This is a genomic window from Cellulomonas sp. ACRRI, assembly GCF_022346185.1.
GTDB lineage: Bacteria > Actinomycetota > Actinomycetes > Actinomycetales > Cellulomonadaceae > Cellulomonas.
Map to the genome: position 1 here is coordinate 1 of NZ_JAKRMS010000009.1, position 55326 is coordinate 55326.

Here is a 55326-nt window from a genome sequence, read left to right on the forward strand (position 1 = left end):
GGCCGCGCCACCCTGCCCCGCGGTGGCGCGGCCCACCCCGCCCCCGGCGGGCCCGCGGCGTTCGACGTCTACGACACCACGCTGCGCGACGGCGCCCAGCAGGAGGGCATGAACCTCTCGGTCGCCGACAAGCTGGCGATCGCCCCGCTGCTGGACGACCTCGGCGTGGGCTACATCGAGGGCGGCTGGCCGGGCGCGATCCCCAAGGACACCGAGTTCTTCGCCCGCGCCGCCAAGGAGCTCGACCTCCGGCACGCGGTGCTCGCCGCGTTCGGCGCGACCCGCAAGCCGGGCGTGCGGGCGTGGGACGACCCGCAGCTGCGCGCGCTGCTCGACTCCGAGGCGCCGGTCGTCACGCTCGTCGCCAAGTCCGACTCGCGCCACGTCGAGCGCGCGCTCCGGACCACCGGGCCCGAGAACCTCGCGATGGTCGCCGACTCCGTGCGGCTGCTGGTCGGCGAGGGCCGCCGGGTCGTCGTCGACGCCGAGCACTTCTTCGACGGCTTCCGGTTCGACCCGGGCTACGCGCGGGACGTCGTGCTGGCGGCGGTCGAGGCCGGTGCGGAGACCGTCGTCCTCTGCGACACCAACGGGGGGATGCTGCCGTTCCAGGTGACCGAGGTCGTCCGCGACCTGCGCGCCGCGCTCGGCACCGCCGACGCCCTGACCCGGCTCGGGGTGCACGCGCACAACGACTCGGGCTGCGCGGTGGCGAACTCGCTCGCGGCGGTCGAGGCCGGCGCCGTGCACCTGCAGGGCACCGTCAACGGCTACGGCGAGCGCACCGGCAACGCCGACCTGCTCGCGACCGTCGCCAACCTCGAGCTCAAGACCGGCCGCAGCGTGCTGGTCCCGCCGGCCGACCGCCCGGGCGGCCTCGGCGAGATGACCCGGATCGCGCACCAGATCAGCGAGATCACCAACATCGCGCCGTTCGCGCGTCAGCCGTACGTCGGCGCGAGCGCGTTCGCGCACAAGGCCGGGCTGCACGCCTCGGCGATCCGGGTCGACCCCGACCTCTACCAGCACATCGACCCGCAGGCCGTCGGCAACGACATGCGGATGCTGGTGTCCGAGATGGCGGGCCGGGCGTCGATCGAGCTCAAGGGCCGCGAGCTCGGCTTCGACCTCGCCGGGCAGGACGAGGTGCTGACCCGGGTCACCAACCGGGTCAAGGACGCCGAGGCGCAGGGGTACACCTACGACGCCGCCGACGCGTCGTTCGAGCTGCTGCTCGCCGAGGAGGTCGACGGCGCCCGGCCGGCGTACTTCCGGGTCGAGTCCTGGCGGGCCATCGTCGAGCGCGCCGGCTCCCGCGGCACGCCGGCGACCGCCGAGGCCACCGTCAAGCTGCACGCGGGCGGCGAGCGGATCGTCGCCACCGGCGAGGGCAACGGCCCCGTCAACGCCCTGGACCACGCGCTGCGGCTCGCGCTGCAGCGGGTGTACCCCGAGCTGGCCGCCTTCGAGCTGATCGACTTCAAGGTGCGCATCCTCGACGCCATGCACGGCACCGACGCGGTGACCCGGGTGCTCATCGAGACGACGGACGGCCAGACGGCCTGGAGCACCGTGGGCGTCGGGCCGAACCTGATCGAGGCGTCCTGGGAGGCGCTGACGGACTCGGCGATCTGGGGCCTGCGGAACCGCGGCATCGCGCCGCGCTGACGCACGCGCCGCGCCGCGCCGCGCCGCGCCGCGCCGCGCAGCCCGCGTTCGCCGAGATGGCAACTCTCGGCTGCGCCCGGGGGTCCGCGCACAGCCGAGAGTTGCCATCTCGGCGGGGGTGGCGGGCAAGGTGGGGGCGTGAGGGTCGTCGTCGCGGTGGACGCGTTCAAGGGGTGCCTCTCCAGCGCGGACGCCGGGGAGGCCGTCGCCGCGGGCGTGCGCGCCGCGGCACCGGACGCCCAGGTGCGGGTGGTGCCGGTCGCCGACGGCGGGGAGGGCACCGTGGACGCGCTGCTCTCCGCCACCCCCGGGCGCCGGGTGGTCGCACCGGTCGTCGACGCGGTCGGCCGGCCGGTCGACGCCGCGTACGCGCTGCTCGACGGCGGCGAGACGGCCGTGCTCGAGGCCGCCTCCTGCGTCGGGCTCGGGCAGGTGGACGTCGGTCCCGACCTGCCCCCGCGCGCCGGGTCGGCGGGGCTCGGGCTGCTGGTCCGGCACGCCGTCGACCGCGGGGTGCGCCGGGTGGTCGTCGCGCTCGGCGGCACCGCGTGCACGGACGGCGGGATCGGGCTCCTCGTCGGGCTCGGTGCGCGGGTGCGGGACGACGCCGGCGAGCCGGTGGCAGCCCCCGGGGTGAACCCGCTCTGGCGGTTCGGAGTGCTGGACGCGCTGCCGGACCTGGGCGGAGTCGACCTCGTCGTGCTGACCGACGTCGACAGCCCGCTGCACGGGCCCGCCGGCGCGGCGCACGTGTTCGGGCCGCAGAAGGGCGCGACGCCGGAGCAGGTGGCGCACCTCGACGGCCGGCTGACCGCGTGGGGTGCGGCGCTCGCGGCGCACGGGCACCCCGTCGCGGACCTGCCGGGGGCCGGAGCCGCGGGCGGGCTGGGCGCGGCGCTGCTGGCGCTCGGCGCCCGGCGGGAGGCCGGGTTCGGCTACGTGGCGCGGGCCGTCGGCCTCGCGGACGCGGTCGCGGGCGCGGACCTGGTGCTGACCGGTGAGGGGCGGGTCGACGCGCAGACGGCGCGCGGCAAGACGCCGGCGGGGGTGGCGGCCCTCGGGCGCGCGGCGGGCGCCGTGGTGGTGGCGCTCGCGGGCGCCGTCGACCTCGCCGCGGACGACCCGACCGGGCCGTTCGACGCGGTGCTGCCGGTGCACCCGCGGCCGCTGCCGCTCGCGGACGCGCTCGACCCCGCGACGACCGCCGCGGACCTCCGCGCCACGGCGGCGCAGGTCACGCGCCTGGTGGCCGCAGCGCGCCGCCCTGTCGCGCCCGGCGGCGCGCCGCAATAGCGTGGCGCGGGACAGCGCACCCGGCCGAGGAGAGTCCCCGATGACGGAGCCCGCGACCCCGCCCTCCGGTCCTGGTGCCCCGGGTGGGCCCGTGCCGGGTCGCCCCGCGCCCGACGGCCACGCGCCCGGCGGGGCCGCGCCCCGCCGGGACCGCGCGTGGCCCTGGCTGCTGGTCCTGGTCCTCGCGGTCGCCGCGGGCGTGCTGCTCGCGTGGCGGCCCTGGGCCCCCGCGCCGCAGCCGCGCGACGAGGGCCCGGCCGCGACCGCCACGCCCACGGACACGGGCGCCGCGACGCCGTCCCCGACCGCCCCGTCAGCGCCCGCGGCCGACGAGACCGCGTTCGACGCCGGGTCGGCGCCCGCGCTGTTCCTCACCGTCGACGAGCTCGCCGCCGCGGTGCCCCTGGCCGCGGGCCAGTTCCTTGCGGATGCCGAGGAGGCGCGCTGGGGCCTGCCCGAGCGGTCGACCGTCGACCCGTCCTCCTGCACCCCTGCGGTCACGACCACGTCCCACGAGCCGGACGTGTTCCTGCTCCGGTTCGCGAGCGGGGACGCCGTGACCGTGGTCCAGTCGGTGCTCGTGCTGCCCGACGCGGCGGCGGCGCGGACGGCGTTCGACGAGCTCGTGGGCACGCTCGAGGACTGCCCCGCCTACCAGCAGACGAACCCCGGCACGGACGGCGGGGCCTGGACCGCGGAGCCCCCCGAGACCGAGGACGGCGCGGTGCCGACTGTCGTGCGGCGCCTCACGCTCGCCGCCGAGGGCGCCACGAGCCCGGAGGTCGAGGTGACCGCCCTGGCGGGCAACGCCCTGGTGACGACCACCGCGTCCGGGGTGGACCCGGCGACCGAGCCGGCCGACGCGGCGACGCTGGTCGAGGTGTCCCGCAGCAGCGCGCAGCGGGCGCTGGCCGGGCTGGGCTGACCGGGCCCCCGCGAGCCCGGGCCCGCCGCCGGGGCCAGGATGGGTCCCATGAGCGACGCACGGACGGTGGCGGTGCTGGGCACCGGGATCATGGGCGCGGCGATGGCGCGCAACCTGCTGCGGGCGGGGCACACCGTGCGGGTGTGGAACCGCAGCGCGCCGAAGGCCGAGCCGCTGGCCGCCGACGGCGCCACCGTCGCGGGCTCGCCGGCCGAGGCGGTCGACGGCGCCGACGTGGTGCTCACGATGCTGCACGACGGCGCCGCGGTGGACGAGGTGATCCGGCAGGCCGGGCCGGGCCTGCGCCGGGGGGCGGTGTGGCTGCAGTCGACGACGGTCGGCGTGGACGACACCCCGGCGCTCGCGGCGCTCGCGGACGAGCTCGGCGTGACGTTCGTCGAGGCGCCCGTGTCCGGCACCCGGCAGCCCGCGGAAGCCGGGACGCTGGTCGTGATCGCGGCCGGGTCGCTCGCCGCGCGGGACGTCGTGGCCCCTGTGCTCGACGCCGTCGGCGCGCGCACCGTCTGGACCGGCGAGGACGCGGCGGCGGGCTCCGCGACCCGGCTCAAGCTCGTGGTGAACAGCTGGGTCATCACCGTCGCGAACGCCGCGGGCGAGGTGCTCGCGCTCGCGGAGGCGCTGGGCGTCGACCCCGACCGGTTCTTCGAGGTGCTCGACGGCGGCCCGCTGGACACCCCGTTCCTCCGGGTGAAGACCGACCTGATCCGGCAGGACCGGCTGAGCCCGGCGGCGTTCGCCGTGGGGACGTCCGGCAAGGACGCGCGGCTGATCGTGGCCGCGGCGCGCGAGCGGGGGCTGCGCCTGGACGGCGCCGAGGCGTTCGCCGCGCGCCTGGACCGCGCGGCGGCGCAGGGCCGCACCGACGAGGACATGGCGGCGACCTACTACACCTCGACGGAGGGCTGACGTCGGCGCGAGCGCCCTGACCGTGGCCCGGTGCGCGCCCCGGAAAACCCGGTGCGCCCGGGCCCGCGGGCCCCGTACCGTCGCCCGCATGGGAACGCTGAGCAGCACGGCCGCCGCGGCCGTCGCACGCCCCTGGGCCGCCTGAGCGCGGCCGGACGTCCGACCGGTCGCCTCCTCCGGATGCCCCGAGCACCCGGAGCCGGGCCGAACCCACCTTCCGCCCCTCCGGGTGCTCCGTCCTGCCAGCGACTGGAGCACCTCCCGTGCGACACCCCCACGGCGGCCGGCACGAGCTCGGCCAGAACTTCCTGCACCACCGCCCGACCGTCGACGCCGTCGTCGCCCTGGTCGGCGCCACGGACGGACCCGTCCTCGAGATCGGGGCGGGCGACGGCGCGCTGACCCGGCCGCTCGCCGCGCTCGGCCGCGACCTGCTCGCGGTCGAGGTCGACCCGCGGCGCGCCGACCGGCTGCGCGCCCGCGCGCCCGGCGCCACCGTGCTGTGCGCGGACGCGCTGCGCGTGCCGCTGGACCGGCCGGTGGTGGTCGGCAACATCCCGTTCCACCTCACGACGCCGCTGCTGCGCCGGCTGCTGCACCACGGTCGCTGGCGGCACGCGGTGCTGCTGACCCAGTGGGAGGTCGCGCGCAAGCGCGCCGGAGTCGGCGGGCGGACGCTGCTGACCGCGCAGACCGACCCGTGGTTCGAGGTCGCGCTGCACGGCCGGGTGCCCGCCGACGCGTTCCGGCCCCGGCCGTCGGTGGACGGCGGGCTGCTGACCGTGGCCCGACGGGCGCGCCCGCTGGTCGACCCGGGCGAGCGCGACGAGTACCAGCGGTTCGTCGGCGCCGTGTTCACCGGCGCGGGCCGCGGTCTGGACCAGGTGCTGGCGCGGGCGGCGCGGGTCCCGGTGCCGACGGCCCGGCGGGCGCTCGCGCAGGCGGGGGCACCGCCGCGCGCGCTGCCCCGAGACCTGCGCCCGGAGCAGTGGGCGGCGCTGTGGCGGGCGCTCGGCGCCCGGCGCCGAGCCGGGACCTTCGTCTACCGGCGACCACGCCGGTCAGGGGCCTAGGATCGACGTCGTGCGTGGCGAGTACAAGGTCCCCGGCGGCAAGCTCGTGGCAGCGGACGTGGAGGTGGCAGGCGGCGCGCTCACCGAGGTGAGCGTGAGCGGCGACTTCTTCCTCGAGCCCGACGCCGCCCTGGCGGTCATCGACGAGTCCCTGCGCGGCCGCCCGGCGGACGCACGAGTCGCCGACCTGACGACGGCGATCGAGGACGGCCTGCGCCGCGCCGAGGCCGACGGCCGGTTCGACGCCCCGGTGCAGATGGTCGGGTTCACGCCCGAGGCGGTGGCGATCGCCGTGCGGCGCGCTCTCGGCCACGCGACGTCCTGGCAGGACCACACGTTCGAGCTGATCCACCCCGGCCCGCTGCCGCCGGCCGTGCTCGGCGCGCTGGACCAGGTGCTGACCGAGGAGCTCGCCGCCGGCCGGCGCGGCCCGACGCTGCGGTTCTGGGAGTGGGACGAGCGCGCCGTGTTCATCGGCTCGTTCCAGTCGCTGCGCAACGAGGTCGACCCCGAGGGAGTCGCCAAGCACGACGTCACCGTGGTGCGGCGGATCTCCGGCGGCGGCGCCATGTTCATGGAGGCCGGCAACTGCATCACGTTCTCGCTGGTGGTGCCGGCGTCGCTGGTGGACGGCCTGTCGTTCGAGCAGTCGTACCGGTTCCTCGACGACTGGGTGATCGGCGCGCTCGCCGACGTCGGCGTCCGGGCGACGTTCTCCGGGCTGAACGACATCGCGTCCCCGGCGGGCAAGATCGCCGGCTCGGCACAGAAGCGCCTGGCCGGCGGCGCCGTGCTGCACCACATGACGATGGCCTACGACATCGACGCGGACAAGATGCTCGAGGTGCTGCGGATCGGTCGCGAGAAGCTGTCCGACAAGGGCACCACGAGCGCGAACAAGCGGGTCGACCCGGTGCGGTCCCAGACCGGCCTGCCGCGCGAGCAGGTCATCGACGCGTTCATCGCGCACTTCCGGTCCCGGTACCGCACCGTGGACGGCGACCTGCGTCCCGAGGAGCTCGAGCGGGCGCAGCAGCTCGTCGAGGAGAAGTTCGGCAACCCGGAGTGGACCGCGCGCGTGCCGTGACGGGGCCGGCGACCCGGACCGGTCCCGCCCCGGGACCAGGGTCGGGTCGGGGGGACCCCGGATGCGCCGGCGGGCCGCGGCCTGCCACGCTGGACGGGTGAAGGCGCTCCTCAACATCATCTGGCTGCTGTTCGGCGGCATCTGGCTCGCGCTCGGCTACGTGGTCGCCGGCATCGTCTGCTGCGTGCTGATCGTGACCATCCCGTTCGGCATCGCGTCGTTCCGCATGGCGTCGTACGCGCTGTGGCCGTTCGGCCGCACGGTGGTGGACCGGCCGACGGCCGGCGCGATGTCGACGATCGGCAACGTCATCTGGATCCTGGTCGCCGGCTGGTGGCTCGTCCTCGGGCATCTGACCACCGCCGTCGCGCAGGCGGTGACGATCGTCGGCATCCCGCTGGCGATCGCGAACCTCAAGATGATCCCGGTGTCGCTCGTGCCGCTGGGCAAGGAGATCGTGCCGACCGACCGGGCGTTCGCGGCGTACGGGCACTGAGCCCGGCCGGGCCGGCGCGCGCCAGCCCGCGGCGCGGCCTCAGCCCGCGGCGCGGCCTCAGCCCGCCGCGTGCCGGAGCACCGCGACCAGCGCGGCCACCCCGAGCGCCACGGTGGCCAGCGCGGTCGCGCCGAGCGCCCCGCCGCCCGGGGTGCGCGCGTCGTGGGGCACCGCGGCGCCGGGTCCGCGGTCGGGGTGCGCGTCGTCCACGACCCCGGCCCACGTGACGGCGCGGTGCGCCCCGGCCCGGTCCAGCGCCAGCGCGCCCGCCAGCCCGAGCACCGTGAGCGCCCACACGGCCGGTCCGGCCCACGGCTCCAGCACCCGGCCGGCGACCAGCGAGCCGACGGCGACCGACAGCGCGGTGCGGCGCCATGCCAGCGCGGTGCGCTCGGGCTGCGCGCCGGGCGGGACCGGGTCCGCGGTGCTCACCGCAGGAGCAGCCCGAGGAGCACCAGCACGCCCGCCAGGGCCACGCCCGCCGCGAGCGGCCCGCTGAACGCCGGCGCCGGCAGCGGACGCCGCTCCCGCAGCGCCCGCTCGGCCCGCGCCCAGCCGACCCACGCCTGCACGGGTGCGGCGATGCCCAGTCCGATCAGCAGGACCGCGGCCGCGAGGCGCAGGCGCGGCTCCACCGGCAGATCCAGCGCCTCCAGCGCGACGCCACCGGCCAGCAGCGCCAGCGCCGTGCGGACCCAGGCGAGGAAGGTGCGCTCGTTGGCCAGCGAGAACCGGCCGTCCGGCTCGGTGCCGCGGGCGTAGACCCGCCGGGGGAACCGGCGGTCGGCGGGCGCGGTCACGCGGCCGGGCCCCGCGCGCCGGCCACCGCCGGCCGCGCCCCGAACACCGCCGTCCCGACCCGCACCACCGTCGCCCCCTCGGCCACCGCGGCCTCCAGGTCGCGGCTCATGCCCATCGACAGCTCGACGGCGTCGGCGGTGCCGGCCTCGCCGCTGCCGGCCACCTTGTCCCGCAGGTCGCGCAGCAGCGCGTAGCCGGCGCGCACCGCGTGCTCGTCGGGGGTGTTCGCGCCGACGGTCATGAACCCGCGCAGCCGCAGGCGCGCGTGCCCGGCGACGGCCCGGGCCACCTCGAGCGCGTCCTGCGGCGCGGCGCCGTGCTTGGTGGGCTCGCCGGAGACGTTGACCTGCACCAGGACGTCGAGGGTGCGGTCGGTCTCGGCGCAGCGGCGCGCGAGCCGGTCGGCCAGCGCCGGGGAGTCGACGCTCTGCACGCAGGTCGCCCAGCGCAGGGCGGCGTTCACCTTGTTCGACTGGAGCGGACCGATCAGGTGCAGCTCGGCCCCCAGGTCGGCGAGCTCCGGACCCTTCGCGACGAGCTCCTGGACCCGGTTCTCGCCGAGCAGCACCCGGCGGGCGGTGCCCGCGGTGGTGGCGGCGCCGGCGATGTCCGCCAGGACGGCGGCGCGCACCGTCGCGGCGTCCTGGGTCTTGGTCGCGAGCAGCAGCCGGACGGAGCCCGCGGGACGGCCGGCGGCGGTCTCCGCGGCCGCGATCCGGGAGCGGACGCGCGCCAGCCGCTCCGCCAGCTCGGTCACCCCCGTGGTCATGTGCCCGACCCTAATCGCTCGGGGGCAGCGGCACGGCGGGCGCCCGGGAGGTCAGGCGCGCGCCGGGTCGCCGGCCCCGGCGGCGTACCGCCCGGCCAGGTCCCGCGCCGCGACGCGCAGCTCCGGCGGCCCGACGACGCGCAGCGGGACGTCGAACATCCCGAGCCACGCGGCCAGCCCGACCCAGGACCACGAGCCGGCGACCACCCGGCAGCGGCCCGCGTCGAGCGGCTCGACCACGTCGGACGGTCCCGCCCAGCGCGCGACCAGCGGCGCGGGCGCGTCGAGGACGGCCTCGCCGCGGCACGGCTGCGTGACGTCGGCGAACTGCTGCTGCAGGTACGTCGCGACGTCCCGGGCGGGCAGGTCCCGGCGCTCGAACCGCGGGCCGGTGGGCGTGCGCGGGTGCAGCCGGTCGACGCGGAACGTGCGCCAGTCGCGGCGGTCCAGGTCCCAGGCCACCAGGTACCAGCGGCGCCCGCGGGTGGCGAGGTGGTGCGGCTCGACCCGGCGGGGCGGGCCGTCCGGGTCGCCGTCGCCGGCGGGCGACCGGTAGTCGAACCGCAGCACCTCCCGCGCCCGGATCGCGGCCCCGACCGCCATCAGCCGCTCGGTGTCGACGTGCTCCTCGGCGGGGTCGGCCGGCCGGCGCACCGCGGTGACGTCCAGCCCCTCGACGCGCGCGCGCAGCCGCGCGGGCAGCACCTGGCGGAGCGTCGCCAGCGCCCGGGCGGCGGCGTCGTCCAGCCCGTCGACGCCCGTGGTCGCGGTCTGCAGGGCGACGGTGAGGGCGACCACCTGCTCGTCGTCGAGCATCAACGGCGGCATCGCCGTCCCGGCCGCGAGCCGGTACCCGCCGTCGGGGCCCTTGGTGGCGTGCACGGGGTAGCCGAGGGCGCGCAGCCGGTCGACGTCGCGGCGGACCGTCCGCGGGCTGACCCCGAGCCGGCCCGCGAGCACCTCGCCCGGCCAGTCGCGCCGGGTCTGGAGCAGGGACAGCAGCGCGAGCAGCCGCGACGACGGCGTCGCCGGGGCGTCGGCCAGATCGGGGATCGCGGTCATGGGCCCAGTCTGCTCCGGGTAGCGGACAGGACCTGACCGCTACCCGCGCCACGGTGGGTGCCATGACCAGCAGAGGGGAACCCGCCATGATCCGCACCAGGGGACTGACCAAGGACTTCGCCGGGGGCAAGGGGCCGACGGTGCACGCCGTGCGCGGCCTGGACCTCGACATCGCGCCGGGCGAGCTCGTGGCCGTGCTCGGCCCGAACGGCGCCGGCAAGACCACCACGATCCGGATGCTCACGACGCTCATCGCGCCGACGTCCGGCACGGCGGAGGTCGCCGGGGCGGACGTCGCCCGCGAGCCCGGGACCGTGCGGCGCCGGATCGGCTACGTCGGCCAGGGCAACGGCGCGGGGCACGCGCAGCGCGCCGCCGACGAGCTCGTCGTGCAGGGCACGATCTACGGGCTCGACCGCCGGGACGCGCGCCGCCGCGCCGCGGAGCTCATGGACCAGCTGGACCTCGAGCCGCTGGCCCGCCGCAAGGTGTCCGACCTGTCCGGAGGTCAGCGCCGGCGGCTCGACGTCGCGCTCGGCCTGGTGCACGCGCCGCGGCTGCTGTTCCTGGACGAGCCGTCGACGGGCCTCGACCCGCACAACCGGGCCAACCTGTGGGAGCACATCCTCCGGCTGCGGGAGCGGCACGCGATGACGGTCGTGCTCACCACGCACTACCTGGACGAGGCCGACCAGATGGCCGAGCGGGTCGTGGTCGTGGACGAGGGCCGGGTGATCGCGGACGACACCGCCGCGGCGCTCAAGCACACGCTCGCGGGGGACCGGCTGGTGCTGGCGGCCGCCGACCCGGCCGACGCGCCGGCGCTCGCGGAGGTCGCCGCCCGGGCGCCCGACGCGCGCGACGTCGAGGTCGACGGGACCGAGGTCCGCGCCCGCGTCGCCGACGCCCCGACCGCGCTGCCCGCCGTGCTCGCCGCCGCCGGCGCGCGCGGGCTCGCCGTCGCCCGGGCCGAGGGCCACCAGCCCACGCTCGACGACGTCTTCCTGACCCTCACCGGCCGCAGCCTCCGCGAGGAGGGGGCCGCGCGCTCGACCGACCCCGTGGAGGTGGCGGCATGACCGCGACGACGACCTCGGCCCCGACCGCCGAGACCCTGCCCGCCCGCGAGGCGACCCGCTCCTGGTGGGGCGACGCCTGGCTCGTGATGACCCGCGAGCTGCTGCCGACCGTGCGCGACCCGTTCTCCGTCGTGTTCGGGCTGATCCAGCCCGTCGTGTTCCTCGGCCTGTTCGGGCCGCTGCTGGCCGGGTCCGTCGGCGACGGGCTGCCCGGCGGGGACGTCTGGGCGTGGTTCGTGCCCGGGATCCTCGTGATGACGACGCTGTTCGGCACGTCGACCACCGGGGCGAACCTGCTGTTCGAGATGCAGACCGGCGCCCACGAGCGGCTGCTCGTCACTCCGCTGGCCCGGTCGGCGCAGCTGGTCGGCCGGTCCTGGAAGGAGATGGTGCCGATCGTCGCGTAGTCGGTGGTGGTCGTGGCCGTGATGCTGCCGTTCGGGTTCTCGTTCAGCCCGGCCGGCGCGGTGCTCGGGCTGGTGCTGCTCGCGGTGTTCGGCGTCGGGATCGGCTCCCTGTCCTACGCCCTGGCGATCGCGGTGCGGAAGCAGGACTGGATGTTCTGGGCCGTGCAGCAGACGCTGCTGTTCCCGCTGCTCATCCTGTCCGGGATGCTGCTGCCGCTGGAGACCGGCCCGCGGTGGATGCAGGTCGCGGCGGACCTCAACCCGCTGCGGTACGTCGTGGACGCCGAGCGCGCGCTGTTCGCCGGGGACCTGGCGTCCGCGACGGTGGCGTGGGGCGCGGTGGCGGCGGTGCTGACCGCGGCGCTCGGGCTGCTGGTGGGGGTGCGGACGCTGGCGCGGAGCGCGCGGTAGCGGTCCGGCGCGGTGGCGGACGCGCGGGCGGTCAGCCGCGCGCGATGTCCGCCACCGTCGCGGACGTCAGCCGGATCAGGTCGTCCGGGGCCAGCTCGACGTCGAGGCCCCGGCGGCCGCCGGACACGAACACGGTGTCGAACAGCTGCACGGTCTCGTCGACGACGGTCGGGTGCGCGGTCTTCTGCCCGAGCGGGGAGATGCCGCCGACGACGTACCCGGTCGCGCGCTCGGCGGCGGCGGGGTCGGCCATCACGGCCTTCTTGCCGCCGACCGCGTGCGCCAGCGCCTTGAGGTCGAGCTTCCCCGCGACGGGCACCACCGCGACCGTGAGCGTCCCGTCCACCGATGCCATGAGGGTCTTGTAGACCTGCTCCGGGTCGATGCCCAGCACCTCGGCGGCCTCCAGGCCGTAGCCGACCGTGCTGCGAGGGTCGTGGTCGTAGGCGTGCGCGGTGTGCGGGACCCCGGCGGCGGCCAGCGCGACGAGCGCGGGCGTCCCGGACGGCGCGTTCTTGGACCTGCTCACCGGGCCAGCCTAGGGCGCGACCCCGCGGCGCGGTGCTGCTAGCGTGCTGGTGAGCACGGGAGTCCGGTGAGCCGGGCTGAGAGGGAGTACTCGAACTCCGACCGTAGAACCTGATCTGGATCATGCCAGCGCAGGGAGCGACATCTCGCAGGATGCCGGGCACCCGTCCGCCGTCCTCCCGTGCTGAGGCGAACCAGCACAGGAGGACGCATGATCCCGACACCGCCGTCGACCCGCCCCGGCCCGGAGCCCGCCGCCGACCTCGTCGCCGACCCGCTCCGGTTCGGGGTCGGGGCCCGCGTCACCGTCGCGGTGATGTCCGACCGGTACGCCGAGACGATCCTCGGCGTCCTCGGCTCGGTGGCCGCGGACGGCCTGGTCGTGCAGACCGGCGACGTGAGCACCTACGTCGGCGGCGACGAGGCGGACCTGCTCCGGTACCTCACGGACCTGGTGGACGCCGTGGCCGCCACCGGGGAGCACGCGGCGGTCACGCTGCACCTGTCGCGCGGCTGCCCCGGCGAGGTGCGGTGCGAGCTCCCGGGTGGCGCGGGGCCGCGTGGGGTGACGCTGCCGCCGGGCCGGCGCACCGGCCGGCAGGGCGTGGCGGAGTGGGCGCTCTACCCGCTGGCCGACGACGTCCGGGCCGGGGTGGAGCCCGACCACATGCGCGACATCGAGGCGGCGATCGACCTGGCGCGGGGGAACGGGACGTTCCGGGGCTCCGAGCACTTCGTCACGCGGCTCGAGGGCGACGTGGGCGCGCTTGTGGAGACCGTGGTCGGCGCGTGGGCGCGGGTCGGCCGCGGCGTCCAGCACGTGACCAGCCACGTCAGCTTCTCGCTCAACAGCCCGACCCGGTCCCGTGGCTGAGGGCGTCGCCGGAGCGCGCCGGCGCGAGCCGCTCGCGCTGAAGGACATCGTGCTCATGGTCGTCCTCGGGGTGGTGTTCGGGTTCCTGTACTGGGCGCTGGTCCAGGCGTGGAACGGCCTCGCGGTGCTCATGGGTCCCGCGGGCGACCTCGCGCAGCACGTGCTGCTCGGTGGCTGGCTGCTCGTGGCGCCGATCGCGATCGCGATCATCCGCCGCCCCGGCGTCGGCGTGCTCGCGGAGGTGCTGGCCTCGGTGGTCGAGGTGGTGTTCCTCGGGTCGCCGGTGGGGCCGCTGCTGGTCGTCGCGGCGCTGCTCCAGGGCCTCGGCAGCGAGATCCCGTTCGCGCTCGGGCGGTACCGGCGGTTCGGCTGGGCCCGGTTCGCGGTCTCGGGGCTGCTCGGCGCGACGCTGGTGTTCGGGTGGTCGGCGTTCCGGTTCGGCTGGTACGGGCAGGACGTGCTCGTCCTGCGGCTCGTGCTCCAGGCCACGTCCGGCGTCGTCCTCGGCGGGCTGCTGGCGAAGGTGGTCGTCGACGCCCTGCGCCGCACCGGGGTGCTGGACGGCTTCGCGATCGGGCGCGCGGCGGCCGCCGGGCGCGAGCCCGTGGCGCGGCGTGCCTGAGCCGGCGGCCGGTCGGAGCGCGGGCGCCGCGCCCGGTCGCGGTGCCGGACGCGGTGCCGGCCCGGCGGCCGTGCTCGACGTCGCCGGGCTCGAGGCGGTGCTCGACGGCGGGTCGGGCGTCGGCCCCGTCGACCTGCGGCTCGCGCCGGGGGAGCAGGTGCTCGTGCTGGGGCCGTCCGGCGCGGGCAAGTCGACGCTGCTGCGGTGCCTGCACGGCGCCGTCCCGCACGCGGTGCCCGCGCGGGTCTCGGGGCGGGTCGCGGTCGTGGGCCGCTCCGTCGCCGAGCACGGCGTCGCGGCGCTCGCGGACGTGGTCGGGGTGCTCGCCCAGGACCCCGAGACCGGGGTCTGCCTGGCGGACGTGGAGGACGAGGTCGCCTTCCCCTTGGAGAACCTCGGCACTCCGCCCGCGGCGATCGGGCCGGCGGTGGCGGCGGCGCTCGGTGCGGCGGGAGCCGGGCACCTGGCGGGCCGGCGCACGGACGCACTCTCCGGCGGGGAGCTGCAGCGGGTCGCGCTCGCGGCCGCGGTGGTGACCCGCCCCCGGCTCCTGCTGCTCGACGAGCCGACGTCGATGCTGGACGCCGACGGCGTCGCGGCGGTGCGGGATGCGTTGACCGCGGCGCGGGCGTCGACCGGCGCGGCGTGCGTGCTGGTCGAGCACCGGCTGGACGCGCTCGCCGGGGACGCGGGCGTCGCCGGGCTGCCCGGCCGGTGGGTGGTGCTGTCCGCCGACGGCCGGGTCACCCACGACGGTCCCGCGGCGGAGGTGGCGCGGGACGCGGGGCCCGAGCTGCTCGCCCGCGGTTGCTGGTTGCCCGAGGACGTCGAGCTCGCGGTGGCCTTCGGGGGAGCCGCGGGGGAGCCGGGGACGTTCGACCTCCTGCCGGCCCTGGCTGCGGGGGCGCCGCCGTCGCGCGACCCGGCGGCCGGACGGGGGGAGGTGCTGCTCGCCGCCCGGGGGCTGGCGGTCGGCCGACGGCCCGTCGGCCGGTCGGCCCGCCGCCGGCCCGCCGCGGAACCCGTGCTCCGCCACGTCGACCTCCGCCTGCGGGCCGGCGAGGTCGTGGCGGTCGTCGGGGCCAACGGCTCGGGCAAGTCCACGCTCGTCGCCACCCTCGCGGGCGTGCTGCCCCCGCTCGCGGGCGTCGTCGAGGGCGCGCGCCCCGGGCTGGTCGTGCAGAACCCCGAGCACCAGCTCGCGGGGCGCACGGTGGCGGCGGAGGTCGCCGTCGGGCTGCCGCCCGGCCCCGCCACGGACGACCGGGTGGCCGCCGCGCTCGCCCGGTTCGGCCTCGCCGCGCTCGCCGACCGGGACCCGCACCGCCTGTCCGGCGGCGAGCAGCGCCGGCTGAGCCTGGCCGCGATGCTGGTCCACGACCGCCCGGTCCTGCTGGCGGACGAACCGACGTTCGGGCTCGACCGGCACGGCACCGCGACCGTGCTGCGGGCGCTCGCGGGCGAGGCCCGCGCCGGGCGCGCCGTGCTGCTCACCTGCCACGACCTGCGGGCGGTGGCGTCGGTCGCGGACCGGGTGCTGGTCGTCGCCGACGGCGGGCTGGTCGCGGACGTGGACCCGCTCGGGCTGCTGCGGGAGCCGCGCCTCCTCGCCGCCGCGCGGCTGCGGCCGTCGCGGCTCCTGCGACGGCTCGCGGCGGTGGTCGGCGACGCGGGCCGGCTGCGCGACGCGCTCGCCGCGCTGGACGCCTGCGCCCTGCTCGCTGCCGGCGCGCCCGACCCGGCCGGCGCGCGCGACCCGGCCGGCGCGCCCGACCCGGCCGGCGCGCCCGACCCGGCCGGCGCGCCCGACCCGGCGGGGGTGCCGGTCCGGTGACGGCGCTCGGTGCCCGGAACCCGACCGTCAAGCTGCTGCTGGTCGTCGCGGTGTCGCTCGCGACCCTCGCCCTGCTGGACCCGGCCGCGCTCGCGGCGCTGTACCTGCTCGGGCTCGCGGCGGCCCGGTGGGGCGCCGGGGTGGGCGGGCGGCGGCTGCTGCTCGCCCAGGTGCCGTTCTGGACGTTCGGCGTCGGGGTGCTGCTGGTCAACGCGATGAGCCGGCCGGGCGCCGTCCTCGTCGCCGGCGGGCCGTTCCGGGTGACGCACGAGGGTCTGGTGGTCGGCGCGGCGCTCGCCCTGCGCGGGTGCGTGATCGGGGTCGCGACCGTCGCGTTCCTCGCGAGCACGCCGCCGCGGGACCTGATGGTGAGCCTCGTCCGGCACGCGCGGCTGAGCCCGCGGTACGCGTACGCGCTGCTGGCGGGCCACCGGATGCTCGCAGGCCTGCCGCGGCAGTGGGCGACGATCCGGGCGGCGCAGCAGGTCCGCGCCCCGCTCGGCCGGGACGGCCGCCCGCACGAGGGGTGGCGCGGCCTCGCCCGGTCGGCGTTCGCGCTGCTGGTCGCGTCGATCCGCGCGTCCGAGCGGGTCGCGCTGGCGCTGGAGTCGCGCGGGCTGTCCTCCGGCCCGCGCACGGTCTGGCGCCCGGTCCCGCTGGGCGCCGCCGACGCCGCGCTCGCGGCCGGCGTGCTCGGCGTCCTCGCGCTCGTCGTGCTGGCGGCCGCCCGCCTCTGACGGCACCCGCCCGCCGCCGAGGTCGCAGGTTCCGGCCACGGACGCCCCGGCGGAACCGTCGACCTGGGGCGGAAGTGTCGACCTCGGGTGCGGAGAGCCCGGCGGGTCAGACCGCCAGGCCGACCAGGGAGCCGACGCCGTAGGTGATCGCCATCGCCACGCTGCCGCCCACGACGTTGCGGACCACCGCGCGGCCCGCCGGGGCGCCGCCGAGGCGGGCGCTCACCGTGCCGGTCACGACCAGCGCGACCACGACCGCCGCGAACGTCGCCACCACGCGCGCCTCGCCGCCCCACGGGCCGAGCATCGCGAGCAGGGGCACCACGCCGCCGACCACGAACGCCACGAGCGAGGCCAGCGCCGCGTGCCACGGGTTGGTCAGCCCTTCCTCGGCGTCCCGGACGCCGTGCGCGCGGAGCACCTTCTCCGCGTCGCGCTGGCTGCTGACCGAGACGTACTCGCCGGCCGCCATCGACAGCGCGCCCGCGACGAGGGCGGCGACGCCGGCGACCGCGAGGGTCGCGAGCCCGGTCGCCGCGCCCGCGACGCCCACCACGGTGGCGGCGACGGAGACGATGCCGTCGTTCGCGCCGAGCACGCCGGCGCGCAGCCAGTTCAGCCGCTCGGCGGTGGGCAGGACGACCGCGGCGGGGCCGGGGTCGACGGAGCCCGGAGCGCCCGGCTCAGGAGTGCGCCGGGGCGCCGGTCCGGCGGTGCGGTCACGGTCCAGGAGGTGGGTCGACAGGGCGCTCATGGCAGCCACGGTAGGCCGGAGATGACGTCCTGTCATCGCAGGAAAGGCTGCCCTGACCTGCGGAAACGCAGGTTTGCCTGCCCTTATCTGGAACCGATCAAGCCGTTCCCGCAGGTCAGAGCGGCCCCACCGCGAGCACCCGCAGGACGACCTCCCCGGCGGCGTCGGAGGCGGGCAGGTCGACCAGGGCGTCGATGCGCCAGTCGTGGTCGCCGGCAGGGTCGTCGAGCAGCTGCCGCACGAACCACAGGTCGCCGCGCGCTCCGGCCTCGCCGTGCCCGGCCGGCCGCTCGTCGACCTGGAACAGCGCCGGCCCGCGGGCCGCCGGGCCGGTGAGGATCTCGTCGTGGTCGTCGTAGAACGGGTCGAGCGCGTCGCCCCACCGGTCGGCCGTCCACGGCTGGTCCGCGGCGTCCTGGTCGCCGAGCGCCGCCAGCGCGGGGTACGCCTCGCGCGCCGCCAGGTCGACCCGCCGGAACAGCGCGCCACGCACCAGCGCCCGGAACACCCGCTTGTTGACGGTGATCGGCGGGGGAGCGTCGTCCTCCGGCCGCGACTCGGTGACCGTGGCGTCGTCCAGGTCCTCCGGGTGCGCGAGCCGCTCCCACTCGTCCAGCAGGCTGGAGTCGGTGCGGCGCACCAGGTCGCCGAGCCACTCGACGATCTCGTGCAGCTCCTCGGTCCGCAGGTCGTCCGGCACGGTCTGCCGCAGCGCCCGGAACGCGTCCGCGAGGTAGCGCAGCAGCACGCCCTCGGTGCGGTCGAGCTGGTAGAGCGACACGTACTCGGCGAACGTGGCCGCCCGCTCGTGCATGTCGCGGACGACCGACTTCGGCGACAGCTCGTGGTCGGCGACCCACGGGTTGGTCCGCTTGTAGATCGAGAACGTCGCGCCGAGCAGCTCGCCGAGCGGCTTCGGGTACGACACCTCCTCGAGCAGCGCCATCCGCTCCTCGTACTCGATGCCGTCGGCCTTCATCGCCGCGACGGCCTCGCCGCGCGCGCGGTTCTCCTGCGCGGCGAGCACCTGGCGCGGGTCGTCCAGCGTCGCCTCGATGACCGACACGACGTCGTGCGCGTAGCCGGGGTCGTCGAGGTCGAGCAGGTCGAGCGCGGCGTACGCGAACGGGGACAGCGGCTGGTTCAGCGCGAACGTCGGGGGTACGTCGAGCGTCAGCCGCACCGTGCGGCGCAGCCGCACCGGGCCGGGCCCGTCCTCCACGACCCGCTCGACCACGCCCGCAGTGCGCAGCGAGCGGTAGATCGCGATCGCCTGCCGGACCAGCCGGCCCCTCGACGCCTCGGGCTCGTGGTTGTCGAGCAGCAGGTGCTTCAAGGTCTCGACGGGGTCGCCCGTCGGGCGGGCCAGCACGTTGAGCACCATCGCGTGCGAGACGGCGAAGGACGAGGTCAGCGGCTCGGGCTCCGCGTCCCGCAGCCGCTCGAACGTCTTGTCCGTCCAGTTCACCATCCCGGGCGGCGCCTGCTTGCGGACGATCTTCTTGAGCTTTTTCGGGTCGTCGCCGGCCTTCTGCAGGGCCTTGCGGTTCTCGATCACGTGCTCCGGCGCCAGCACGTACACCTCGCCCGTCGTGTCGAACCCGGCCCGGCCGGCGCGCCCGGCGATCTGGTGGAACTCGCGGGCGGACAGGTGCCGCATCCGGGTGCCGTCGTACTTCACCAGCGAGGTGAGCAGCACGGTGCGGATCGGCACGTTGATGCCCACGCCCAGGGTGTCGGTGCCGCAGACGACCCGGAGCAGGCCCTTCTGGGTCAGTCGCTCGACGACCCGGCGGTACTTCGGCAGCATCCCCGCGTGGTGCACCCCGACGCCGTGCCGCAGCAGCCGGGACAGCGTCTTGCCGAAGCCCGGGCCGAACCGGAAGTCGCCCAGCTCCTCGGCGATCCGGTCGCGCTGCTCCCGGGAGGCCAGCGTCATCGACAGCAGCGCCTGGGCGCGCTCGACGGCCTCCTTCTGCGTGAAGTGCACGACGTACACGGGGGAGCGGCCGGTCTGCACCAGCATCTCCAGCAGCTCGTGCAGCGGCTCGACCTCGTAGGAGAACGTCAGGGGCACCGGCCGCTCGGCGCCCGCGACGACGGCCACGGGGACGTCGGTGCGCCGCTCGAGGTCGTCGACGAAGAACGACACGTCGCCGAGCGTCGCCGACATGAGCAGGAACTGGGCCCGCGGCAGCTCCAGCAGCGGCACCTGCCACGCCCAGCCGCGCTGCGGGTCGGCGTAGAAGTGGAACTCGTCCATCACGACCTGGCCGATGTCCGCTCCCGGACCCTGGCGCAGCGCCTGGTTGGCCAGGATCTCCGCGGTGCAGCAGATGATCGGCGCGTCCGGGTTCACCGCCGAGTCGCCGGTCATCATGCCGACGTTGGCGGAGCCGAACGCCTCGACCAGGGCGAAGAACTTCTCGCTCACCAGCGCCTTGAGCGGGGCGGTGTAGTAGGTGCGCCGGCCCTGCGCGAGCGCCACGAAGTGCGCGGCGGTGGCGACCAGCGACTTCCCGGAGCCGGTCGGCGTCGACAGGATGACGTGCGAGCCGGTGACCAGCTCCAGCAGCGCCTCGTCCTGGTGCGGGTAGAGCGCGAGGCCCTGGTCGGCCGCCCAGCCGGTGAACGCCTCGTAGAGCGCGTCGGGGTCCTGGGGGTTCGCGGGGACGCGGTCGGCGAGGGTCCGGCGGTCGGTGGGGGGCACCGGCCGATCCTTCCACGGTTCGGCGGCCCTACAGTGGGCGACCATGAGCGACGCCCCCGGCACGACCCCGCCCGCCGTCGAGATGTGGACGGACGGCGCCTGCAAGGGCAACCCCGGCGTCGGCGGCTGGGGCGCGCTGCTGCGGTCGAACGGGCACGAGCGGGAGCTGTTCGGCGGCGAGGCCGTCACGACGAACAACCGCATGGAGCTCACGGCCGTCATCGAGGGGCTGAAGGCGCTCAACCAGCCGTGCCGGGTCGACCTGCACGTCGACTCGCAGTACGTGATGCAGGGCGTGACCAAGTGGATCGCCGGCTGGAAGCGGAACGGCTGGCGCACCGCCGACAAGAAGCCGGTGAAGAACCAGGACCTGTGGCAGGCGCTGGACGAGCAGGTCGCCCGGCACGCGATCTCCTGGCACTGGGTCAAGGGGCACGCCGGCGACCCCGGGAACGAGCGGGCGGACCAGCTGGCGAACAAGGGCGTCGACGAGGTGCGCGCGGGCTGACGCCCGGCGGACCCTGCCACGGCTGGTCCAGACCAGTTAGAGTCGGGCCCGTGCCCACCGCCGGGCACGATCCCGCTCGCACCGGAGGTCAGGCATGGAACGGTCCGTCGTCGTCGCCATCGCGGAGGGGCTGCACGCCCGACCCGCCGCCCTGTTCGTCGCGGAGGCCGGCAAGCAGCCGGTGCCGGTCACGGTCCGCAAGGGCGACGCCGCCCCGGTCCAGGCCGCGAGCATCCTCGGGATCATGACCCTGGGCGCCGCCGCGGGCGAGACGCTCGTGCTCGCGACCGAGGCCGACGGCCCGGAGGCCGAGGCGAGCCTCGACGCGCTCGAGACGTTCCTGAGCCAGGTCGAGATCGCCTGAGCCCCACCCCGCGCCCGACAGTGGAAGGTCTGGCCCGACACGCGCACGGCGTGTCGGGCCAGACCTTCCACTCGTCTGTGAGGGCTACTTCCCCGGGTCGTCCGCCCGGGACTCGACCCGCGCGGCCGGGACGGAGACCGTCGCCGGCGCCTCGGCCCGGGCGGTGTCGCCGGCCGCGGTGACCTCGTCGCCCGCGCCCTCGGCCACGGGGTCGTCCTCCCGGCCCGGCGTCTTGAAGTTGAACTTCAGGATCATGAACCGGAACAGGAAGTAGTAGATGACCGCGTAGACCAGGCCGATCACGATGATCAGCAGCGGCTGCTCGGCGATCCGGAAGTTCAGCAGGTAGTCGATCGCGCCCGCGGAGAACCCGAACCCGCTGCGGATGTCGAGCGCGTTGACCAGGGCGAGCGAGGTGCCGGTGAGCACGGCGTGGATGGCGTACAGCGGGTACGCCACGTACACGAACGCGAACTCGAGCGGCTCGGTGACGCCGGTGACGAACGCGACCAGCGCGGCCGAGCCCATGATGCCGGCGATGACCTTGCGGTTCTTCTTCTTGGCGGTGTGCACGATCGCCAGGGCGGCGGCCGGCAGCGCGAACATCATGATCGGGAAGAACCCGGTCATGAAGGTGCCGGCGGTCGGGTCGCCGTGCAGGAAGCGGGCGATGTCGCCGTTCCAGACCTGGCCGTCGGCCTCGTACGAGCCGAACTGGAACCACGGCAGCGAGTTCAGCAGGTGGTGCAGGCCGAACGGCAGCAGCAGGCGGTTGAGCGTGCCGAACACGAAGCCGCCGATGATCGTCGAGCCCGTGACCCACTCGCCGACCGCGGTGAAGCCGGAGTCGAACGCCGGGTAGATGAGCGCCGCGACGACGGAGATGAGCACCGCGGCGCCGGCGGTGACGATCGGCACGAACCGGCGGCCGCCGAAGAACGCCAGGTACGGGGGCAGCTTGATCCGGTAGAACCGCTGGTAGAGCAGGGCGGCGGTCAGGCCGATGACGATGCCGCCGAGCACGCCGTAGTTGATGAGCTCCTGCGTCTCGCCCTCCGCCGGCTCGCCGAGGATGTACGGCGACAGCGCGTCGGTGACGCCCTTGAACACCAGGTAGCCGACCAGCGCGGCGAGGCCGGTCGAGCCGTCGGCCTTGCGGGCGTAGCCGATGGCGACGCCGAGCGCGAACAGCAGCGGCAGGTTGCCGAGCAGGGCGTTGCCGGCCGCGGCCAGGACGTCGGCGACGGGCAGCAGCCAGTCGGCGCGGGCCCCGAGGCCGTCGGCGCCGAGCATGTCGGCCTGGCCGAGCCGCAGCAGCAGGGCGGCGGCGGGCAGCGAGGCGATGGGGAGCATGAGGGATCGGCCCACGCGCTGGAGCTGCGCGAGTCCGGGGATGCCCCGCTTGGGGGTCTCGACCGTGGTGGCGGTCATGGTCACTCCTCGTGAGGTCGGGTCGCGGCGACCCCGGACGGGCCGCTCGCGGTCGGGGGGAGGTGTGGGCGTGGAGTGCGCGTGGTGCGGAACTTGCGTGGTCGCCGTCGAGTCGGCAAGTTGTCTGGACCAGTTGCGGTCAGAGTGGTCTAGACCGGAGTATGTGTCAAGGACCACATGACCGCCCGTGGAACGCCGGACGGGCACCCGGTGGTGCGGACGACGGCGACCGAGGTGGGAGGGTGAGCGCGTGCACGCGAAGCAGTCGCCGGCCGCCCCCGCCCGGGGCGCCCACAAGTACCAGGCGGTCCGCGCCTACCTGGTCGGACTCGTGGAGCGCGAGCTGCACGTCGGCGACGCGATCCCGTCCGAGCGGGCGCTGTGCGTGCGGTTCGGCGTCTCCCGGATGACCGTGCGCCAGGCGGTCGACGCGCTCGTCGGCGAGGGCGTGCTGGTGCGCGAGCAGGGCCGCGGCACGTTCGTGGCGCCGCGGCGGATGGACTTCGAGATGCGGCTGACCACGTTCGGCGAGGAGATGCGCCGCCGGGGGATGCGGCCCGAGACGCGGGTCCTCGGCATGGGGACCGTGCCCGCCTCCGCGGAGGCCGCCGACGCGCTCGGCACCGAGCCGGGAGCCCCGCTGCACCACCTCCGCCGCGTCCGCTACGCCGACGGGTCGCCCATGAGCATCGAGCAGCACTGGGTGGCGGTCGACCTGGTCCCCGGGCTGCTCGCCGCCGGCCCGCCGCCGAGCATGCACGACGCCCTGCGCGCCGTCGGCCTCGACCCGTCCTGGGGCGAGGAGACGCTGACCGCGGCGGAGGCGACCGACGAGGAGGCCGCGCTGCTCGACCTGCGCGGGACGCGGGCGGTGCTGCGCGCGACCCGCCGGACGTTCAGCGCGCAGGCCCCCGCCATGTACTCGAACGCCTGCTACCGCGGCGACCGGTACAGCGTGTGGGTGCCGCTGAGCGCGCCGGCGCCGGCCCTGGTGCCGCGGCTGCGCGAGCGGGACGACGAGCGGGTCGAGCAGCGGGAGGCCGTGGGCGCGGCCCTGGAGGACGGGAGGACCGGATGAGCACGCAGGGCGCCGGCCAGGCCGCGGCGATCCTCGCCGGCCTGGGCGGGGTGGGGAACATCGACGAGATCGAGCCGTGCACGACGCGGCTGCGCTCGCTCGTGAAGGAGCCGTCACGGGTGGACGCCGCGGCCCTGCGCGCCGCGGGCGCGTTCGGCGTGATGGTGTCCGGGCGGGTGGTCCAGGTCGTGATCGGCCCGAGCGTGGACACGCTCGCCTCCGACCTGGAGGACCTCATGTGACAGCCGCGGCCCGCGCCGGGCCGCCGCACGCCAGCACCGACCCGCCGCACCGCACCGGCGGGAAGCACGAAGGAGAAGAACCATGAGCAAGGCAGAGCAGATCCTCGCCGGACTCGGCGGCGACGCGAACATCGTCGACCTGGAGCCGTGCATCACGCGCCTGCGCGTCGAGGTCGAGGACCCGTCGAAGGTCACCGAGTCCGTCCTGAAGGCCGCGGGCGCGATCGCGGTGATGCAGTCCGGCACCGTGGTGCAGGTCATCGTCGGCCCCGAGGCGGACACGCTCGCCTCGGACATCGAGGACCTGCGCTGATGGCGCTGACCGTCCTCGCCCCGGTGGCCGGGGTCGTGCACGCGCTCGCGGACGTGGACGACCCGGTGTTCGCCCAGGAGATCGTCGGCCCGGGCCTGGCCGTGCAGCCGGACGCGGAGTCCGGGGCCGGCCGGTCGGTCGTCGCGCCGGTCGCCGGGACCGTCGCCAAGCTGCACCCGCACGCGTTCGTGCTGCTCGCCGAGGGCGGCCGCGGCGTGCTGGTGCACCTCGGCATCAACACCGTCCAGCTCGGCGGCGAGGGCTTCACGCTGCACGTCGCCGAGGGCGACGCCGTCGAGCAGGGGCAGCTGCTGGTCGAGTGGGACCCGGCCGCCGTCGAGGCCGGCGGGCGGTCGGCGATCTGCCCCGTCGTCGGGCTCGAGGCGCAGCCGGACTCGCTCACCCGGCTCGCGGAGCCGGGCACCCGCGTCGCGGCGGGCGACCCGCTGCTCGCGCTGGGCTGAGGCGCCGGCGCCGGCCGGGACCCGCCGAGGTCCCGGCCGGCGTCCCGGACGCGGCGCGAGTCCCGGCCGGATACTGAACGGCATGCTGCCCCGCCCGAGCACCCGCGACCTGCTCCGGTCGCTGCCCGCGCTCACCGGCGACCTGCCCGAGGTCGACCCGTACGCGTTGCCGGCCGACCCGGTCGAGGCGTTCCAGGACTGGTTCGCGGCCGCCGTCGCCGCCGGGGTGCCCGAGCCGCACGCGCTGTGCCTGTCGACCGTCGCGCCCGACGGGGCGCCGCACGCGCGCGTGGTGCTGCTGGCGGACGTCGCGGACGGCGCGTGGGTGTTCGCCAGCGACGCGCGGGCCGGCAAGGCGCAGGACCTCGCGGCCGAGCCGCGGGCGGCGCTGACGTTCTACTGGCAGCCGCTGGGCCGGCAGGTGCGGGTCGTCGGGCGCGCCCGCGCGCTGGACGCCGCGACCTGCGCGGCGGACTTCCTGCGCCGCTCGCCCAGCGCCCGCGCCGCAGCCCTCGCGTCCCGGCCGGGGGAGCGGCTGCTGTCCGCCGGGGAGCTGCACGCCGCCGTGCAGCAGGCCCGCGCGCGGGTCGACCGGGAGCCGGGGCTGGTGCTGCCCACCTGGCAGCTGTGGGCGGTAGAGCCGGACGAGGTCGAGCTGTGGCAGGGCGACTCGGACCGCGCGCACGTGCGGGTCCGGTACATCCGCGCCGAGGACCGGTGGGACCGGCACCTCGACTGGCCCTGAGGGGCGGTGCCCGGGGCGGTCAGTCCCGTGCGGCCGGCACCGCGTCCCGCGGCGGCAGCACGTCCGGCGACACGTCCGCCGCCCGGGCCGCGAGCGTGTGCAGCAGCCGCTCCAGCGGCCCGCGGCCCAGCGCGGCGTGCCAGAGCCAGCACGCCAGGACGGTGACGCCGAGGAACGCGACCCAGGTCCCGGCCTGCGGCTCCCAGACCGCCGACTCCCCGAGCAGGGCGATCACGACGAGCTGCCCGGTGTAGGCGGTGAGCGCGAGCGCGCCGGTCGCGGCGACCGGGGACACCAGCGCGGGGACAGCGTCGGCCACGATGAGGCACAGGGCCAGCACCGCGAGGCCGACGCCGGTGTTCGCGACCACCTCCAGGGTCGACGACGAGTGCGGCTCGGTGGTGACCAGGGCCACCAGCGCCGGGTCGCCGGCCAGCGTCCGGGTGAGCACCGCCGAGGCCGCGTGCGCCACGACGGCCAGCGCCGCCCCGGCGCCGAGCAGCCGGAGCCGCACGCCGCGGTCCCGCAGGTCCATCCGCCCGACGGCGAGCCCCACCAGGACGTACGCGAACCACACGACCGCCGGGTAGAAGTCCCCGACCAGCAGGTCCGTGAACGCGCGGCCGGGCAGGGAGAGGAGGGCCTCCTGGAGCCCGACGTGGAGCACCGGCCCGAACGCCGCCACGGCGACCGCGCCGCCGAGCAGCCGCCGCGGCGACGCGCCGAGCAGAGGCGTCGCGCAGGCGAACAGCACGGCGTACGTCGGCAGGATCACCGCGATCGGCGTGCCCAGCAGGATCACCGCCACGCCGATGCCGAGCACCGCGAACGCCCGGACCAGGATCTTCGCGCGGGCCTGGACCCGGCGGACGCCCACCACGGGGGACGACCCGCCGGAGATCAGCGCCACCGAGATCCCGGACAGCAGGACGAACAGCGCGGCGGACCGGCCGTCGGCCACCTGCGCGAGCGACCACGGCAACGGGTCGTCGGGCCCGCCGGGGCCGACGTGCGCGGTGAGCATGCCCAGCACCGCCAGGCCGCGGGCGACGTCCACCCCGGTGATCCGCTGCATGGCGCCACGCTAGCCGGGCCGCCGGCGGGGCGCGGGCGGCCGCCGCGGCGTGACCTCCGCCGCATCGTCTCGCGCATCGGGACGCCACGTACCGCCCACTGGAACGCGGTCCGGTGACCGGGCTACCGTCAGCGGGTGACCGACACGCACCAGGCCGACGTCTACACCCACGGCCACCACGACAGCGTGCTGCGCTCCCACCGGTGGCGCACCGCGGAGAACTCGGCGGCCTACCTGCTGCCGGCCCTGCAGCCCGGGCAGTCCCTGCTGGACGTGGGTTGCGGCCCCGGCACGGTGACCGTCGACCTCGCGTCCCGGGTCGCGCCCGGCGCCGTCGTGGGCCTCGACCGCTCGGAGCGGGTGCTCGACCTCGCCCGCGAGGAGGCGGAGCGCGCCGGCGCGGCCAACGTCACCTTCCAGGTCGGCGACGCCTACGCGCTGCCGTTCCCGGACGACTCCTTCGACGTCGTGCACGCCCACCAGGTGCTGCAGCACCTGACCGACCCGGTCGCCGCCCTGCGCGAGCTGCGCCGCGTCGCCCGGCCCGGCGGCGTCGTCGCCGTGCGGGACGCCGACTACGCCGGCATGACCTGGTTCCCCGCGTCGCCCGTCCTGGACGAGTGGTCCGCGCTCTACCACGAGGTCACCCAGGCCAACGGTGCCGAGGCCGACGCGGGCCGCCGGCTGCACTCCTGGGCGCTCGCGGCCGGGTTCGACCCCGACGCGCTCGTCGCCACGGCCGGGGTGTGGAGCTACGCCTCGGACGAGGACCGCACCTGGTGGGCCGACCTGTGGGCCGAGCGGTGCGTCGCGTCCGACTTCGCCCGGCAGGCCGTCGAGCACGGGCTGGCCGACGAGGTCGGGCTGGAGCAGCTCGCCGCCGGCTGGCGCGAGTGGAGCACCCACCCGGACGGCTGGTTCGCCGTGCTGCACGGCGAGGTGCTGGCGCGCGTCTGACCTAGGGTGGGGCCGTGCGCATCGCCAGGTTCACCACCGGAGACGACCCCCGCTACGCCCTCGTCGAGGGGGAGCCGGGTCAGGAGCAGCTCGTCGTCATCAGCGGCGACCCGATCTACACCCCGGTGCAGCCCACCGGCGAGCGCATCCCGCTCGGCGACGGCGTCCGGCTGCTCGCCCCCGTGATCCCGCGGTCCAAGGTCATCGGGGTCGGCCGGAACTACGTCGACCACGCGGCCGAGATGGGCAACGAGGTCCCGGCGTCGCCGCTGCTGTTCCTCAAGCCCAACACCGCCGTCGTCGGCCCGGACGACCCGATCGTGCTGCCCGACTGGACCGAGGAGGTCTCCTACGAGGCCGAGCTCGCCGTCGTCATCGGCAAGGTCACCAAGGACGTCGCCCCCGAGCACGCCCTGAGCAAGGTGTTCGGCTACACCGTCGCCAACGACGTCACCGCCCGCGACATCCAGCGGGCCGACGCCCAGTGGACCCGCGCCAAGGGCTTCGACTCGTCCTGCCCGATCGGCCCGTGGGTCGTGCCGGGGCTGGACGTCGAGGACCTGGCCGTGCGGTCCCGGGTCAACGGCGAGGCCAAGCAGGACGGCCGGACGTCGCAGATGGTGTTCGACGTCGCGTACCTGATCTCGTACATCTCCGAGGTGTTCACGCTGCTGCCCGGCGACATCATCCTCACCGGCACCCCGGCCGGTGTCGGCCTGCTGCAGGAGCGGGACGTCGTCGAGGTCGAGGTCGAGGAGATCGGCACGTTGCGCAACCCGGTGCTGCGCCGGAGCTGACGCCCCGGGGCGCGGCGGGCCGCCCCCGCCGCGCTCGCTAGGGTGGAGCGCGTGAGTGCTGCTGCCCCCGCGACGCCCGTGCGCGTCCGCTTCTGCCCGTCCCCGACCGGTACCCCGCACGTCGGCCTGATCCGCACCGCCCTGTTCAACTGGGCGTACGCGCGGCACGTCGGCGGCACGTTCGTGTTCCGGATCGAGGACACCGACCCGGCGCGCGACTCCGAGGAGTCGTACCAGCAGCTGCTCGACGCGCTGCGCTGGCTCGGCCTGGACTGGGACGAGGGCGTCGAGGTCGGCGGCCCGCACGAGCCGTACCGGCAGTCGCAGCGGATGGACCTGTACGCCGACGTCGCGCGCCGGCTGGTCGACGGCGGCTACGCCTACGAGTCGTTCACCACGCCCGAGGAGGTCGAGGCCCGGCACCGCGCCGCCGGCCGCGACCCCAAGCTGGGGTACGACGGCTACGACCGCGACCTCACCGACGAGCAGAAGGCCGCCTACCGCGCCGAGGGCCGCGAGCCCGTGCTGCGGCTGCGCATGCCGGACGAGGACGTCACCTTCACCGACCTGGTGCGCGGCGACGTCACGTTCAAGGCGGGCTCCGTGCCCGACTACGTGATCGTGCGCGGCAACGGCCACCCGCTGTACACGCTGGTCAACCCGATCGACGACGCCCTCATGGGCATCACGCACGTGCTGCGCGGCGAGGACCTGCTGTCCTCCACCCCGCGCCAGGTCGTGCTGTACCGCGCGCTGCTCGAGCTCGGCGTCGCCACCGTCATGCCCCAGTTCGGCCACCTGCCGTACGTCATGGGCGAGGGCAACAAGAAGCTCTCCAAGCGCGACCCCGAGTCGAACCTGTTCCTGCACCGGGAGCGCGGCTTCACCCCCGAGGGCCTGCTGAACTACCTGGCGCTGCTCGGCTGGTCGATCGGCCCGGACCGGGACATCTTCTCGGTCGCCGAGCTGGTGGAGGCGTTCGACGTCGCCGACGTCAACCCGAACCCGGCGCGGTTCGACCTGAAGAAGGCCGAGGCGATCAACGCCGAGCACATCCGGCTGCTCGGCGCCGACGACTTCCGCGACCGCCTGGTGCCCTACCTGCACCGCGCCGGCCTCGTGCCCGCCGACTCCTACGCCGACCTGTCGCCCGAGCACCGCGCGCTGCTCGACGCCGGGGCGCCGCTGATCCAGACCCGCGTCACCCTCCTCGGCGAGGCGGTCGGGATGCTCGGGTTCCTGTTCACGGCCGACGACGCGCTCGTGGTGGAGGAGGACGCGCGCGGCGCGCTCAAGGACACCGCCGCCCAGGTGCTCGACGCGGCCACCGAGGCGCTGGCGGCGCTGCCAGCGGACGGGTTCACCACCGAGGCCGTCCAGGAGGCGCTGCAGGCCGCGCTCGTGGACGGGCTCGGCATCAAGCCGCGGTTCGCGTTCACGCCGCTGCGCGTGGCCGTGTCCGGGCGTCGAGTCTCCCCGCCGCTGTTCGAGTCGCTGGAGATCCTGGGCCGGGAGTCGACCCTGGCCCGGATCGCGGCGCTGCGCGCGGCGCTGTGACGGCCGCGGGGGAGCGCGCCGTCGACGGGGTGCTGTTCGACGTCGACGACACGCTCGTCGACACGCACGGCGCGTTCGCGCGGGCGCTGGCGGCCGTGTCCCGGGAGTGGCTGCCGGGGCTGGACCCCGCGCGCGACACCGAGGTGCTCGACCACTGGCGGGCGGACGCGCACGGCCGGTACCGCCGGTACACCCGCGGTGAGGTGTCGTACCGCGAGCAGCGGATGGGGCGGGCCAACGACCTGCACGCGGCCTTCGGCGGCCCGGTGCTGGACGACGACGCCTACGACCGGTGGAACGCCCTGTTCGAGGACCGGTTCACCGGCTCGTGGGCCGCGCACGACGACGCCGCCGGCGTGGTGCGCCGGCTGCTCGACGCGGGGATCAAGGTCGGCGCGCTGACCAACGCGGCGACCGAGTACCAGGTGCGCAAGCTGACGCGCGCCGGCCTCGCCGAGGACGTGCCGCTGCTGGTGGGCGTCGACACGCTCGGCTTCGGCAAGCCCGACCCGCGGGTGTTCGCGGAGGCCTGCCGCCGGCTGGGCACCGAGCCGGGGCGGACGGCGTACGTCGGGGACGAGCTCGACGTCGACGCGCGCGCCGCGGTGGCGGCCGGGCTGCGCGGCGTCTGGCTCGCGCGGCCGCACCTCGGGGCGAAGCACGCGAACGCCACCGAGGCGCTGCCGACCGACGTCGTGATCGCGTCGCTGGACGAGCTGCCCGGGGTGCTCGGGCTCTGACCGCGCCGCTCGCGACCCGTGTGACGCGGGTCGCGAGCGGCCGGTTTGGAGCACGCCCGTTCCTCCGGTAGTGTTTCCGGTCGGCACGGCGTCCACGACACCGGTCCTCCAACCCGCTCCCTCAGGCGCCCCGCGCGCCGGTCGGCGCTGGCCGCGAGACTCGGAAGAATGTCCGGAAGTGCCATTGGGGTATGGTGTAATTGGCAGCACGAGTGATTCTGGTTCACTTAGTCTAGGTTCGAGTCCTGGTACCCCAGCAAGGTTTCGCAGAACGGCCCGCAAAGGCCGATTTGAAGAGGCCGAGCAGGATGCAGTACAGTAAGACCCGGTCAAGCCGCCCCGGCGGTGAGATCGACTAGGCCCCCATCGTCTAGTGGCCTAGGACGCCGCCCTCTCACGGCGGTAACAGGGGTTCGAATCCCCTTGGGGGTACATCAGGAAAGGCCGGTCGCCAGCAGGCGGCCGGCCTTTCTGCTGCCCGGGGGAGGCGTGGGCTGGGCGCGCGGCGCGGCGCGGCGCGGGTGCGCGGCGCGGGTGCGCGGCGCGCGAGGTCGGCGCTTCCGGCCGCCCGAGGGGTGGCGCAACCGCCGACCTCGGGCGCAACTGCCGACCTCGGGCGCAACTGCCGACCTCGGCTGCGCGCGGTCGCTCCGACCGCCTCGGCCCGGGAGGCGACCTCGGTCCTGCGGGACGGCCTGGATGCGGCGAGGCCGCCACCCCCGGGAGGGCGGCGGCCTCGCGCAGCGGGTCGGCGGGTCGGGGTCACTCCGCCGTGCGGCGGAGGACCTCCGTCAGGCGGTTCGCCGCCGACACGACCGCGGCGGCGTGCAGCCGCCCCGGCTGGCGCGACAGCCGCTCCACGGGACCCGAGATCGACACGGCCGCGACGACCCGCCCCGACTGCCCGCGCACCGGCGCCGAGACCGAGGCCACGCCGACCTCGCGCTCGGACACGGACTGCGCCCAGCCGCGGCGGCGGACGCCGGACAGGATCGTCGCGGTGAACTTGGCGCCCTGCAGGCCGCGGTGCAGCCGGTCGGGCTCCTCCCACGCGAGCAGGATCTGCGCCGCCGACCCGGCCGCCATCGTGAGCGTCGCGCCCACGGGGATCGAGTCGCGCAGGCCGATCGGCCGCTCGGCGGCGGCCACGCAGATGCGCTGGTCGCCCTGGCGGCGGTAGAGCTGGGCGCTCTCGCCCGTGTGGTCGCGCAGCGCCGCGAGCACGGGGCCGGCGGCGGCGAGCAGCCGGTCCTCGCCCGCGGCGCTCGCCAGCTCCGTCAGGCGCGGACCCAGGACGAACCGGCCCTGCATGTCGCGCCCCACCAGGCGGTGGTGCTCGAGCGCGACGGCCAGGCGGTGGGCCGTCGGGCGGGCAAGATGGGTGGCGTTGACCAGCTGCGCGAGGGTGGCGGGTCCGGCCTCGAGGGCGTTGAGGACCGAGGCGGCCTTGTCCAGCACGCCGACTCCGCTAGAGTTGTCCATAGGTCGATATTGCCGTCTCGCACACTGAGACGCAAGTCGGCACCGAGAAGGACCTGGTCGGCCCCCACCGACCGAAGGACGAGAGGACGCCCGAACATGGCCGGCACACTGGCGGAGAAGGTGTGGGAGAACCACATCGTGCGGCGCGGCGCCGACGGCGCGCCCGACCTGCTCTACATCGACCTGCACCTCGTCCACGAGGTCACCAGCCCGCAGGCGTTCGAGGGCCTGCGGCTCGCCGGCCGGAAGGTCCGCCGCCCCGACCTCACGCTCGCGACCGAGGACCACAACACCCCGACGCTCGACATCGACCTGCCGATCGCCGACGCGACGTCGCGCACGCAGATCGACACCCTGCGGAACAACGCGAAGGAGTTCGGCGTCCGGCTGCACTCCCTCGGCGACGCGGACCAGGGCATCGTGCACCAGGTCGGCCCGCAGCTCGGCCTGACGATGCCGGGCCTGACGGTCGTCTGCGGCGACTCGCACACGTCCACCCACGGCGCGTTCGGCGCGCTGGCGTTCGGCATCGGCACGTCCGAGGTCGAGCACGTGCTGGCCACGCAGACCCTGCCGCTCGCGCCGTTCAAGACGATGGCGATCACGGTCAACGGCACCCTGCCCATCGGCGCCACGGCGAAGGACATCATCCTGGCCGTCATCGCGCGGATCGGCACCGGCGGCGGCCAGGGCTACGTCCTGGAGTACCGCGGCGAGGCCATCCGGTCCCTGTCGATGGAGGGCCGCATGACCATCTGCAACATGTCGATCGAGGCGGGCGCGCGCGCCGGCATGATCGCCCCCGACCAGACGACCTTCGACTACCTGAAGGGCCGCCCGCACGCTCCCGAGGGCGCCGACTGGGACGCCGCGGTCGCGTACTGGGAGACGCTGCGCAGCGACGACGACGCGACGTTCGACGCCGAGGTGGTCCTGGAGGCCGCGGACCTCGAGCCGTTCGTCACCTGGGGCACCAACCCCGGCCAGGGCCTGCCGCTGTCGGGCACCGTGCCGGTGCCCGAGGAGATCGCCGACGCCAACGAGCGGGTCGCCGCCGAGCGCGCGATCGAGTACATGGGCCTGACGCCCGGCCAGCCGCTGCGCGAGATCGCCGTCGACACGGTGTTCATCGGCTCCTGCACCAACGGCCGGATCGAGGACCTGCGGGCCGCCGCCAAGCTGATGCAGGGCCAGAAGAAGGCCGACACCCTGCGCGTCCTCGTCGTGCCGTCGTCCGCCCGCGTGCGGCTGCAGGCCGAGGCTGAGGGTCTGGACAAGATCTTCCTCGACTTCGGGGCCGAGTGGCGCAACGCCGGCTGCTCGATGTGCCTGGGCATGAACCCGGACCAGCTCGCGCCGGGGGAGCGCTCGGCGTCGACGTCGAACCGCAACTTCGAGGGCCGGCAGGGCAAGGGCGGACGCACGCACCTGGTCTCCCCGCTGGTCGCCGCCGCCACGGCCATCCGGGGCACCCTGTCCTCCGTCTCCGACCTGGGCCCGGACGTCGCCGTCCCGGACGGCTCGCCGCTGGACCTCCAGCCGGCCTGAGCCGCCGTCGCCCCGACCCCCTCGACACCAGGAACGAGAGCCCTCATGGAGAAGTTCACCCAGCACACCGGCGTCGGCGTCCCGCTGCGCCGCAGCAACGTCGACACCGACCAGATCATCCCGGCCGTCTACCTCAAGCGCGTGACCCGCACGGGCTTCGAGGACGCGCTGTTCGCGGCGTGGCGGAACGACCCGTCGTTCGTCCTCAACCAGGACGCCTACCGCACCGGCTCGGTCCTCGTGGCCGGCCCGGACTTCGGCACCGGCTCGTCCCGCGAGCACGCCGTGTGGGCGCTCAAGGACTACGGCTTCAAGGTCGTCCTGGCCTCGCGGTTCGCCGACATCTTCCGCGGCAACTCCGGCAAGCAGGGCCTGGTCGCGGCCCAGCTGGCGCAGGAGGACGTCGAGCTCATCTGGAAGGTCCTCGAGACCGCGCCCGGCACCGAGGTGACCGTCGACCTCGGGACGAAGACCGTCACCTGCGACGACGTCGTGGTGCCGTTCCAGATCGACGACTACACCCGCTGGCGCCTCATGGAGGGCCTGGACGACATCGGCCTGACCCTGCAGCACGAGGACGAGATCACCGCGTTCGAGGCCACCCGCGACGCCTGGCGCCCGAAGACCCTGCCGGCCAAGCACCTGCCGCCCGTGGAGATCAAGGCCGCCCGCCCGGTCGAGCTGAGCCTGGGGCGCCGCCCCGGCCTCTGAGCCGTCGACCACCGGGACCGCGCCCGGGCCGCGCAGCGTCCTGCGCGGCCCGGGCGTCCCGTTTGTGGAGGTTTGGCGCGCGCTGTGCGGCCCGCACGGCGCGCGTGCGTGACCCGCCCGGCGCGTGCGCCACCATGGGGGGATGACCGATCTGCTCTACGTCCACGGCGGGACGCCCCTGACGGGCGAGATCACCGTCCGGGGTGCCAAGAACTTCGTCTCGAAGGCGATGGTGGCGTCCCTGCTGGGCGAGACCCCCAGCGAGCTGCGCAACGTGCCGCAGATCCGCGACGTCGGCGTCGTCACCGGCCTGCTCGAGCTGCACGGCGTGCGGGTGTCGGCCGACGCGGAGGGCGGCGTCCTGCGCCTCGACCCGACCGACGTCGAGTCCGCGCACGTGGCCGACATCGACGCGCACGCCGGGTCCAGCCGCATCCCGATCCTGTTCTGCGGCCCGCTGCTGCACCGGCTGGGCGAGGCGTTCATCCCCGACCTGGGCGGCTGCCGGATCGGCGACCGGCCGATCAACTACCACCTGGACATCCTGCGGCAGTTCGGCGCGGTGGTGGACAAGCGCGAGAACGGCATCCACATCCGCGCGCCCCGCCGGCTGCGCGGGACCAAGATCACCCTGCCGTACCCGAGCGTCGGGGCGACCGAGCAGCTGCTGCTCACCGCCGTGCGGGCCGAGGGCGTCACCGAGCTCACCAACGCGGCGATCGAGCCCGAGATCATGGACCTGATCAACGTCCTGCAGAAGATGGGCGCGATCATCTCCGTCGACACCGACCGGGTCATCCGGATCGAGGGCGTCGACCGGCTGGTGGGCTTCCGGCACACCGCCCTGTCCGACCGCATCGAGGCGGCCTCCTGGGCGTCCGCCGCGCTGGCCACCGGCGGCGACGTGTACGTCCGCGGGGCCACCCAGCCGGAGATGACCGCGTTCCTCAACACCTTCCGCAAGGTGGGCGGCGAGTTCGCCATCGACGACGAGGGCATCCGGTTCTACCACCCGGGCGGCGACCTGAAGTCGATCGTGCTGGAGACCGACGTCCACCCCGGGTTCATGACCGACTGGCAGCAGCCGCTCGTGGTCGCGCTGACCCAGGCCAAGGGCCTGTCGATCGTGCACGAGACGGTCTACGAGAACCGGTTCGGCTTCACCGACGCGCTGCGCGGCATGGGCGCGACGATCCAGGTCTACCAGGAGTGCCTCGGCGGGCGGCCGTGCCGGTTCGGCCAGCGGAACTTCTCGCACTCGGCGGTGATCTCCGGCCCGACCCCGCTGACCGCGGCGGACATCGAGGTCCCGGACCTGCGCGGCGGGTTCAGCCACCTGATCGCGGCGCTGACCGCGCAGGGCACGTCCGCCGTGCGGGGGATCAGCCTGATCGACCGGGGCTACGAGAACTTCACCGCGAAGCTGGAGGCGCTCGGCGCGAAGTTCGACCGCGACTGAGGACCGCCGCGCACGCGGCCCACGACGCCCGCCCGGCCCCTGCGGCCGGGCGGGCGTCGTCGTCCCCAGGCCCGCGAAGTGGGGGTTTACAACGGAGGAACGGCTTCGCTAGACAGGTCCCGCGGTTATCCGTTGTAAACGGCCGGGTGGCGATCTCAGCCGCCGCCCACCTGGCACCGATGGCGAAGGAGCCACCCGTGAGCCAGATGCCCCGTACCCCCGCACGCCCGCTGCCGGGACGCCCCGGCCCGACCCGCCGCGGGTTCCTCGCCGGACTCGGCGCCCTCGGCCTCGGCACGGCCGTCGCCGCCTGCTCCGGCGCGAGCCCGTCCACGTCCGGCGCGAGCGGCGGCTCCGGGGGGTCCGGCGCGGTCGAGCTGTCGTTCTGGAACGGCTTCACCGGGGGCGACGGCCCCGTCATGCAGGACCTGGTCGACCGGTTCAACGCCGAGCACGAGGGCGTCGCCGTGAAGATGACCACGATGGAGTGGGCCGACTTCCACGCCAAGCTGCCCGCCGCCCTCACCTCGGGCCAGGGCCCGCACATCGCGATCCAGCACCTCGACTCGCTGCCGACGTCGGCCGCCCGGGGCCTGCTGCTGCCGCTGGACGACCTGGCCGACGACCTGGACCTCACCGCCGACGACTTCATCCGACCCGTGTGGGACGCGGGGATCTTCGCCGGGTCGCGGTACGGCATCCCGCTGGACGTGCACCCGCTGGGCTTCTTCTTCAACACCGCGGTCATGGCCGACGCCGGGCTCGACCCGGCCGACCCGCCGATGGACCGCGCGTCCTACGAGGCGGCCCTCGACGCGCTGCTGGACAGCGGGGTCGCCGGGCACTGGATGAGCCCGCACACGTTCACCGGCGGGCAGACCCTGCAGTCGCTGATCTGGCAGTTCGGGGGCGACCTGCTCGACGCGGACGGCGCCACCGCCGCCTGGGCGCAGGACGAGGGCGTCGAGGCGCTGTCCTGGATGGTCGACGCGGTGCACCGGGGCTGGAGCGCGCGCGACGTGGGCCAGGACGCCGACATCATCGCCCTGCAGAACGGGCAGGCCGCGTTCAACTGGAACGGCATCTGGTCGGTGAACACCCTGGACGAGATCAGCGGCCTGGAGTGGGGCGTCCGCCGGCTGCCGCGGATCGGGTCGGTCGACGCGGCGTGGGCCGGGTCGCACAACTTCGTCCTGACCAAGCAGCGCGGCACCACCGACGACCAGCTCGAGGCCGCCCGGACGTTCGTGAACTGGGTGTCCCAGCAGTCCGCGGCCTGGGCCGTGGGCGGGCAGGTCCCCGCCCGCCGGTCGGCGCGCGAGTCGGCGGAGTTCACCGCGCTGGCCCCGCAGGCGGCGATCGCGGAGCAGGCCGACGACCTGCGGTTCCCGCCGTCGATCCCCGGCATCGGCGACGCGATCGGCGAGCTGTACACCGCGCTGAACGAGGCGGTGCTGCTGGTGAAGGAGCCCCGCGAGGCGCTCGCCGACGCCGCGGCGCGCGCCGACCAGGTGCTCGCCGAGAACCGCGACCGCTACGGCGCCGCGTGAGCGCGGCGGTCGCCGCGCCGCGCCGGCCGCTCCGGCGCGGCGCGTGGTGGACGCCGTACGCGTTCCTCGCGCCGTTCCTGCTGATCTTCGGCACCTTCGTCGCGTTCCCCGCCGTCCGCGGGGTGTGGATGTCCCTGCACGACTGGGACTACCTCATGCCGAGCCGGCCGTTCGTGGGCCTGGACAACTACGCCGCCCTGTTCGACTCGACCAGCGTGGTGTTCCAGCGGTTCTGGGACGGCATGGCGGCGACCGGGACGTTCGTGGTCGCGTCGGTGCCGCTCCTGCTGACCGTGCCGCTGCTGCTCGCGATGGCCCTGAACCGGCGGTTCCCGGGGCGGACCCTGCTGCGGGCGGTCGTGTTCCTGCCGTACGTCCTCGGCGTGGCGGTGGTGGGCGTGCTGTTCCGGTTCGTCCTCGACCCGAACCTCGGCGTGCTCAACCACCTGCTGCAGCTCACCCGGCTCGACCGGGTGCTGCACGCGCTCGGCGCCGGCGACCCGGTCCCGTGGCTGACGGCGCAGCCGTGGGCCTGGGTGTCGCTGGTCGGGGTGACGATCTGGTGGACCCTCGGGTTCAACATGATCATCTACCTGGCGGGGCTGCAGGACGTGCCCGCCGAGCTGTACGACGCCGCCGAGGTGGACGGCGCGTCCGCCCGGCAGCGGTTCCGGCACGTGACCCTGCCCGGCCTGCGGCCGGTGCTGGCCTTCGTGCTCACCATGACCGTGCTCGCGTCGGCCAACATGTTCGGGCAGGCGGACCTCATGACCAGCGGCGGCCCCGGGACGTCGACCCGGACGGCGCTCATGGTGATCCTGGACACCGGTCTCGGGCAGTACAAGATGGGCTCGGCCGCCGCGATGGGCTACCTGCTGTCGATCGGGCTCGGCGTCGTGTCGATCGTCAGCTTCGTCGCCCTGCGGGAGCGGGACGGCCGCCGCCGGCCCCGCCGGGTGCGGAGGGCGTCGTGAGGGCCCGCCGCGGCCTCGGCGCCGCCGCGACCGGGGCGCTGGTGCTCGTCCTGGTGGTGACCTTCGTCGGGCCGCTGCTGTGGATGGGCCTGACCTCGGTGAAGTCGTACGGGGAGGCGACCGCCTCGCCGCCCACGCTGTGGCCGCAGGAGATCGACCTGTCGGCGTACGACCGGCTGCTCAGCCTCGACGGGCCGTACCCGGTGCTGCGCTGGTTCCTCAACTCCCTGCTGGCCGGCACGCTGCACACCCTCCTCGTGCTCGTGGTGGCCTCCACGGCGGCGTTCGCCCTGGCGCGGATGCGGTTCCGCGGGCGCGGGCTGATCTTCGGCGTGATCGTCTCGACGCTGTTCCTGCCGGCGTTCGTGTTCCTCATGCCGAACTACCTGACGATCGACCAGCTCGGCTGGATCGACTCGATCTGGGCCCTGGTGGTCCCCGGCGCCGCGGGGGCGTTCGGGGTGTTCTTCCTCCGGCAGTTCTTCGTCGGGCTGCCCGTCGAGCTGGAGGAGGCGGCCGCGCTCGACGGGGCGAACCAGTGGCGGGTGTTCACCCGGGTCGTGCTGCCGAACACCCGGCCCGCGCTCGCGACGCTCGCCGTGCTCGCGTTCCTCGGCAACTGGAACGACTACATCTGGCCGGTGTACGTGCTGTTCAGTCCCGAGCGGCTCACCCTGCCCGCCGGGCTGAAGCTGCTGCAGGGCGCCTACGTGACCGACTTCCCGTCGATCATGGCCGGGGCGGTGGTGGCCTCGGTGCCGGTCATCGTGCTGTTCGTGCTGACGCAGCGGTTCATCATCGAGGGCGTCGCGCGCAGCGGGCTGAAGGGGTGAGCGGCGTGCGACGCGGACCCGCCCGCGGACAGGGGCCGGTCGGGGCGCTGGCGGTGCTGGCCGTCGTGGCGGTCCTCGCCGGCTGCGGCCCCGGCGCAGGCCCACCCGACCCCGGCACCGACCCCGCGACGACCCAGGACCCCGAGGAGCGCGACGTGGCCTTCACCAACCCCGTGCACGACGGCAACCTGCCCGACCCGTTCGTGCTGCGCGCGCAGGACGCCTGGTACGCCTACGGCACCCAGGGCCGGCTCGGCACGCTGCCGGTGCTGCGCTCCGACGACCTCGTGCACTGGGAGGTGGTCGGCGACGGGATGCCGGTGCTCGCGCCGTGGACCGGCGCCGGCCGGCACTGGGCGCCCGAGGTGGTCGAGCTGCAGGGCCGGTACGTGGCGTACTACACGGCGATGGAGCGGACGACGCAGCGGCAGTGCCTCGGCGTCGCGGTCGCGGACCACCCGGCGGGCCCGTTCGTCGACGAGGCCGACGCGCCGTTCGTCTGCGAGCACGACGAGGGCGGGTCGATCGACGCCTCCCCGTTCGTGGACGCCGACGGCACGCCGTACCTGCTCTGGAAGAACGACGGCAACCACGTCGGCGTGCGGTCGTGGATCCGGGTGCAGCAGCTCGCCCCGGACGGTCTCGCCCTGGTCGGCGACGGACCGGTCGACCTCATCACGCACGACCAGCCGTGGGAGGGCCACCTGGTCGAGGGCCCGACGGTCGTCCTGCGCGACGGCCGGTACCACCTGCTGTACTCGGCGAACGACTACGGGTCGGCCGACTACGGCGTCGGCTGGGCCGTCGCCGACGCGCTCACCGGCCCGTGGGCCAAGCCGCTCGACGAGCCGCTGATGCGGTCCTCGCCCGAGGCCGCCGGCCCGGGGCACGGCTGCGTGGTCACGGCCGACGACGGGGCGACCTGGTACGTGCACCACGCGTGGCCGCCGGACGCCGTCGGCGCCGCGTACCCCGGGCGCCAGATGTGGCTCACGCCGCTGGACTGGGGCCCGGACGGCGTGCCGCTGCTGGCCGGACCGGCGGCGACCGTGGACCGGCTGCCGTGACGGTGACGCTCCGGGACGTCGCCGCGGTGGCGGGCGTGTCGTTCAAGACGGTGTCGAACGTCGTCAACGAGCACCCGAACGTCACCGCGGCGACCCGGTCCCGGGTCCTCGCGGCGATCGAGCAGCTCGGCTACCGGCCGAACGCCACGGCGCGCAGCCTGCGGCACGGCCGGTCCGGCATCCTCGCGCTGGCCGTGCCCGAGCTCACCTCGCCGTACTTCGCCGCGCTCGCCTCCGCGGCGGGCCGGGCGGCGAAGGAGCACGGCCGGGTGCTGGTGATCGAGGAGACCCGCGGCGACGTCGAGGGGGAGCGGGTCGCGCTCGTCGACCTGACCTCGCGCCTGGTGGACGGCGTCATCCTGTCGCCGCTCGTCACCCCGCACGAGACGGTGGTCCGGCGGATCGGCCGGACGCCGCTGGTCATGCTCGGCGAGCACCGGTACGACGTGGGGGCCGACCACGTCGCGATGGACAGCGTGCGGGCGGCCCGGGAGCTCACCGAGCACCTGCTCGCCACCGGGCGGCGGCGGATCGCCGTGCTCGGGCGCCAGGAGGCCGGCAGCACCGGCGGGGAGCGGTGGCGCGGGCACCGCGAGGCGCTCGCGGCCGCCGGCCTCGAGCCCGACGAGGCCCTCGTGCCGCGGGTGGGCGCGTACCGCCGGGCCGACGGCGTGCGGGCGGTGCGGGAGCTGCTCGCCGCGGGCGTGGGGTTCGACGCGGTGCTCTGCTTCAACGACCTGCTGGCCCTCGGCGCGTGGCACGCCCTGCGCACCGCGGACCTCGCCGTCCCGGGCGACGTCGCGGTCGCCGGGTTCGACGACATCGAGGAGTCCCGGTACGCCGGGCTGACGACCGTCGCCCCGGACCTCGGCGTGCTCGCGCGGGAGGCGGTGCGGCTGCTCGTGCGCCGGGTGGAGGACCCGGGCGCGGGCCCCGTGCAGGTGGAGGTGCCGTTCCGGGTCGCCGTGCGGCCCAGCACGGTCGGCGGGCCGCCCGCGCCCTGACCTCGGGTCGCGGCCGCGCGCCGGGCCCCGGGCGTGGGCGGGGCGGGAGGCCGGGATCAGCCCCGCGGCCGCTCGCGGAACTCGTGCGGGCTGTGCGGCGCCGCGCCCGAGACGGACGCGACGATCGAGGCCGCGAGGTCGCGCATCTTCTGGTTGCGGGTCTGGGAGGCGCGGCGCAGGATCGCGAACGCCTCCTCCGGGCCGCAGCGGTTCTGCGCCATGACGACGCCGAGCGCCTGGTCGATGACCGTGCGCGACGCCATCGCCAGCCGGAGGTCCTCGTTGACCCGGCTCTTCTCCTGCAGGACCGAGGCGACCACCACGGCCCGCGCGGCGTCCTCGGCGAACCGCCCGACGTCGGCCAGCACGTCCTCCGGGAAGCCGCCCGCCTCCGTGGCGTAGAGGTTGATCGCGAGCTCGATGCGCTCGCCGTCGGACCGGGCGGCGGGCAGCGCCGCCGCCGAGCGGAACCCGGCGTCGACGGTGGCCTCGTGCCAGGCGCGCCACCGCTCCCACCGCGCGTCGACGCCGTCCACGTCCGCCAGGACGATGCGGCGCTGCGTGCGCGAGGCGTCGATGCAGGGCCCGGCCCCGGCCTGCTGCTCGGCGCGGTCGCAGTGGGCGGACCGCTCGTCGGTGGCGGCCGCCACGGCCGACGTGGCACCGATCCGCACGGTGATCGCCGCCGAGCACCCGTCGCCCGCCCGGGCCGCCGCGCGCACCGCGACGGCCTCGAGGAGGTGCTCCACCGGCACCGCCGAGACGAGCAGGTCGTGCAGGTCGCCCAGCGCCCCGGCCCGCCAGTCCGGCGGTGTGGCGGCCGGCTCACCCACCGGCGGCAGGTCCAGACCGCGCACCGGGTCGGCGGACATCAGCGGTCTCCCGCCGGAGCGTGACCCTCCGGCTCCTGGTCGCCCTGCGCCGCGGCGTCGCCGGAACCCGAGTAGCCGGCCTCCGGGCCGTCGCCCTCGGAGCCGGGCGTGCTCTGCTCCGCGACGTCGTCGGGGTCGCCGCCGGGCAGCACCCCGTCGGGGCGGGCGGACGGGTCCTGGGTCATGCGGTCCTCCTCGGTCGGGTGGCTCACATGCTCGCGCCGGTGACATCCTCCCGCATCTCGGCGCGCCCGGACAGGGGAGCGACGACCCGCAGCTGCACGCCCGCGTGCTCGGCGCGCCGCCGCAGCCGGGCGATGTGCAGCGCCGCGACCGGCCCCAGCCGCTGCAGCCCGGAGGCGTCCAGCACGAGCGTGCCGCGCGGCGGCACCGCGCGCAGCGCCTCCGTGAGACCGGCGACCAGCGCTGGCGCGGTGCCCGCGTCGACCTCCCCGGCCAGCTGAGCCACGACGGCGCGCCCCTCGACGGTGTGCCGGACGACCAGCGTCGCCGGCAGCGTGCGCCCGCCGGCGGGCGCCGGCCGGGTCGCGCCGTCCAGGCCGGCCACCTCGGCACCGCCCGTCACGTCCGCCAGCCCGGCGAGCGCCGCGTCGAGCACGTCGCGCGGGTCGCGGTCCGCCTCCCGGCCCGGCAGCGACTCGAGCAGGCGCTCCGCCACGGAGCGGACCTTCACGTTCAGGTGCTCCGAGTGCCAGCGGAGGAAGTCGAACGCCGCGCCGCCGTCCAGGCCGTAGGCGAGCATCGCCGCCCCCTTGGCCTGGTCGATGACCTCGCGCGAGGCGATGGCCGCGGCCAGCATGTCGTCCGCGCGACGCGCCGCGGTCGCGCTGATCTCCGCGCCGAGGTCGACCAGCAGGCCCAGGCGCTCCGGCGTCCGCCCGTCCGGGGCGACGGGGGGACCGGCGGGCCGCCCGCCGTGGTCGGCGTCGCCGTCCGCGGAGCGGTGCGCGTGCCGCGCGTCGACCCCCGGGGCGAGGACGGCCAGCACGGAGCGCTCCGCTCCGCCCGCGTCGAGCAGGCGGTACCGGACGCTGCTGCCGTCGCCGCCGGCGACCGGGGCCGCGCGGAGGACCGCCTCCAGCGCGGGCCGGTCCTCGCGGTGGCAGTGGGCGAGCATCAGCGCCGTGGAGGGCACCACGTCGCCGGGCTCGAAACCGTGCAGGCGGTAGACGGGCTCGGACCAGGCGAGCGCGTCGCCGTCGCCGAGCACGTGGAACGTCCCGGGGGCGGTCGGGTTCGGCTGTGCCGGGCCGGACGCGGGACGAGAGGTCAGGGACATTGGTGCTCCGAAGCCGAGGCCCCGACGTCGTCAGTGCACGTCAGGCCGGTTTCTCGCGCGGCTCGCTTCGTCCCAACGATGCGCGGTGGTCCGCCCGGGGTCGGCCGGGGGAACAGGGTCCGATAGTGCCAAATCCGAGCGCTCGACGCACACCGGCTCCGCCGCCGGGGCGGCGCACCGGACCCCTCGGCCCGCCCTCCGCCCGCCCACGGCCCGCCCGGGTAGCATCGGCTCCCGTGCATCCCCCCCGCGCCAACCGGTCCTACCGCAACGTCGCCCGCGTCCTGCGCCCCGTGCTGTACGCGATCACGCGCCGGGACTGGCGGGGGGCCGAGCACCTGCCGGTCGGCACCGGCTTCATCGCCGCCGGGAACCACATGACGAACGTCGACCCGGTGACCTTCGCGCACTACCTGTACGACCACGGCGTCGCGCCGAAGATCCTGGCCAAGTCGTCGCTGTTCACCGTGCCGGTCCTCGGCTGGGTGCTGCGCACCACGGGGCAGATCCCGGTCTACCGGAACACGTCGAAGGCGGGCGACTCCCTGCGCGCCGCGGAGCAGGCGCTCGCCGAGGGCGAGTGCGTCGCGGTGTTCCCCGAGGGCACCCTCACCCGCGACCCCGACCTGTGGCCGATGGTGGCCAAGACCGGCGTCGCGCGGCTCGCGCTCACCTCGCGCGCCCCCGTCGTCCCGATCGCCCAGTGGGGGGCCCAGGACCTGCTCGGGCGGTACAAGAAGCTGTTCAAGCCGTTCCCGCCCAAGCGGATCGCCGTCGTCGCCGGCCCGCCCGTCGACCTGTCGGACCTCTACGACCGCCCGCTGGACGCCGCGACGCTGCGCGAGGCGACCGCCCGCGTGATGGCCGCGATCACCGCCCTGCTCGCCGACATCCGGGACGAGGCACCGCCCGCCCAGCCCTACGACGCGCGGCGCCCGGGCGGCGCGACGACGGACCCGGCGTGACCCGCGCCGCCGTCCTCGGGGCCGGCGCCTGGGGCACGACGTTCGCCGCCGTCCTCGCCGACGCCGGCTGCGAGGTCACCGTCTGGGGCCGGGACGCGGCCGTGTGCGAGGCGATCAGCCGCGACCACCGCAACGAGCGCTACCTGCCGGGGATCGACCTGCCCGCGCGCGTGACGGGGGAGGCCGACCCGGCCGCGGCCGTCGCCGGGGCGGACGTCGTCGCGGTCGCCGTGCCGTCCCAGTCGGCACGCGCCGTCCTCACCCCGCTCGCCGACGCGCTCGCGCCCGGCGCCGTCGCCGTGTCGCTGATGAAGGGCGTCGAGCTCGCCACCGACCGCCGGATGAGCGAGGTCATGGGGGAGGCGCTGCGGCTGCCCGTCGAGCGGCTGGCCGTGCTGTCCGGGCCGAACCTGGCCTCCGAGATCGCCGCGCGGCAGCCCACCGCGACCGTCGTGGCCTCGGCAGACGCCGGCACCGCCGAGCGCGTCGCCGCCGCGTGCGCGTCGGCGTACTTCCGGCCGTACACCAACGACGACGTCGTCGGCGTCGAGCTGTGCGGCGCGGTGAAGAACGTCATCGCCCTGGCGGTCGGCATCTCCCAGGGCCGCGGGCTCGGCTACAACACGATGGCCACCGTCATCACGCGCGGCCTCGTGGAGATCACCCGGCTGGGCCTCGCGCTGGGCGCGAAGGCCGAGACCTTCCCGGGGCTGGCCGGCATGGGCGACCTCATGGCGACCTGCGCCTCGCCCGACTCGCGGAACCACCGGCTCGGCCTGGCCGTCGGCCGCGGGCTGTCGCTGGACGAGGCCGTCGCGGCGACCGGCGGCACGGCCGAGGGCGTGAAGTCCTCCCGGTCCGTCCTCGACCTGGCCGAGCGGGTCGGCGTCGAGATGCCGATCACCGCCGCCGTCGTCCAGGTGCTGCACGAGGGGATGCCGGTCGACGCCCTGGCGCCGCTGCTGCTCGGGCGGCCCCGCAAGGCCGAGGGCGTCTAGCCGCGCAGCGCGCGGTCGAGGTCCCGCCAGAGGTCCTCGACGTCCTCGATGCCGACGCTCAGCCGCAGCAGGTCCTCCGGGACCGTCGGCGACTCGGTGGCGAACCGGCGGCGGCGCTCGATGCTCGACTCCACCCCGCCCAGGCTCGTCGCCGGCACCCACAGCCGCAGCGCCGCCACGACCGCGTCGGCGCCGGCCGCCCCGCCCGCCGGGCGCAGGCCGATGATCGAGCCGTAGCCGGCCATCTGCGCGGTCGCGCGCGCGTGACCGGGGTCGCCGGGGAGGCCGGGGTGCCGCACCTCGACCACACCGGGGTGCGCCGCGAGCCGCTGGGCCAGGTCGAGCGCGGTGCGCTGCGAGCGCTCCACGCGCAGGGCCAGCGTGCGGATGCCGCGCAGGGCCAGGTACACCTCGAACGGGCCCGCGATCGCGCCGTGCACCGTGCGGTAGCCGTGCAGCGCCTCCCGCAGCGCCGCGTCGTCGGTCAGCACCGCACCCAGCACGACGTCGCTGTGCCCGGCCAGGTACTTCGTCACCGAGTGCACGACCACGTCCGCGCCGTGCTCCAGCGGGCGCTGCACCAGCGGCGTCGCGAACGTGTTGTCCACCGCCACCAGGGCGCCCGCGGCGTGGCCCGCGGCGACCAGCGCCGGGAGGTCCGCCACCTCGAGCATCGGGTTGGTCGGCGACTCGACCCACAGCAGCGACGTCGCGCGTCCCGTCGGCGAGGCGGCCGGGTCGAGCGCCGCGACCACGGCGTCCGTGTCCGCGATGTCGACCTGCTGCACCTCCACGTCCGAGCGCTCCGCCAGGTCGCGGGCGTAGCCCAGCGTCACCTGGTACGCGTGCCGGGGGAGGACCAGCCGGCCGCCGTGCGGGACCAGCGACAGCGCGGCGGCGATCGCCGCCATCCCCGAGCCCAGCACCAGCGCCGGGTGCACCGAGCCCTCGAGCGCGCCGAGCGTCGCCTCGAACGGGCCCCAGGTCTCCGTGTCGCCGCGGGCGTACATCATCTCGCCCGGCTGCGGAACGCCCTGCGACACGTACGTCGAGGACAGCACCACCGGCGGGTTCACGGGCGCGCCCTGCGCGCGGGCGGGGCGGCCCGCCGTCACGGCCAGGGTATCGCGGGACAGGTCGGCGTCGTGCGCGTGCTCGGTCACGGGCCGCAGGCTACGCGCACGCGCGCGGCGTCGACGGTCCCGTCCCACCCAGCGGCTAGGCTGCCGGGCGATGTCCAGCCTCCCTGAGCCCGCGTCCGGGCCCGCCGCGTCCGCCGCCAGCCGCCCCCGGGTGCTCGTGCTGTTCGGGGGGCGCTCCAGCGAGCACGCCATCTCCTGCGCCACCGCCGGGGCCGTGCTCCGCGCGATCGACCGGGAGCGCTACGACGTCCTGCCCATCGGCATCACCCCGCAGGGGCGCTGGGTGCGCGTCGCCGACGACCCCGACCGGTGGGCCATCGTCGACGGCCGGCTGCCCGAGGTGGAGGCTCTCCCCGAGCAGGTCCTGCTCCCGCAGGAGGTCGGCTCCCGCGAGCTGCAGGTCATCGAGCCCGGCTCGCCCGCCGTCGACCTCGGCGCCGTCGACGTCGTCCTGCCGCTGCTGCACGGCCCGTTCGGCGAGGACGGGACGCTCCAGGGCATGCTCGAGCTCGCCGACGTCCGGTACGTCGGCGCCGGCGTGCTGGCCTCCGCCGTCGGCATGGACAAGCACTTCATGAAGGTCGTCCTCGCGGGCGCCGGGCTGCCCGTCGGGCCGTTCGTCACCCTGCGCGGCGACGACCTCGCCACCGACCGGGACGGCGTCCGCGCCCGGATCGAGGCGCTCGGGCTGCCGCTGTTCGTCAAGCCGGCCCGCGCCGGGTCCAGCATCGGCATCACCCGCGTGGTCGACCCCGCCGACCTGCCCGCCGCCGTCGCCGCCGCCCAGGAGCACGACCCCAAGGTCGTCGTCGAGGCCGGCATCGTCGGGCGCGAGATCGAGTGCGCCGTCCTCGGCGGCCGCGGCGGCGCGCGCCCCCGGGCGTCCCTGCCGGGGGAGATCGTCGTCACCGACGCGACCCACGGCTTCTACGACTTCGAGGCCAAGTACCTCGACGAGGCCGCCGTGCAGCTGTCCTGCCCCGCCGACCTGCCCGAGGACGTCATCGCCCGCGTGCAGGACGTCGCCGTGCGGACCTTCGAGGCGGTGGACGGCGAGGGGCTCGGACGCGTCGACGTGTTCGTCACGCCCGGCGGCGAGGTGATCGTCAACGAGATCAACACCATGCCCGGGTTCACGCCGTTCTCGATGTACCCGCGGATGTGGCAGCAGAGCGGGCTGTCCTACGCCGACCTGCTCGACGAGCTGCTGCAGCTCGCGCTCGAGCGGCCGACCGGGCTGCGCTGAGGCGTTCGCGGGGGCCGGGGGCGTCCGCGGGCGTCAGAGGCAGGCGCGGGTCGCCTCGACCTGGGCGATCGCGGGGCTGAGGGCGTCCAGGAACGACGTCGACCGTTCCGCCACCACCGCCGCCGGGACGTGCACCTCCACGGCCGGGTCGCGGCCGTACGTCACGAAGGTCCAGTCCGACGACCCCGGATCGAGCAGGGCGTCGGGGCCCGCGGTGGGGTCGGCGTCCGGGTCGGCCGTCGCGTCGGGGTCGTCCTCGGTGCCGTCGGAGCCGTTGGAGCCCGAGCCGGTGTCCGCGGGCTCCGCGTCGGCCCGGACCAGCCAGTCGATGCTGGTCCCGCTCGCCGTCTCCATCGTCACGCACTGCTCGGTCGTCGGGCCGGGCACCGCCACGCCGCAGCGCAGCGTCACCGGGTCGGTCGGGTCGCCCCACGCCCACGTGGCCTGGCTCGTCGTCCGCAGCTCGTCCAGCCCGTCGCCCAGCGACTCGGGCAGCGCCAGCACCACCCGCGCGCACGCCGGGTCCGCCGCGTCCGGCGCCACCGCGACCCCGACGGTCGACGCGCACCCCGCGAGCAGCGGCACACCGGCGAGCGCCAGCGCGGCCGTCCCTGCGGCGGTGCGGGCGGGACGTCGGCGGGGGGAGCGGCTCACCGGGCCACGGTAACCCGACCCGAGCGGCGTGCCGGAACCGGCGGGGGGAGGGGCGCGTGGCCGGATGCGGCGTGCGGCCGGGGTGCGGCGTACGGCCCGCGCGCTGCGTGCGGCCCGAGCGTGACGGGCGGACGGGCTCCGCCTTCTCCGGGTGCCGGGCGCTACCGTGGCGGGCGTGACCGACCGCGCCGCGCCCGACCTCCCCGACGCCGCCGGACCCACGGTGGCCGACCTGTCGGAGGACGGGCTGCTCGCCCGGATCTTCCCGCACCTGCCCGCCGGCGACCGCACCCTGCTCGGGCCGGGCGACGACGCCGCCGTCCTCGCCGCGCCGGACGGCCGGTTCGTGGTCTCGACGGACGTCCTCGTCGAGGGGCGGCACTTCCGGCGCGCCTGGTCCACCGGCGAGGACGTGGGCTGGCGCGCCGCCATGCAGAACCTCGCCGACGTCGCCGCCATGGGCGCCCGGCCCACCGCGATCGTCGTCTCGCTCGTGGTGCCCGCGGACCTGCCCGTCACCTGGGTCGAGGGGCTGGCCCGTGGGCTCGGCGCGGCGTGCTCGACCGTCGGGGCCGGCGTCGTCGGCGGCGACCTGTCCGGGGGTGACCTCGTGGTCGTCGCGGTCACCGTGCACGGCGACCTCGGCGGCGCCGCGCCCGTGCTGCGGTCGGGCGCCCGCCCCGGGGACGTGGTCGCGCTCGCGGGGACCGTCGGCCGCTCCGCTGCGGGGCTCGCGCTGCTCGACGCGGGCTGCCCGGACGTCGACCCCGCCGTGGTCGCCGTGCACCGGCGCCCGCAGCCGCCCCTCGCCGCCGGGCCGGCCGCCGCCGTCGGCGGAGCCACGGCGATGCTCGACGTGTCCGACGGGCTGCTGCGCGACGGCGCGCGCCTGGCGGCCGCCAGCGGCGTCGTGATCGACCTGGGCGACCCCGCGGACGTGCTCGCCGACGACCTCGCCGCCGTCGCCGGCGCGGCCGCCGCCGTCGCTGCGGAGCCGGTCGCCTGGGTGCTCGGGGGAGGCGAGGACCACGGGCTGCTCGCGACGTTCCCTGCGGGTGTTGTGCTGCCCGCGGGGTTCCGTCAGGTCGGCGTGGTGCGCGAGCCCGGCGTGGACCGGGAGGCGGGCACGGTGCTCGTGGGCGGCGCGCGGTCGGGAGTCCGCAGCGGCTGGGAGCACTTCCGGGGCTAGTCGTCCGCGCCCGCGACCTCGTCGGGTTGCGACCTGCCCGGCCGCCGGTTCCGGGATCGAGGGGTGCTGCCCTGGGGGTTTGCCCCCAGGGGGCCCGGAGGTTGTCGTCGTTCCGCCGCCCGCGGCTGGGCGCCTAGCGTCGTCCCACGTCAGATGTGCCGCGCCGGGCGCGGCGCGCGAACCGCGTGGACGGAGCATCGTGAGCAACCTGCTGGAGCTGGAACGCGTCAGCCGCACGTACGGGGACCGCCGCCGGCCGGTCCACGCCCTGCACGGGCTCGACGTCGTGGTGCAGGCGCGCTCGCTGACGGCCGTCGTCGGCCCCTCGGGCTGCGGCAAGTCGACCTTCCTGCAGTGCGCGGCGGGTCTCGACCGGCCGACCGCCGGCACGGTGCGGCTGGCCGGGCGGGACCTGGGACACATGGGCGAGCGGGAGCGGACGCGGCTGCGGCGCGAGCACGTCGGCTTCGTCTTCCAGGCGTTCAACCTGCTGCCCGCGCTGACCGCGCAGGAGAACGTGCTGCTGCCGGTGCGTCTGGGCGGCGGGCGCTGCTCGCCCGAGGACGTCGCGAGGGCTCGTGACCTGCTCGCCCGGGTCGGGCTCGACGGGCGCGGCGACGCGCGCCCCGGGGAGCTGTCCGGCGGCCAGCAGCAGCGGGTAGCGCTCGCCCGCGCCCTGGTCACGGCTCCGGACATCGTGTTCGCGGACGAGCCGACGGGTTCGCTCGACCAGGAGACCGCGGCCGGCGTGCTCGACCTCCTGCGCGGCGTCGTCGACCGGGACGGCGCCACCGTCGTCGTGGTGACGCACGACCCCGCCGTCGCGGCCCGCGCGGACCGGGTGCTGCGGCTGGCGCACGGCCGGCTGGTGGGCGACACGGTGGCGGTGCCGGCATGACCGGGATCGCCAGGACGGGGATCGCCACGACCGGGATCGCCACGATCGGGCTGGCCACCGCGTCGGTGCGGTCGCGGCCGTCGGCGTTCGCAGGGACGGCCGCCGCCCTCGCCTGCTGCACCGCGGCGGTCACCGCCTGCGTCACGCTGGCGTTCTCGGCGGCCCGGCTCCCCGTGTCGGCGCAGCAGGCCGAGCTGTACGACGTGGGCTTCGCGTTCAGCCAGCTCGCGGTCTACCTGTCCGTCCTCGTCATCGGGCAGGTGATGTCGCTGGCCGTCGCCCAGCGCGGGCGCGAGAGCGCGCTGCTGCGGGCGGTCGGGGCCGAGCCACGGCAGATCCGGAGGATGGTGGCGACCGAGGCGCTGTGGACCTGCGTGCCGGTGCTGCCCGTCGGGTACGCCCTCGGCGTGGCGCTCGCCCACGCCTGGCTCGCGGTCCTGGGGGCGAACGGGATGACGCCGGACGGGCTCGTGCTCGTCGCCGGCTGGCCCGTCGCGGCGACGACGACGGGCGTGGTCCTCGTGTGCTCGCAGCTCGGCGCCAGGGTCGGAGCCTGGCGCGCGTCCCGAGTCCGCCCGGCCGCCGCCCTGGCCGCCACCGCGGTGCCGGGCGGGGCACGAGCCGGGCGGGTGCGCGCCGTGGTCGCGGTGCTCGTGCTGGCGGGGGCGGCCGGGCTGACGGTCGTGGCGGGCGCGAGCTCGGCGGCGGACGCGGCGTCCGAGGTCCCGATCGTGCTGCTCGCCTACCTGATCGGGATCGGGCTGGCGGGGCCGTGGATCGGGTGGTCGGTGACGGCGCTCGTCGCGCCGGTGCTGCTCCGGCACGTCGGGGTCGCCGGCGAGCTGGCGGTCGCGGGGTGCCGTGCGCGGTCGCGGCGGCTGTCGTCGGCGATCACCCCGGTCGCCCTGGTGACGGCGTTCACGGTGGTGCAGCTCGTGTCGATGACCGGTGCCGGCGAGCCGGACGTGATGGCGGTGTGCGGGACCCTGCTGTTCGTGGGCTTCACGGGTCTGGTGTCCGCGAGCACCCTGGTGATGCTGACGGTGGAGCGGCTCCGGGAGATCTCGCTGCTGCGGACGGTCGGGGCGGAGGCGCGGCAGGTCGTCGCGGTGGTGGCGATCGAGGCGGGGGTGACGGCGCTGGCGGGCCTGGGGACCGGGATACTTGCCGCGTGCGCGGTGCTGGTGCCCCTGGGGGAGAAGGTCGGGACCCCGGTGTCCGGGCTCCCCGCGTGGGTGTGGGCCGCGACCCTGGTCTGCGGGACGGCGCTCGTCCTGACCGCGTCGTGCGCACCCCTGGCGCGGATGCTCCGGGTGCGGGCGGTCGAGGGCGTACTGCGGTACAGCTCGTGAGCGGGTACCGCCCGGCCCACCCGGGTGACCGGGCGCGCGCGGTCCGCAGTCTCCTGCTCGCGCCGTTCGACCGGCGCTCCGGGGCGCGGGTGGCGTACTGCCTGCTCTCCTCCGTCCCCGCGGTGGCGGGCTTCGTCGTCGTGATCGCGGTCGCCGTGCTGCTCGGCTCGGCGCTCACCCTCACCGTGCTCGGCGCGGTGCCCGGCGTCGGACTGCTGGTCGCCGGCCTCACCCTCGCGCGCGCACTGGGCCGCCTGCACCGCGCGCTCGCGCGCCGGTTCCTCGGTGTGCAGGTCGTGGATCCGGCGCGGGTGGCGCAGCCCCACCCGGGCCTCGTCGCGGGGGTCGTGGCGCGGCTGCGCGACCCGGCCGCGTGGCGAGCCGTCGCGTACGTCCTGGTCAAGATGCCGCTCGCCGTGCTCGGGCTGTGGGCGGTGACGTGGTGGCTCGTCGGGGTCGTCGACCTGGTCGCCCCGGTGCGCCGGCTCGTCGGGCAGCGCGACGTCGACCTCGTCTGGCCGGTGCCGGGTGGCGGACCGCGCCTGGACTCGTTCGGGGAGTCGCTCGGTGCCGCCGCGGTCGGCCTCGTGGTCCTGCTCGCCGCGCCGTGGCTCGCCCGCGCGGTCACGGCCCTGGACGGCCGGCTGGTGCGCGCCCTGCTCGGCGCCGGGGCGCTCGAGGAGCGGGTGCGCGACCTCGAGGAGACCCGCGCCATCGCCGTCGACGAGGCGGCGGACCGGCTGCGCCGCCTCGAGCGGGACCTGCACGACGGGGCGCAGGTCCGGCTCGCCGCGCTGGCGATGAACCTCGACATGGTGCGAGAGCAGCTCGACGCCCGCGACCGGCCGGAGCTGCACCGGCTCGTCGAGACGGCCCGCGACAACGCCGTCGGGACCCTCGCCGAGCTGCGCGACCTGTCCCGCGGCCTGCATCCCCCCGTGCTCGACGCGGGGCTCGCCGACGCGCTGGCGACGCTGGCCGCCACGTCCGCGCTCCCGGTCGAGCTGTCCGTGGACCTGACCGGTCGTCCGACGCGCGCGATCGAGGCGCTGGCCTACTACGGCGCCGCCGAGCTGCTCGCCAACGTGCACAAGCACAGCGGCGCCCGGGCGTGCCGCGTCGACCTGCGCACGAGCGCGACCGCGCTCGACCTGCGCGTCACCGACGACGGCCACGGTGGGGCGCACGCGGTCCGGGGCGGGGGTATCGCCGGCCTCGTCGACCGGGTGCGCACCGTCGACGGCGACCTGACGGTCCGCAGCCCCGGAGGGGGGCCGACGACGGTCGACATCAGACTGCCCCTGCATGCCTGAGCGACTGAGGTCCCGGAACCGGCCCCGACCACCTGTGTGAGGCTGCACTCATGCGTGTCGTGATCGCCGAGGACGCCGCCGTGATGCGCGAGCTCCTCGCCCAGATGCTGACCATGCGCGGGCACCACGTCGCCGCCGTCGTGGGCGACGCCGACGCGCTGCGCGCCGCGGTCGCCGAGCACCGGCCCGACGTCGCCGTCGTGGACATCCGGATGCCGCCGACCGGGACCGACGACGGGCTGCGCGCGGCGGTCGACATCCGGCGGGAGCACCCCGGCACCGGGGTCCTGCTGTTCTCCCAGTACATCGAGACGGCGTACGCCACCCGGCTGCTCGCCCAGGGGGCCCAGGGCGTGGGGTACCTGCTCAAGGAGCGGGTCGCGAACCTCGCCGAGTTCACCGGCGCGCTCGACCGCGTCGCCGCGGGCGGGACCGCCCTCGACCCCGATGTCGTCACCCAGCTGGCCGCCGCGAGCCGGCGGACCGAGGACCTGCACGCCCTGACCGACCGGGAGCGCGGCGTGCTCGCGCTCATGGCGGAGGGCCGCTCGAACGCCGCGATCGCCCAGCACCTGTACATCTCCGCGGGGACGGTGGAGAAGCACATCGCCGCGATCTTCGCGAAGCTCGGCCTGACGGCCTCCCACGACCACAACCGCCGCGTCCTCGCGGTCGTCCGCGCGCTGAACTCCGACCCGGACGGCTGACCCCGGAGTCCCCCGGCCGCGGCGCGGCCCTGCGGGTCCCCCGGGGCGGCTCAGCGGCGGCGGTACCGGACCTCGAGCAGGTCGGCGCCGCCGACGTCCTCGGTGCGCTCGGTGCCGTCGGGCTGGAAGCCGTGCCGCCGGTAGAAGTGCCGCGCGCGCTCGTTGTCGGCGAACACCCACAGGGTCACGGGGATCCGCGGCGGGACGTCCTGCATCGCGGTGCGCAGCAGCTCGCGCGCGACGCCCGACCCCCACATGCCGTGGTCGAGGTAGAGGGCGTACACCTGCAGCGCGGAGCGCTCGGCGTCCTCGTCGAGCGAGGGGCCGAGGGAGATGAAGCCCACGACGTCCTCCGGCTCGACCGTGGCGACCCACGCGCGGATGCGGCTGCCCCGGGAGAGGTCACGTTCCCAGACCTCGGTGCGCCGGGCGATGTCGAGGGAGGACAGGTAGCTGTCGGGGACGAGGCCGGCGTACGCGTGCTGCCACGTGCGGATGTGCACGGCGGCGATGCCGGCGGCGTCCCGGGGCTCGGCGGGCCGGACCGTGTGCTCGCGGCGCTGCTCGCTCATGCGCTCAGGGTGCCACACGCCGCGGCGCCGCCACAGGGCGTTCTGCGCGTCGACCGGCGCGCGGTCGGGTCGTCGCCGGGCAGCACGAAGGCCCGCACGGACGAACCGCGCGGGCCTTCGAGGTGAGTCGCTCAGACGGCGCGCTGGACCTTGCCGGCCTTGAGGCACGAGGTGCAGACGTTCAGCCGCTTGGGCGTGCCCGCGACCACCACGCGCACGCGCTGGATGTTCGGGTTCCAGCGTCGCTTGGTGCGCACGTGCGAGTGCGAGATGCTGTGCCCGAAGCTCGGGCCCTTGGCGCAGACGTCGCAGTTGGCAGCCACGGTCTTCTCCTGATCCGGTCATTGCACGCCGCTCGGGAGGGAGCCCGGGCGGCAAGTCCTGGTGGGTCGGTGGTGCCCGCACCGGCGGTCCGGAGACCTGTCCGAGGGGCGCACCTGTGCCCGGCAGTGGCCAGGCAACCGGATAAGACTAGCCCACGACCGCCGTGACCCTCAAAACGACGTCCGTCACACCCCCGGGCAGGACCGACCGGGCGGGCCGGGCCTGGGGACGACCGGGGTCCTGCGGGCCGCGTGCGGCAGAGTAGGGGCCGCGCGGGCGGACGGCCCGCGGGGTCGTCGCGAGGCCGGGTGCCGGACGACGACCGGGACGACGAGAGGACTGCGCGCGGACGTGGCTGGGCGACTCGGGGACAGCGGCGTGCTGCGCGCCTGGCTCGACCGCGCGGTGCCCGCCCTGGAGGCGGCGCGCGAGCGGATCGACGCGGTGAACGTGTTCCCGGTGCCCGACGGCGACACGGGGACCAACGTGCTGCTCACGGTCCGCGGGGCCGCGGACGAGGTCGCCGCGGCGACCCCGGGCCCGCGGGCGGCGACGGACGCGGTGGACGCTGCGGACGCGGCGCGGGACGCCGACGGCGGGGCGGCGCTCCGGGCGCTCGCGCGCGGGGCGCTGCTGTCGGCGCGGGGGAACTCCGGCGTGATCCTCAGCCGGTACCTCGGCGGGCTGGCCGCGGCGGCGTCCGGCTCGTTCGCGGAGGCGCTGGCGGCGGCCGCGGACGCGGCTCGCTCGGCGGTGCCGGAGCCGGAGGACGGGACGATCCTGACGGTCGCCGCGGTGGTGGCCGGCGCGGCGGCGGAGGCGGCGGCGCGGGGCGCGG

Annotated in this window: 57 protein-coding genes, 2 tRNA genes, 1 pseudogene and 1 riboswitch (1 of these 61 only partly in view); of the genes and pseudogenes, 43 read left to right on the forward strand and 17 right to left on the reverse strand. The window is 76.0% G+C overall.

The genetic code is table 11. The features are described from left to right. Positions 1–12: 12 nt before the first annotated feature. The 7 genes from cimA to MHY85_RS03645 all read left to right on the forward strand — a co-directional run bounded on the left by cimA (position 13) and on the right by MHY85_RS03645 (position 7469). Positions 13–1668: a citramalate synthase gene (gene cimA, locus MHY85_RS03615; protein WP_255731956.1), complete on the forward strand. Its 1656-nt coding sequence runs from the start codon at positions 13–15 to the stop codon at positions 1666–1668. 138 nt (positions 1669–1806) lie between these two features. Next, complete coding sequence (locus tag MHY85_RS03620; RefSeq protein WP_239193251.1) at positions 1807–2961, forward strand: glycerate kinase; 1155 nt, start codon at positions 1807–1809, stop codon at positions 2959–2961. A gap of 40 nt (positions 2962–3001) precedes the next feature. Then, entirely contained in the window at positions 3002–3886 is an 885-nt protein-coding gene (locus MHY85_RS03625; protein WP_239193252.1) for a sensor domain-containing protein, read from the forward strand. A 48-nt stretch (positions 3887–3934) separates the two neighbouring features. Continuing rightward, a complete protein-coding gene (locus tag MHY85_RS03630; RefSeq protein ID WP_239193253.1) occupies positions 3935–4813 on the forward strand; it encodes an NAD(P)-dependent oxidoreductase in 879 nt (292 codons plus the stop codon). Between the two features lie 263 nt (positions 4814–5076). Then, positions 5077–5886, forward strand: coding sequence for a 23S ribosomal RNA methyltransferase Erm (gene erm / locus MHY85_RS03635; protein WP_239193255.1), 810 nt, complete (start codon positions 5077–5079; stop codon positions 5884–5886). A 10-nt stretch (positions 5887–5896) separates the two neighbouring features. Beyond that, positions 5897–6973: a biotin/lipoate A/B protein ligase family protein gene (locus tag MHY85_RS03640; protein WP_239193257.1), complete on the forward strand. Its 1077-nt coding sequence runs from the start codon at positions 5897–5899 to the stop codon at positions 6971–6973. 97 nt (positions 6974–7070) lie between these two features. Then, a complete protein-coding gene (locus MHY85_RS03645; protein WP_239193259.1) occupies positions 7071–7469 on the forward strand; it encodes a YccF domain-containing protein in 399 nt (132 codons plus the stop codon). Positions 7470–7526: 57 nt separating this feature from the next. Here the strand turns inward: MHY85_RS03645 and MHY85_RS03650 are convergent, their stop codons facing one another. The 4 genes from MHY85_RS03650 to MHY85_RS03665 are packed head-to-tail and all read right to left on the reverse strand — an operon-like array spanning position 7527 to position 10101. Next, positions 7527–7901 carry a DUF202 domain-containing protein gene (locus MHY85_RS03650; RefSeq protein WP_239193261.1) on the reverse strand — a complete coding sequence of 125 codons (375 nt, stop codon included), beginning with the start codon at positions 7899–7901 and terminating at the stop codon, positions 7527–7529. After that, positions 7898–8269 (reverse strand): DUF202 domain-containing protein, encoded by a 372-nt coding sequence (locus tag MHY85_RS03655; protein WP_239193263.1) that lies wholly within the window; start codon positions 8267–8269, stop codon positions 7898–7900. Before MHY85_RS03655 ends, MHY85_RS03650 begins: the two co-directional genes overlap by 4 nt. Further along, positions 8266–9039 carry a YggS family pyridoxal phosphate-dependent enzyme gene (locus tag MHY85_RS03660; protein ID WP_239193265.1) on the reverse strand — a complete coding sequence of 258 codons (774 nt, stop codon included), beginning with the start codon at positions 9037–9039 and terminating at the stop codon, positions 8266–8268. Before MHY85_RS03660 ends, MHY85_RS03655 begins: the two co-directional genes overlap by 4 nt. Before the next feature lie 51 nt (positions 9040–9090). Continuing rightward, positions 9091–10101 carry a YafY family protein gene (locus tag MHY85_RS03665; RefSeq protein ID WP_239193267.1) on the reverse strand — a complete coding sequence of 337 codons (1011 nt, stop codon included), beginning with the start codon at positions 10099–10101 and terminating at the stop codon, positions 9091–9093. Between the two features lie 86 nt (positions 10102–10187). Between MHY85_RS03665 and MHY85_RS03670 the strand changes: the two genes are divergently transcribed. Beyond that, a complete protein-coding gene (locus MHY85_RS03670; RefSeq protein ID WP_239193345.1) occupies positions 10188–11180 on the forward strand; it encodes an ABC transporter ATP-binding protein in 993 nt (330 codons plus the stop codon). Between the two features lie 86 nt (positions 11181–11266). Then, positions 11267–11998, forward strand: a pseudogene (locus tag MHY85_RS03675) (ABC transporter permease). A gap of 31 nt (positions 11999–12029) precedes the next feature. Here MHY85_RS03675 and ybaK read toward each other — a convergent pair. Next, positions 12030–12527: a Cys-tRNA(Pro) deacylase gene (ybaK, locus tag MHY85_RS03680; RefSeq protein WP_158374548.1), complete on the reverse strand. Its 498-nt coding sequence runs from the start codon at positions 12525–12527 to the stop codon at positions 12030–12032. Between the two features lie 45 nt (positions 12528–12572). Then, a riboswitch (TPP riboswitch) is annotated at positions 12573–12681 on the forward strand. Between the two features lie 56 nt (positions 12682–12737). Between ybaK and MHY85_RS03685 the strand changes: the two genes are divergently transcribed. From MHY85_RS03685 to MHY85_RS03700, 4 genes are read left to right on the forward strand one after another with little or no spacing between them, the layout of a single operon-like run. Then, positions 12738–13400 (forward strand): Ykof family thiamine-binding protein, encoded by a 663-nt coding sequence (locus MHY85_RS03685; RefSeq protein WP_239193269.1) that lies wholly within the window; start codon positions 12738–12740, stop codon positions 13398–13400. Next, a complete protein-coding gene (locus tag MHY85_RS03690) occupies positions 13393–14022 on the forward strand; it encodes an ECF transporter S component (protein ID WP_239193271.1) in 630 nt (209 codons plus the stop codon). The genes MHY85_RS03685 and MHY85_RS03690 overlap by 8 nt, the downstream gene beginning before the upstream one ends. Then, a complete protein-coding gene (locus MHY85_RS03695) occupies positions 14015–15856 on the forward strand; it encodes an ABC transporter ATP-binding protein (RefSeq protein WP_239193273.1) in 1842 nt (613 codons plus the stop codon). Before MHY85_RS03690 ends, MHY85_RS03695 begins: the two co-directional genes overlap by 8 nt. Further along, positions 15853–16593, forward strand: coding sequence for an energy-coupling factor transporter transmembrane protein EcfT (locus tag MHY85_RS03700; protein ID WP_239193275.1), 741 nt, complete (start codon positions 15853–15855; stop codon positions 16591–16593). The genes MHY85_RS03695 and MHY85_RS03700 overlap by 4 nt, the downstream gene beginning before the upstream one ends. Positions 16594–16699: 106 nt before the next feature. Here MHY85_RS03700 and MHY85_RS03705 read toward each other — a convergent pair whose 3' ends face one another. Continuing rightward, positions 16700–17347, reverse strand: a complete 648-nt coding sequence (locus MHY85_RS03705; protein WP_239193277.1) for a VIT1/CCC1 transporter family protein — start codon at positions 17345–17347, stop codon at positions 16700–16702. Positions 17348–17462: 115 nt separating this feature from the next. Then, complete coding sequence (locus MHY85_RS03710; RefSeq protein ID WP_374232796.1) at positions 17463–20102, reverse strand: DEAD/DEAH box helicase; 2640 nt, start codon at positions 20100–20102, stop codon at positions 17463–17465. Between MHY85_RS03710 and rnhA the strand changes: the two genes are divergently transcribed. Next, positions 20101–20565, forward strand: a complete 465-nt coding sequence (gene rnhA, locus MHY85_RS03715; protein WP_239193281.1) for a ribonuclease HI — start codon at positions 20101–20103, stop codon at positions 20563–20565. The two genes, MHY85_RS03710 and rnhA, sit on opposite strands and share 2 nt — an antisense overlap. 94 nt (positions 20566–20659) lie before the next feature. After that, positions 20660–20929 (forward strand): HPr family phosphocarrier protein, encoded by a 270-nt coding sequence (locus MHY85_RS03720; protein ID WP_239193283.1) that lies wholly within the window; start codon positions 20660–20662, stop codon positions 20927–20929. An 84-nt stretch (positions 20930–21013) separates the two neighbouring features. Here the strand turns inward: MHY85_RS03720 and MHY85_RS03725 are convergent, their stop codons facing one another. Next, a complete protein-coding gene (locus MHY85_RS03725; RefSeq protein ID WP_239193285.1) occupies positions 21014–22360 on the reverse strand; it encodes a PTS transporter subunit EIIC in 1347 nt (448 codons plus the stop codon). A 250-nt stretch (positions 22361–22610) separates the two neighbouring features. Between MHY85_RS03725 and MHY85_RS21740 the strand changes: the two genes are divergently transcribed. From MHY85_RS21740 to MHY85_RS03750, 5 genes are all read left to right on the forward strand, one after another. Continuing rightward, complete coding sequence (locus MHY85_RS21740; RefSeq protein ID WP_239193287.1) at positions 22611–23438, forward strand: GntR family transcriptional regulator; 828 nt, start codon at positions 22611–22613, stop codon at positions 23436–23438. Continuing rightward, the gene (locus MHY85_RS03735; RefSeq protein WP_154728352.1) at positions 23435–23680 is read left to right on the forward strand and encodes a glucose PTS transporter subunit EIIB; all 246 of its coding nucleotides are present in this window, start codon (positions 23435–23437) and stop codon (positions 23678–23680) included. The genes MHY85_RS21740 and MHY85_RS03735 overlap by 4 nt, the downstream gene beginning before the upstream one ends. An 82-nt stretch (positions 23681–23762) precedes the next feature. After that, a complete protein-coding gene (locus tag MHY85_RS03740; RefSeq protein ID WP_147796028.1) occupies positions 23763–23993 on the forward strand; it encodes a PTS transporter subunit EIIB in 231 nt (76 codons plus the stop codon). Continuing rightward, positions 23993–24457, forward strand: coding sequence for a PTS glucose transporter subunit IIA (locus MHY85_RS03745; protein ID WP_166938756.1), 465 nt, complete (start codon positions 23993–23995; stop codon positions 24455–24457). The genes MHY85_RS03740 and MHY85_RS03745 overlap by 1 nt, the downstream gene beginning before the upstream one ends. An 82-nt stretch (positions 24458–24539) precedes the next feature. Beyond that, positions 24540–25202, forward strand: a complete 663-nt coding sequence (locus MHY85_RS03750) for a pyridoxal 5'-phosphate synthase (protein ID WP_239193289.1) — start codon at positions 24540–24542, stop codon at positions 25200–25202. Between the two features lie 19 nt (positions 25203–25221). Here the strand turns inward: MHY85_RS03750 and MHY85_RS03755 are convergent, their stop codons facing one another. Continuing rightward, positions 25222–26277, reverse strand: coding sequence for a heparan-alpha-glucosaminide N-acetyltransferase domain-containing protein (locus MHY85_RS03755; protein WP_239193291.1), 1056 nt, complete (start codon positions 26275–26277; stop codon positions 25222–25224). 135 nt (positions 26278–26412) lie between these two features. Here MHY85_RS03755 and MHY85_RS03760 point away from each other — a divergent pair, with 135 nt between their 5' ends. The 6 genes from MHY85_RS03760 (at position 26413) to MHY85_RS03785 (ending at position 30760) form a co-directional block, all read left to right on the forward strand. Then, positions 26413–27234, forward strand: a complete 822-nt coding sequence (locus tag MHY85_RS03760) for a methyltransferase domain-containing protein (protein WP_239193293.1) — start codon at positions 26413–26415, stop codon at positions 27232–27234. Between the two features lie 14 nt (positions 27235–27248). Beyond that, a complete protein-coding gene (locus MHY85_RS03765) occupies positions 27249–28031 on the forward strand; it encodes a fumarylacetoacetate hydrolase family protein (protein ID WP_239193295.1) in 783 nt (260 codons plus the stop codon). 51 nt (positions 28032–28082) lie between these two features. Further along, complete coding sequence (gene gltX / locus MHY85_RS03770) at positions 28083–29588, forward strand: glutamate--tRNA ligase (protein ID WP_239193297.1); 1506 nt, start codon at positions 28083–28085, stop codon at positions 29586–29588. After that, a complete protein-coding gene (locus MHY85_RS03775) occupies positions 29585–30328 on the forward strand; it encodes an HAD family hydrolase (protein ID WP_239193299.1) in 744 nt (247 codons plus the stop codon). Before gltX ends, MHY85_RS03775 begins: the two co-directional genes overlap by 4 nt. 185 nt (positions 30329–30513) lie before the next feature. Continuing rightward, positions 30514–30585, forward strand: a tRNA-Gln gene (locus tag MHY85_RS03780). A 102-nt stretch (positions 30586–30687) separates the two neighbouring features. Beyond that, positions 30688–30760: transfer RNA gene (locus tag MHY85_RS03785), tRNA-Glu, on the forward strand. A gap of 330 nt (positions 30761–31090) precedes the next feature. Here MHY85_RS03785 and MHY85_RS03790 read toward each other — a convergent pair. Continuing rightward, entirely contained in the window at positions 31091–31810 is a 720-nt protein-coding gene (locus MHY85_RS03790) for an IclR family transcriptional regulator (RefSeq protein WP_154728344.1), read from the reverse strand. 96 nt (positions 31811–31906) lie between these two features. Here MHY85_RS03790 and leuC point away from each other — a divergent pair, with 96 nt between their 5' ends. The 8 genes from leuC (at position 31907) to MHY85_RS03830 (ending at position 40956) form a co-directional block, all read left to right on the forward strand. Further along, complete coding sequence (gene leuC, locus MHY85_RS03795; protein WP_239193304.1) at positions 31907–33358, forward strand: 3-isopropylmalate dehydratase large subunit; 1452 nt, start codon at positions 31907–31909, stop codon at positions 33356–33358. A 45-nt stretch (positions 33359–33403) separates the two neighbouring features. Then, positions 33404–34069: a 3-isopropylmalate dehydratase small subunit gene (gene leuD, locus MHY85_RS03800; RefSeq protein ID WP_158374509.1), complete on the forward strand. Its 666-nt coding sequence runs from the start codon at positions 33404–33406 to the stop codon at positions 34067–34069. A gap of 142 nt (positions 34070–34211) precedes the next feature. Continuing rightward, entirely contained in the window at positions 34212–35528 is a 1317-nt protein-coding gene (murA, locus tag MHY85_RS03805; protein WP_158374507.1) for a UDP-N-acetylglucosamine 1-carboxyvinyltransferase, read from the forward strand. 206 nt (positions 35529–35734) lie between these two features. Continuing rightward, the gene (locus MHY85_RS03810) at positions 35735–37078 is read left to right on the forward strand and encodes an extracellular solute-binding protein (RefSeq protein WP_239193347.1); all 1344 of its coding nucleotides are present in this window, start codon (positions 35735–35737) and stop codon (positions 37076–37078) included. Continuing rightward, positions 37075–38052, forward strand: coding sequence for a carbohydrate ABC transporter permease (locus MHY85_RS03815; RefSeq protein WP_239193306.1), 978 nt, complete (start codon positions 37075–37077; stop codon positions 38050–38052). Before MHY85_RS03810 ends, MHY85_RS03815 begins: the two co-directional genes overlap by 4 nt. Further along, positions 38049–38885, forward strand: coding sequence for a carbohydrate ABC transporter permease (locus MHY85_RS03820; protein WP_239193308.1), 837 nt, complete (start codon positions 38049–38051; stop codon positions 38883–38885). The genes MHY85_RS03815 and MHY85_RS03820 overlap by 4 nt, the downstream gene beginning before the upstream one ends. A 5-nt stretch (positions 38886–38890) precedes the next feature. Next, on the forward strand, positions 38891–39952 hold the full coding sequence (locus MHY85_RS03825; protein ID WP_239193310.1) for a glycoside hydrolase family 43 protein: 1062 nt from the start codon (positions 38891–38893) through the stop codon (positions 39950–39952). Next, the gene (locus tag MHY85_RS03830) at positions 39949–40956 is read left to right on the forward strand and encodes a LacI family DNA-binding transcriptional regulator (RefSeq protein ID WP_239193312.1); all 1008 of its coding nucleotides are present in this window, start codon (positions 39949–39951) and stop codon (positions 40954–40956) included. The genes MHY85_RS03825 and MHY85_RS03830 overlap by 4 nt, the downstream gene beginning before the upstream one ends. A 56-nt stretch (positions 40957–41012) precedes the next feature. On the opposite strand, the gene MHY85_RS03835 is transcribed toward MHY85_RS03830, so the two are convergent. The 3 genes from MHY85_RS03835 to MHY85_RS03845 are packed head-to-tail and all read right to left on the reverse strand — an operon-like array spanning position 41013 to position 43128. Continuing rightward, positions 41013–41828 carry a GAF and ANTAR domain-containing protein gene (locus tag MHY85_RS03835; protein ID WP_239193314.1) on the reverse strand — a complete coding sequence of 272 codons (816 nt, stop codon included), beginning with the start codon at positions 41826–41828 and terminating at the stop codon, positions 41013–41015. Continuing rightward, positions 41828–42013: a hypothetical protein gene (locus tag MHY85_RS03840; RefSeq protein ID WP_239193316.1), complete on the reverse strand. Its 186-nt coding sequence runs from the start codon at positions 42011–42013 to the stop codon at positions 41828–41830. Before MHY85_RS03840 ends, MHY85_RS03835 begins: the two co-directional genes overlap by 1 nt. Before the next feature lie 23 nt (positions 42014–42036). Further along, on the reverse strand, positions 42037–43128 hold the full coding sequence (locus MHY85_RS03845) for an ANTAR domain-containing protein (protein WP_239193318.1): 1092 nt from the start codon (positions 43126–43128) through the stop codon (positions 42037–42039). A gap of 236 nt (positions 43129–43364) precedes the next feature. Between MHY85_RS03845 and MHY85_RS03850 the strand changes: the two genes are divergently transcribed. Both MHY85_RS03850 and MHY85_RS03855 read left to right on the forward strand, forming a co-directional pair. Continuing rightward, positions 43365–44093 carry a 1-acyl-sn-glycerol-3-phosphate acyltransferase gene (locus tag MHY85_RS03850; protein WP_239193320.1) on the forward strand — a complete coding sequence of 243 codons (729 nt, stop codon included), beginning with the start codon at positions 43365–43367 and terminating at the stop codon, positions 44091–44093. After that, positions 44090–45091, forward strand: coding sequence for an NAD(P)H-dependent glycerol-3-phosphate dehydrogenase (locus MHY85_RS03855; RefSeq protein ID WP_239193322.1), 1002 nt, complete (start codon positions 44090–44092; stop codon positions 45089–45091). Before MHY85_RS03850 ends, MHY85_RS03855 begins: the two co-directional genes overlap by 4 nt. Here MHY85_RS03855 and MHY85_RS03860 read toward each other — a convergent pair. Continuing rightward, positions 45088–46254: a PLP-dependent transferase gene (locus MHY85_RS03860; RefSeq protein WP_239193324.1), complete on the reverse strand. Its 1167-nt coding sequence runs from the start codon at positions 46252–46254 to the stop codon at positions 45088–45090. The genes MHY85_RS03855 and MHY85_RS03860 overlap by 4 nt on opposite strands. Before the next feature lie 70 nt (positions 46255–46324). Here MHY85_RS03860 and MHY85_RS03865 point away from each other — a divergent pair, with 70 nt between their 5' ends. Beyond that, positions 46325–47479, forward strand: coding sequence for a D-alanine--D-alanine ligase family protein (locus MHY85_RS03865; RefSeq protein WP_239193326.1), 1155 nt, complete (start codon positions 46325–46327; stop codon positions 47477–47479). A gap of 33 nt (positions 47480–47512) precedes the next feature. Here the strand turns inward: MHY85_RS03865 and MHY85_RS03870 are convergent, their stop codons facing one another. Beyond that, positions 47513–48133, reverse strand: coding sequence for a DUF3515 family protein (locus MHY85_RS03870; RefSeq protein ID WP_239193328.1), 621 nt, complete (start codon positions 48131–48133; stop codon positions 47513–47515). 175 nt (positions 48134–48308) lie between these two features. On the opposite strand from MHY85_RS03870, the gene MHY85_RS03875 reads away from it, so the two are divergent. The 5 genes from MHY85_RS03875 (at position 48309) to MHY85_RS03895 (ending at position 53592) form a co-directional block, all read left to right on the forward strand. Next, positions 48309–49322, forward strand: coding sequence for a thiamine-phosphate kinase (locus MHY85_RS03875; RefSeq protein WP_239193330.1), 1014 nt, complete (start codon positions 48309–48311; stop codon positions 49320–49322). Between the two features lie 199 nt (positions 49323–49521). Further along, on the forward strand, positions 49522–50220 hold the full coding sequence (locus MHY85_RS03880) for an ABC transporter ATP-binding protein (RefSeq protein WP_239193332.1): 699 nt from the start codon (positions 49522–49524) through the stop codon (positions 50218–50220). Beyond that, complete coding sequence (locus MHY85_RS03885) at positions 50217–51572, forward strand: ABC transporter permease (protein ID WP_239193334.1); 1356 nt, start codon at positions 50217–50219, stop codon at positions 51570–51572. The genes MHY85_RS03880 and MHY85_RS03885 overlap by 4 nt, the downstream gene beginning before the upstream one ends. After that, positions 51569–52885, forward strand: a complete 1317-nt coding sequence (locus tag MHY85_RS03890) for a sensor histidine kinase (protein ID WP_239193336.1) — start codon at positions 51569–51571, stop codon at positions 52883–52885. The genes MHY85_RS03885 and MHY85_RS03890 overlap by 4 nt, the downstream gene beginning before the upstream one ends. A gap of 50 nt (positions 52886–52935) precedes the next feature. Beyond that, a complete protein-coding gene (locus MHY85_RS03895; RefSeq protein ID WP_239193338.1) occupies positions 52936–53592 on the forward strand; it encodes a response regulator transcription factor in 657 nt (218 codons plus the stop codon). 50 nt (positions 53593–53642) lie between these two features. Here the strand turns inward: MHY85_RS03895 and MHY85_RS03900 are convergent, their stop codons facing one another. Together MHY85_RS03900 and rpmB are read right to left on the reverse strand one after the other, a co-directional pair. Beyond that, on the reverse strand, positions 53643–54164 hold the full coding sequence (locus tag MHY85_RS03900) for a GNAT family N-acetyltransferase (protein ID WP_239193339.1): 522 nt from the start codon (positions 54162–54164) through the stop codon (positions 53643–53645). Between the two features lie 131 nt (positions 54165–54295). Continuing rightward, a complete protein-coding gene (gene rpmB / locus MHY85_RS03905) occupies positions 54296–54487 on the reverse strand; it encodes a 50S ribosomal protein L28 (RefSeq protein WP_135974635.1) in 192 nt (63 codons plus the stop codon). A gap of 352 nt (positions 54488–54839) precedes the next feature. Between rpmB and MHY85_RS03910 the strand changes: the two genes are divergently transcribed. Beyond that, positions 54840–55326: part of a DAK2 domain-containing protein coding region (locus MHY85_RS03910; RefSeq protein WP_239193341.1), annotated on the forward strand (this coding region is incomplete at its 3' end). 991 nt of the annotated region lie beyond the right edge of the window; the window shows 487 of its 1478 annotated nt.

Excerpts from the sequence above, each read along its gene's own strand:
- MHY85_RS03625 (WP_239193252.1), top strand. The coding sequence starts at position 3,002 with ATGACGGAGCCCGCGACCCCGCCCTCCGGTCCTGGTGCCCCGGGTGGG.
- MHY85_RS03630 (WP_239193253.1), top strand. The coding sequence starts at position 3,935 with ATGAGCGACGCACGGACGGTGGCGGTGCTGGGCACCGGGATCATGGGC.
- MHY85_RS03660 (WP_239193265.1), bottom strand. The coding sequence starts at position 9,039 with ATGACCACGGGGGTGACCGAGCTGGCGGAGCGGCTGGCGCGCGTCCGC.
- MHY85_RS03665 (WP_239193267.1), bottom strand. The coding sequence starts at position 10,101 with ATGACCGCGATCCCCGATCTGGCCGACGCCCCGGCGACGCCGTCGTCG.
- MHY85_RS03670 (WP_239193345.1), top strand. The coding sequence starts at position 10,188 with ATGATCCGCACCAGGGGACTGACCAAGGACTTCGCCGGGGGCAAGGGG.
- MHY85_RS03685 (WP_239193269.1), top strand. The coding sequence starts at position 12,738 with ATGATCCCGACACCGCCGTCGACCCGCCCCGGCCCGGAGCCCGCCGCC.
- MHY85_RS03705 (WP_239193277.1), bottom strand. The coding sequence starts at position 17,347 with ATGAGCGCCCTGTCGACCCACCTCCTGGACCGTGACCGCACCGCCGGA.
- rnhA (WP_239193281.1), top strand. The coding sequence starts at position 20,101 with ATGAGCGACGCCCCCGGCACGACCCCGCCCGCCGTCGAGATGTGGACG.
- MHY85_RS03710 (WP_374232796.1), bottom strand. The coding sequence starts at position 20,102 with ATGGTCGCCCACTGTAGGGCCGCCGAACCGTGGAAGGATCGGCCGGTG.
- MHY85_RS03720 (WP_239193283.1), top strand. The coding sequence starts at position 20,660 with ATGGAACGGTCCGTCGTCGTCGCCATCGCGGAGGGGCTGCACGCCCGA.
- MHY85_RS03725 (WP_239193285.1), bottom strand. The coding sequence starts at position 22,360 with ATGACCGCCACCACGGTCGAGACCCCCAAGCGGGGCATCCCCGGACTC.
- MHY85_RS03735 (WP_154728352.1), top strand. The coding sequence starts at position 23,435 with ATGAGCACGCAGGGCGCCGGCCAGGCCGCGGCGATCCTCGCCGGCCTG.
- MHY85_RS03740 (WP_147796028.1), top strand. The coding sequence starts at position 23,763 with ATGAGCAAGGCAGAGCAGATCCTCGCCGGACTCGGCGGCGACGCGAAC.
- MHY85_RS03745 (WP_166938756.1), top strand. The coding sequence starts at position 23,993 with ATGGCGCTGACCGTCCTCGCCCCGGTGGCCGGGGTCGTGCACGCGCTC.
- MHY85_RS03750 (WP_239193289.1), top strand. The coding sequence starts at position 24,540 with ATGCTGCCCCGCCCGAGCACCCGCGACCTGCTCCGGTCGCTGCCCGCG.
- MHY85_RS03755 (WP_239193291.1), bottom strand. The coding sequence starts at position 26,277 with ATGCAGCGGATCACCGGGGTGGACGTCGCCCGCGGCCTGGCGGTGCTG.
- MHY85_RS03790 (WP_154728344.1), bottom strand. The coding sequence starts at position 31,810 with ATGGACAACTCTAGCGGAGTCGGCGTGCTGGACAAGGCCGCCTCGGTC.
- leuC (WP_239193304.1), top strand. The coding sequence starts at position 31,907 with ATGGCCGGCACACTGGCGGAGAAGGTGTGGGAGAACCACATCGTGCGG.
- leuD (WP_158374509.1), top strand. The coding sequence starts at position 33,404 with ATGGAGAAGTTCACCCAGCACACCGGCGTCGGCGTCCCGCTGCGCCGC.
- murA (WP_158374507.1), top strand. The coding sequence starts at position 34,212 with ATGACCGATCTGCTCTACGTCCACGGCGGGACGCCCCTGACGGGCGAG.
- MHY85_RS03810 (WP_239193347.1), top strand. The coding sequence starts at position 35,735 with ATGCCCCGTACCCCCGCACGCCCGCTGCCGGGACGCCCCGGCCCGACC.
- MHY85_RS03835 (WP_239193314.1), bottom strand. The coding sequence starts at position 41,828 with ATGTCCGCCGACCCGGTGCGCGGTCTGGACCTGCCGCCGGTGGGTGAG.
- MHY85_RS03840 (WP_239193316.1), bottom strand. The coding sequence starts at position 42,013 with ATGACCCAGGACCCGTCCGCCCGCCCCGACGGGGTGCTGCCCGGCGGC.
- MHY85_RS03845 (WP_239193318.1), bottom strand. The coding sequence starts at position 43,128 with ATGTCCCTGACCTCTCGTCCCGCGTCCGGCCCGGCACAGCCGAACCCG.
- MHY85_RS03865 (WP_239193326.1), top strand. The coding sequence starts at position 46,325 with ATGTCCAGCCTCCCTGAGCCCGCGTCCGGGCCCGCCGCGTCCGCCGCC.
- MHY85_RS03885 (WP_239193334.1), top strand. The coding sequence starts at position 50,217 with ATGACCGGGATCGCCAGGACGGGGATCGCCACGACCGGGATCGCCACG.
- MHY85_RS03895 (WP_239193338.1), top strand. The coding sequence starts at position 52,936 with ATGCGTGTCGTGATCGCCGAGGACGCCGCCGTGATGCGCGAGCTCCTC.
- MHY85_RS03900 (WP_239193339.1), bottom strand. The coding sequence starts at position 54,164 with ATGAGCGAGCAGCGCCGCGAGCACACGGTCCGGCCCGCCGAGCCCCGG.